Origin of the sequence: Tsukamurella pseudospumae (assembly GCF_001575205.1) — a bacterium.
Taxonomy (GTDB): domain Bacteria; phylum Actinomycetota; class Actinomycetes; order Mycobacteriales; family Mycobacteriaceae; genus Tsukamurella; species Tsukamurella pseudospumae.
In genome coordinates, this window is the sequence record NZ_LSRE01000001.1 from 396201 (window position 1) to 452851 (window position 56651).

Below are 56651 nucleotides of genomic sequence, written 5' to 3' on the forward strand. Positions count from 1 at the left end.
CGGCGCGCTGCTCGGGGTCCCGCTCGGCGGGCTCGACCTCGACGCGCCGCTCCCCGACCGGATCCTCGCCGCCCGCGGCCGCGTCGACACGCAGTCCGCGCCGATCACCGGCACCGTCGAGGGCCTGTGGGACCTTGCGGCCGAGCCCGGGACCACGCTCCGCGAGCTCCTCGGCGTGTACCGCAACGGATCCGGATTCCTCTCCCTCGCGGGGAGCGCACGGTCCATCGCAGACACCCTGCTCGGCTGGGTCGACGACGGTGCCGCCGACGGTTTCGTCCTCGGCGCGGGCGGGTCCGTCGACGAGGTCTACCGGCAGGTGATCCCCCTGCTCCGGGCCGCCGGACGGTACCGCGACCATTACGCGGGGAGCACCCTGCGCGACCACCTGGAGGTGCCCTGACATGTCCGGACGACGCCCGCTGCAGGGCTGGCGGAAGGTCGCCGCGCTCGGCGCCGGCAACGCGCTCGAGTGGTTCGACTGGGGTGTGTACAGCGCGATGCTCCCCTTTTTCGGCGTGTACGTCTTCGGCATGCCCGTGGCGGAGTCGCTGCTGGCGGGGCTGGCGGTGTTCGCCGCGGCCTACATCGCCCGGCCCCTGGGCGGACTCGTGTTCGGCGTCATCGCGGACCGGTACGGCCGCACCACGTCGCTGTCGCTGACGATCGCGTGCGTCGCCACCGGCTGCCTGGGCGTGGCGTTCCTGCCCGGCCACGCACAGATCGGTGCCGCCGCAGGCGTGATCCTGCTGCTCCTGCGGTTGCTGCAGGGATTCGGGCAGGGCGGCGAACTGCCCAGCCTGCAGGTGTACATCGCCGAGAACGCACCCCGCCAGCACCTCGGCCGGTGGTCGAGCCTGTCTACGTTTCCGGCAACATCGGAGTGATCGCCGGGATGGCCCTGGGTGCGACGATGGCCTCGGTGCTCGGCGCCGACGACCTGCGGCAGTGGGGATGGCGCATCCCGTTCGCCGTCGGCGGGGCGCTGGGGCTCGCGGCACTCGGGCTCCGTGCGTACCTCCGCGAGCCGGTGCCCGACGACGACCGCCGAGCTCTGCCGGTGCGGTACCACGTCGGCTCGCTGCGTCGTGATCGCCGTGCGTTGATCGCGGTCGCCGCCGTCGTGGCCGGTTCGACGGTGGCGATCTACGCGTGGGGGAACTCGGCCTCGGCGTTCGCGATCACCTTCGGCGGGATGTCCAAGTCCGCGGCGCTGTGGGCCGCGGTCGCCGCGTACGCCACCGCGGCCGCACTGATCCCCGTCTGGGGCGAGATCGCGGACCGGGTGGGACACCGCACCGTCATGCTCGCCGGGACGATCGTCGTCACCCTCGGCAGCCTGCCGGTGAGCGCCGCGATCAGTGGCGGTCCCCTGAACCTGTACCTGTGCATGACGGCGATGATGGTGCCGATCGGGGCGATCCTGTCGGTCGAGCCCGTGTACATCGCGCGACTGGTGCCGGCGGCGTCGCGGACCACCGCGATCGGCGTCACGTACTCCCTGGTGGCGGCCGTGCTCGGTGGGACCGCGCCGTACATCCGTGCCTGGATGCACCTGCACATCAGCGATACCGCGTTCGCCGTGTACGTGACCGCGCTGGCTGCGGTGTCGGTCGTGGCGCTGCTCCTCGTGCGGCCGCCGGACGACGACGCCACTCCCGGTAGGCCGCACTCCGACGGTCCGGGATCGGTGGCGGGCGGACCTGATCGCCCAGAGCTTGCCGCAGCGGTACCTCGGCCGGGGCCCGATGCGAGCTAACAGCCGCTGATGCGGGTCGGGATCGGCGCCTTCGATCCAGCCGTAGTCGATGAGGTGGATGCCGCATTCGCCGGATCACTCCAGCGGAACACCTCAGCGAGCGCCGCGCGCACGCGCTCGGGAGCACCGTCGTCCTGTGGACCGAGCGAGACGTAGAACTGATGGAACTCCCCCATGCAGAAGAGTGTATTCCCGTTGGGCCCTGCCCCTGCGATGCACATCATTCGAAGCGTTCTGCGACGGAAACCGCGATCCGAGTCGCAGAACGCTTCGAATGATGTTGTCCCCCATTGCACGCCGCCCGCGACACAGAGGTGATGCACGGCGCGCATCACCTCGCGACAGGCCCCACATCCCCTCGCCTCGGAGCGAACAGTCAGCGTGACACGAGCACCGGCAGCACGGCCTTGCGGATCCGAACGGTGACGGGCAGTTCCTGCAGGTAGTCGCCGTCGGCGTGGACGGGGATCGGGCGGTCGGCGGACACGGTGATCTCCTGACCGCTGAAGGTGAGCACCTCGGCCCGCGCGACATGGGCGCCGGTCTTCGCCTCGCCCATCGCGCCGAGGAGCCGCATCAGGTTCGCAGCACCGTCGACCGCGAGCACGTCGACGCGCCCGCTGTCCGCCGCGGCCGCGGGAACCATGTGCAAGCCACTGCCGTACCAGCCCGAGTTCGCGACGACCACCATGTGCACCGGACCGGAGAAGACGGCACCGTCGACCTCGATCCGGAAGTCCGCGGGCTTCCAGCGCAGGGCGGCGATGGCGGGGGCGAGCCGGTACGCGAGCGGGCCCATCCAGCGCAGTCGGTTGATCAGCTCGGTCGCCACCGAGTCGAGGCCCACGTAGACATTGCCGACGGCGATCTCGTCGCCGATGGTGAGCACGTCCAGATCGCGCCGGAAGCCGTCGCAGAGCACGTCCGCGATGGCGGCCGGATCGTCGGGGAGCCGCAGGTGCCGAGCCATGTCGTTGCCGCGTCCGGCGGTGACTACGCCCATGGGCGCCCCGGGGACGCGGAGCACGCCGGCCGCGACCTCGCGGATCTGGCCGTCCCCGCCGACGGCGACGGTCAACGCGCCCGCCGCGGCGGCCTCCTCGGCGAGCCGGCGGGCGTCGGCACCGGACGCGGACTCCTCGACGCGCGTCGTGACGTCCCGGCGGGCCAGCTCCTCCGCCACCGCTGCCCAGCGGACCCGGGCGGCCCCACCGCCGGAGATCGGGTTGAGGACCGCGATGACATCGGCGCCGGTCACGGGAGCAGGATCCCGGGGTTGAGCACGCCCTGCGGGTCGAGTGCGGCCTTGACGGCGCGGAGCGCGGTCACCTGGACCTCACCGATCTCCTCCACATAGGTGGAGCGGTGGTCGGTGCCGACGGCGTGGTGGTGCGTGATCGACGCGCCGGCCGCGCGGATCGCGGCGTTCGCCGCGGCCTTGGCGGCGCCCCACTGCGCGAGTGGGTCCTCCAGCGCCTTCGAGATCACCGTGAAGTACAGCGACGCACCGGTCGAGTAGACGTGCGAGATGTGGCACATCACCACGGCGGGAGTGCCCTGGTCGCCCAGCGCAGCGGTCAACGCCGCCGTCACATCGGCCTTGAGCCGCTCGATGTTCGACCAGAAGGTGACCGTCTCGAGCGTCTCGACCAGCGCGCCCGCGTCGAGGAGCGGATCGCGCAGGTACGGACCGCGGAACCGGCCGACGCGCCAGGCCTCCCCCGGCTCCTCGCCGAGGAACTGACCGCCCAGCTCGGCGAGGCGGGCGGAGACGTAGCCGTCGCGGCAGTCGACATCGGGCTCGTCGCCCTCGAAGCCGACGATCATCATGACGCCACCCGCGGCGGCCTTGCCCGCGGCGCTGGGGTCGGCCAGGTTGAGCGCGGTCTCCACCTCGTCGGAGAGGCGCAGCACCGTCGGGCGGACCGACCCCTGCGCGAGCACCCGCATGGCACGGGCCCCGGCCGCGAAGTCCGCGAAGTGCCAGCCGTAGAAGCGGCGCACCGTCGGGACGGGGTGCACGCGGACGCGCACGGCCGTGACCACACCGAACGCGCCCTCCGAGCCGAGGAAGAGCTGCCGCAGGTCCGGTCCCGCGGCCGACTTCGGCGCGGTCCCGATCTCGGCGACGCCCTGCGGAGTCGCGACGGTGAGCCCCACGACCATCTCGTCGAACCGGCCGTAGCCGATGGAGGACTGCCCGGCGGAGCGGGTGACGGCGCAGCCGCCGACGGTCGCGCCCTCGTAGGACTGCGGGAAGTGGCCCAGTTCGAAGCCCTGCTCGGCGAGCAGCCGCTCGGCCTCGGGCAGCCGCGTTCCGGCGGCCAGCGTCGCGACCTGCGAGACCGCGTCGAGCGCGATCAGGCCGGTCAGTGCGCGCAGGTCCAGGGCGACGACGGGGCGGGCGCGCTCGGGCGCGAGGCCGCCGGTCACCGACGTGCCGCCGGCGAACGGGCTCAGAGTGAGGTCCTTCGCCGCGCACACGGCCAGCACCTCGGCGACCTGCTCGGCGGTCGCCGGGGTGACCACGGCGTCCGGCGCATCGGAGGTGTCGCCGACGCGGTACTTGAGCAGGTCCGGCGTGGAGTAGCCGCGAAGGTGGGCCAGACGCGTACCGTCGTCGACAGCGACCGCGGCGCCCGTCTTCTGCAGGGCCGACAGCGCCCGGCCGGAGACCCGGGACGGCATGAGGAAGAGCTCCGCGCCGGGCCCGGGTCCGCCCTCGATGCCGAGCATCGTGAGCGCGCCGAGCACCGACTCGGACAGGTGCATCGGCGCGCCGGGGTCGCCCCAGCGACCGGGCTCGAAGGCGACGACGGGCAGAACCACCTCAGACGATGTCATGATACATTTGTACACATGGTGTCGCAGGATCTCAATTCTCGGAGTGCAACCGCACGGGGCCCCGCCAACGCAGTCGACGACGAGACGATCCTCGACGCGGCGCGCGACCTCATGTCCACCATCGGGATCCGCCGCACCACCATGGCCGATGTCGCGCGCACCGCGCAGGTCTCCCGCGCCACGCTGTACCGCCGCTACCCCAACGTGCAGGCCCTCGCCGCCGCTGTCACGACGCGCGAGTTCGTCGCGGCGCTGACCACCGTCGGGCTGTTCGACGGTGCCACGGGTCGCGAGACCATCGCCCGCACCGTGGCCCACGTGACCTCCGCCGCCCGGTCGCATCCGCTGCTGCGCCGGATCGTCGAGCTCGATCCCGAATTCCTCATGCCGTACCTGCTGCACCGCACCGGCCGCACGTCCCGAGCCCAGCTCGAGGCGTTGACCAGCGGGATCGCCGCGGGCCAGGCCGATGGGAGCATCCGCTCCGGCGACCCGGCCGAGCACGCCGCGGTCGTCCTGCAGCTGGCGTGGTCCTCGGCGCTCACCGGACCGGTGTTCACCGAGTCCGCCGATCTGCTCGACGCGCAGCTCTTCGATCTCATCGAGAGGTACCTGCGCCCGTGACCGTCGAACCCCTCGCGCACGTCGCGCCCGCTTCCCGCCTCTCGGCAGCCCGACGGTCCGCCGATCTCGCCGCCCTCGCCGCCGATCCGTCCGTCGACCTGCTGGTGATCGGCGGCGGCGTCACCGGGACCGGGGTCGCCCTCGACGCCGCGAGCCGCGGCCTGCGCGTCGCCCTCGTCGAGAAGCACGACCTCGCGTTCGGCACCAGCCGCTGGTCCAGCAAGCTCGTACACGGCGGCCTGCGCTATCTCGCGTCCGGCGCCGTCGGCATCGCCTACGAGAGCGCCGTCGAGCGCGACGCGCTGATCCGCGTGATCGCGCCGCACCTGACCCGCCCCCTGCCCCAGGTGGTGCCCCTCCTCGACGACGTCTCCCGCAAGGACGCCGCGCTGACCCGCGTCGGCTTCCTCGCCGGCGACGCACTGCGGATCGCGGCCCGCACCCCGGGATCCGAGCTCGCCCGGTCCCGGCGCGTCTCCCCCGCCGAGGTGATCGCGATGGCGCCCACCGTGAAGCGGACGGGACTGCGCGGCGGCCTGCTGAACTGGGACGGCCGGCTCACCGACGACGCGCGACTGACCATGGGCATCGCCCGCACCGCCGCCGCACACGGCGCGACGATCCTCACGCACTGCGCCGCGTCGCAGGTCACGGGCACCGCGGCCGTCCTCGCCGACGAGCTGTCCGGGCACTCGTTCACCCTGCGCGCCAAGGCCGTCGTCAACGCGACCGGCGTGTGGTCCGGCACGGTCGACAGCGCGGTCGTCCTGCGCCCCAGCCGCGGCACCCACCTGGTGTTCCGGCAGGAGAGCTTCGGCGGACTCACCGCGGGCCTGACGGTGCCCGTCCCGGGCTCGTTCGGCCGGTACGTCTTCGCCCTGCCGCAGCCCGATGGGCGCGTGTACGTGGGCCTCACGGACGAGGAGGCCGACGGTCCGCTGCCCGACGTCCCGACGCCGTCGGACGACGAGATCGACTTCCTGCTCGCGACCGTCAGCCTCGCCCTCGGTACCCCGCTCACCCGGGCCGACATCGTCGGGACGTTCGCCGGCCTGCGGCCACTCCTCGACTCGGGCGCAGGGCAGACGGCGGACGTCTCGCGCAAGCACGCGGTCCTCACCCGCGACGACGGCCTCGTGACCGTGGTCGGCGGCAAGCTCACCACCTACCGGCGGATGGCGGAGGACGCCGTCGACGCCGCGCTCGCCGCATCCGGCCTGCCCGCCGGTCCGTGCGCGACCCGGACGCTACCGCTCGTCGGCGCGGCCCCGCGGGAGAACCTGCGGCGCATCGACGCGCCCGAGCGGCTCGTCCGCGCCTACGGCACCGAGGCGACTGCCGTCGTGGCCCTCGGCGAGGCCGACCCCGCGCTGACCCTTCCGGTGGCGGACGGCACGGAGGTCACGGGCGCGGAACTCGTCTTCGGCGCGCTCGCCGAGGGGGCGGTCACGGCCGCCGATCTGCTCGAGCGCCGCACGCGCCTGTCGCTGATCCCCACCGTCGCCGAGGCGGCCGGGGACGCCGCGAGGTCGGCCCTCGATCGTCAATGACGGTGCGCCGGCACGTTCCACGCCGGTAGCCGGTCCGGGTAGTCCACCCATGCCGCCGGGCCCTCGGCGACCTCGTCGTCGGTGAGCAGCGCGCGGTCGAGCAGCCCGTGCATCGTCGCGGCGTCGAGGCGGACGCCGATGAACACCAACTCCTGCTGTGGCGCACCGTCGACCTGCGACCAGTAGGCGGCGGGCTCGATGGTGAGGTTCGGGCCCGCCTGCGACCAGACCCCGACGAGGCCGGGCCGGCTCGCGATCCAGCAGAAACCCTTGCTGCGCAGCACCGCCCGAACCTCGGCCAGGGATTCGAGGAGCCGCTGCGGGTGGAAGGGGCGGTCGGCGCGGTAGGTCGTCGACGAGATCCCGTACTCCTCGGTCTCCGGAGTGTGGCCGCCGATCACCTCGTCGTCCCAACCCGCGACCGACGCCGCGGCGTCGTGGTCGAACAGGCCCGTCCCGATCACCTCGGAGACCGCGATCCGGCCCCGCGGCAGTGGACTCACGCGGGCACGCGGGTTGAGCCTGCGCACGGCGGCTTCGACCGCACCGCCGGCGGCTGCGGACACCAGGTCGAGCTTGCTGATGAGCACGACGTCGGCGAATTCGACCTGGTCGATGAGTAGGTCGGCGATGGACCGCTCGTCGCCCGCGGCGGCGCCGAGGCCGCGCTGTGCGAGGCTCGTGCCCCGGGCGATCTCGCCGAGGAACGTGCTGGCGTCGACGACGGTGACCATGGTGTCGAGGGCGGCGAGGTCGCCGAGACGGCTGCCGTCGTCGAAGGTCCAGTCGAAGGTCGCGGCCACGGGCATCGGCTCGGAGATGCCGGTGGACTCGATCACCAGGTGGTCGAAGCGCGGGTCGCCCTCGGGCGTCCGCTGGCGCGCGATGGCGCCGACGGCGTCGACGAGATCCTCGCGCAGGGTGCAGCAGATGCAGCCGTTGCTGAGCTCGACGAGCTTCTCCTCGGTGCGGTCGAACCCGCCGAGGTCGACCAGCGCAGCGTCGACGTTGACCTCGCTCATGTCGTTGACGATCACCGCGATGCGCAGGCCTTCGCGATTGCCGAGGAGATGGTTGAGCAGCGTGGTCTTGCCGGCGCCGAGGAAGCCGGAGAGGACCGTGACGGGCAACGGGGCTGAGATGGTCATGCCACTAATAGTAACCATTGCCATTAGTGGCGCCCGGCGTCGGGCGTCAGGCACCGCCGTAGTGGGCCGACATCTCCGGGAAGTAGTCGTCGAAATCCGGTGCTGCACGGCCGTTCTCAGCGGCAACGAGGGCGTCGAGGTAGTACTCCCAGCCGGGCCCCACCTCCGCGGCGTTCGCCGCGGCGTCGAGATGGTGGACGAAGGTCAACCGGGTGCGGTCACCGTCCCGCTCGACGAGCGCCTCGAGGTTCCACTCGCCGTACTCGTCCTGGGAATGCACACCGAGCCGCCGCGGCGGCTCGCACGCCGTGATGGTCATCGGCATGACGGGAGCCCCCTCCTCGAAGCCCATCGTCACCCGCACGACGGAGCCGACTCCGGGCTCACCCGTCCAGGGGCCGAACAACCGTGCCGTCCGCTCCGACTCCGTGATCGAGGCCCAGACGTCGTCGACGCCCGCATCGAAGTACCGCTCGAGGATCAGGTCGCGCCCACCGTCGGTGATCACCACGCGCCCGGTCGCCTGCTTGGTCATGCCGTTCCCCGTTCTCGTGTTCCATCGATCTCCGTGACACCCGCAGCGTCCGCCGCGCGGGCGTTGTCGCGCCGCGTGCGACGCACCTCCGTGTCCAACGCGGGCGAGGCCAGCAGGCCCGCGAGCCCGGCAGAGCCGCGGACCCGCGCCAGCCAGCCGTCGATCTCGTCGAGCGCCTCGAGCCGCAGCGCGTACGTCCGCTCGCGCCCGTCCCCGCCCGACGGTCCGCCCTCGACGACACCCGCATCGCGGAGCACGCGCAGATGCCGACTGACGGCCGGTCGGCTGATGTCGAACTCGGAGGCGACCTGCCCCGCGGTCATCGGAGCCCTACTCAGCAGCACCACGATCCGGCGCCGCACCGGGTCGGCGATGGCTGCGAAGACGCTCACCCCAAAAACGTAACACATCAGTTACGCACTCGTCTAGAAGAGCGACTCCTGCAGGTCCGGAGCAGCGGAGCCGTGGACCCGAGGAGTACGTGCCGCGCGCTGCGGCGGGCTCCCATAGGGATCCTCCAGGCGCAGCAGCCCGAACTCCTCGAGCATCGGCGTGACGCGGGCGCGCAGGTGCGTGCGGTAGTCGGCCGAGACCCGGCCGGTGGAGCCGTACAGCTGGCGGTAGCGCCGCACCAGCATCGGATGGTTCTCGGACAGCCAGCCGAGGAACCAGTCCCGGTAGCGGCCCGTCAGGTTCAACGCCATGACCGAGGCCGTGGTCGCGCCCGCGTCGGCGAGGGCCTCGAACAGCGCGCGCAGCGAGGCCGTGTCGTCGGTGAGGTAGGGCACGACCGGCGCGACCATCACGTGGCAGTCGAAGCCGGCGTCGGCGACCGCGCGGATCAGGTCGAGCCGCGCCGCGGGCTTCGGCGCACCGGGCTCGAGAGACTGTTGCAGAACCGGATCCAGCAGCGCCAGCGACACCGACAACTGCACGGGCACCGTGGTCGCGGCGGTGACCAGCAGCGGCAGGTCGCGCCGCAGCAGTGTGCCCTTGGTGAGGATCGAGATCGGCGAACCCGCGCCCGCGAGCGCCCCGATGACGCCCGGCATGAGCCGGTACCGCCCCTCCGCCCGCTGATACGGATCCGTGTTCGTCCCGAGCGCGACCGGATCGCCGTGCCACGAGGCCCGGCGGAGCTCCTTCTTGAGCACTGACACCAGATTGGTCTTCACGACGATCTGACTGTCGAAGTCACCACCCGCGTCGAACTCGAGGTACTCGTGACTCGAGCGCGCGAAGCAGTACGTGCACGCGTGCGTGCACCCGCGGTACGGGTTGATCGTCCAGGTGAAGGGCATCGCGGAGGACTCGGGAAGCTTGTTCAACGCGCTCTTGCACAGCACCTCGTGAAAGGTGATCCCCTCGAACTCCGGCGTGGTGACCGTGCGTCCGTAGCCCTCCAGGCCCGGCAGCGCCCGCACCCCCGACCCCGCTTCGGCGGAGCCGTCGCCCAACAACTGACCATTCCATCGCACACCGACAGTCGAACACGTCGTTCGAGTCGAGTCAAGTATTCGAACAGCGCGTCGCTACCAGAGCGGGCGGGCGATCTCCTCGACCTCGTCGGTGGAGAACACCAGCTCCTCGCCGCCGCCGAGCTCCCGCGCGATCCCCGCGGCGCGGAACAGCGGCCGGTCCCGCATCGGCATCGACGTCGACTGGGCCCGCGCCTGCTCCGCGAGCACCCGCGCGATGTCGCCGACCTCCGGCCGGCGATTGCGTTCCAGCGCCTCCGCGAGCCGGCGAGTGCCCAGCATCGGCAGCTCGCGGCCGCGCACGCGACCCCGCCCCGAGCCCTCGTACAGGGCGATGGGGAGGCGCACCGTCGTCCTCCCCTGGCGCAGCCGGAGCGAGACCTGCGCGAACCGGGCCACCTCCGCGACCAGGTCGACCTCGTCGGCGTCCATGAGATTCATCCGCTGTGTCCGCAGTGTCCGGCGGGTCAGCACGCGGTGATCGAGCACGACCCGGCGCCGAGCGACGCCCAGGTAACCACCGACACCGGGCGCGGCACCGGCGACCAGCACGGCGATGCCCCACGGGGCGCCCACCAGCACCGTCACGATCACGCCGACGATCACCGTCGCGATGAGGCCGATCGCCAGGGCGCGACGTACCTTCGGCAGCATCAGCCGCGGCGGGATGAGGTCCACGTCGACGGCGTCCTCCGCGCTCAGCTCCCGCGGGTCGCGGGCGCCGGGCTCGGCAGGACTGGACGACACGAGGGCTACTCCGCGCTTTCCGGCGCCTCGGCGCTCTCGGTCACGATCACGTCCACGACGGTATCGATCGGCACGGCCCGCTGCTCGCCCTTCGCCAGATCCTTGAGCATCACGACGCCCTGGTCGAGCTCGGAATCACCCAGGATCAGGGCGAAACGGGCACCTGACCGGTCCGCGGCCTTCATCGCGCCCTTCATGGCGCGGTTGCCGTAGGCCATGTCGGACCGCACGCCGGCGGCCCGCAGGCGTCCCAGCAGCGGCACCATCGCGTCCCGTGCCGCGTCGCCGAGCGGCACGCCGAAGGCCGTGACCCGCGGCGCCGACGGTGCGCGCTTGCCCTCCGCGGCCAGCGCCAGGAGCGTGCGGTCGACGCCGAGCCCGAAGCCCACGCCCGTCACGCCCTCCCGGCCGCCCAACTGCTCGACGAGGCCGTCGTACCGGCCCCCGCCGCCGATGCCGGACTGCGCACCCAGGCCGTCGTGGACGAACTCGAAGCAGGTCTTGGTGTAGTAGTCGAGTCCGCGCACGAGCCGGGGGTTCACGACGTACGGCACACCGAGCGCATCGAGGTAGCCGAGCACCTTCTCGAAGTGCTCGCGGGCATCGTCGGACAGCGAGTCGACCATGAGCGGCGCATCGGCCGTCATGGCCTTGACCTCGGGACGTTTGTCGTCGAGCACGCGCAGCGGGTTGATCTCGGCGCGGCGCCGCGTCTCGTCGTCCAGGTCGAGCGCGAACAGGAACTCCTGCAGCTTCTCCCGGTACTGCGGCCGGCACGTGGCGTCGCCCAGCGACGAGATCTCCAGTCGGAAGCCGTCGAGCCCGACGCTGCGATAGGCGCGGTCGGCGACGGCGATCACCTCGGCGTCGAGCGCCGGGTCGTCGACGCCGATGGCCTCGATGCCCACCTGCTGCAACTGCCGGTAGCGGCCCTCCTGAGGACGCTCGTACCGGAAGAACGGTCCCGCGTACGCGGCCTTGACCGGCAGTTGGCCGCGGTCGAGGCCGTGCTGCAGGACGGCGCGCACGACGCCCGCCGTGCCCTCGGGGCGCAGCGTGACCGACCGGTCGCCACGGTCGGCGAAGGTGTACATCTCCTTCGCCACCACGTCGGTCGACTCGCCCACGCCCCGCGCGAACAGGGTCGTGTCCTCGAAGATCGGCAGCTCGATGTAGCCGTAGCCGGCCTCGGCCGTCGCGGTCAGCAGAGCACTGCGCACCGCCAGGAAGTCGGCGGAGCTGTTCTTCTCCCCCGACGGCACCGGGATGTAGTCGGGAATTCCCTTGGGAGCCTGGAAGCTACCGGCGCTCACAGTCCGTATCGTCCTTTCCGCTCCGCGGGCGTCTGCGTGCCCGTGAGCCCCTGCAGGAACGGGTTCATCGCCCGCTCCCGTCCGATGGTGGTGGCCGGGCCGTGCCCGGGCAGGACGACGGTGTCGTCCCGCAGGGGCAGCAGCTTCTCGGCGATCGAGCGCAGGAGGCGCTCGTGGCTGCCGCCCGGCAGATCCGTGCGCCCGATGGAACTCTGGAAGAGCACGTCGCCGTCGAAGGCGACGGTGACCGTCTCCCCCTCGACGGGGGCACCGTCACCGTCGACCGCGGGGGCCGCGACGGTGAAGACGATCGAGCCCGGGGAATGGCCCGGCGCGTGGTCGACGCCGAAGGTGATCCCGGCCAGCTCCACCGGCTCGCCGTCGACGAGCTCGACGACCTTCTGCGGCTCGACGAACACCTGGTCCCCGATCATCGCGCCGAGGGCGGCGCCGATCCCGACGGCCGGATCGGCGAGCATCGGCCGGTCGGCGTCGTGGATGTGGACGGGGATCCCGTACTCGTCGGCGAAGGGCTGCGCCGTCCAGGTGTGGTCGAGGTGACCGTGGGTGAGCAGCACCGCGACGGGGTTCAGCCGGTGCTCGGCCAGGAGCTGCTTGAGAGGCTCGACGGCGTCCTGACCGGGGTCGATGACGACGGCGTCGGAGCCCGGACCCGCTGCGACGACGTAGCAGTTGGTCTGGAACACCCCCGCGGGGAATCCGGTGATCAGCATCCGACCATTGTGGCACCAGACCCGGTGGCGGCGTCCATCAGGTTTAACTGGCAGACTTGGCGATCAGTTGTGCCCGCCGGATGTCGGTAATGAGGAGGTCGTCACACCGTGCCGAGCAATGAGGAACGCCGTCAGGCAGCGCGCGAGAAGCTCGCGAAGCAGAACGAGCGGCGTGAAGCAGACGCGCGCAAGCGCAAGATCAAGGCCGGTGCGATCGCCGGTGTGGTCGTGGTCGCGCTCGTCGCCGCCGGTTGCTACATCTGGCTGCCGCAGGGTCCGCGCGCGCCCCTGCGCGTGGCGGCCGAGAACAAGTTCAAGTCGGAGCACGTCACCTGTGACTTCCAGGACCGCGATCCCGTCGCCGACACGCACAAGAACCTGCCTGCGCAGAAGCAGCAGATCGCGGCGCGGCGCACGCAGGTGACCGACGCGCAGAAGCAGCTCGCCACCATGACCGGCGATCAGAAGACCGCCGGCGAGGCGCAGATCAAGGCGTTCTCAGAGCAGACCGACAAGCTCGAGCGCCAGATCGCTCGGACCGAGAAGGCGCTCCCCGCGATCGACAAGCTGACCGAGCGCAACAAGACCGTCAGCAAGCCGAGCGGGAAGGATGTGCCGAACTCCGGCACCCTGACCGGTACCTTGACCACGAACTCCGGTCCGATCGGATTCGAGCTGGACCGCTCGAAGGCGCCGTGCAACGTGGAGACCTTCGCCACGCTCATCGCGGCCAAGTACTTCGACAACACCCCGTGCATCCGCGAGACCGGCGGCGCCCCGACGGCCGCCAGTGGGCTGTACGTGCTGCAGTGCGGTGACCCCTCGGGCTCCGGTGTCGGTGGTCCGGGCTGGACCTCGCCCGACGAGAACCCTGCGTTCCTCAAGGCCGCGTCGCCCGCGAACCCCATGACGGGCGGCTCGGGCACGTCGATCTACCCGGCGGGGACGATCGCCGTCGCGAACGCCAACCAGCAGGCGGATCCCCAGTCCGGTTCGGCCGGCGTGTCGAACACCGGCGCCAGCCAGTTCTTCCTCGTCTACAAGGACTCGACGCTGCCGCCCAACTACGCCGTCATCGGCAAGATCGACGACGCCGGCCTGACACTGCTCAAGCAGATCGCCGCCAAGGGCATCGCACCCAACGACGGTGAGCCGGCCGCCACCCCCGCCGCGCCGGTGACCGACGGCAAGCCCAAGGAGCCGGTGACCATCACCAGCATGGCGCTCGCCTCCTGACATGACGGAGCGGCCGTCCGGGTCCGCCGACCCGCTGGCCACCATCGGCGGTTACACCGTCCTGCGCCGGCTGGGCGCGGGTGGCATGGGCGAGGTGTACCTCGTCCAGCACCCGCGCCTCCCGCGGCAGGATGCGCTGAAGCTGCTCGGGAGCGGGGTGGTCGGCGATGCGGACGCCAAGGCCCGCTTCCTCCGGGAGGCCGACGTCCTCTCCGGGCTGAGCCACCCGAACATCGTCCATCTCTACGACCGGGGCGAGGACGACGGCAGGCTCTGGCTGACGATGGAGTACATCGGCGGGGCCGACGCCGCGCAACTGCTCCGCGAGTACGGGCCGATGCCCGCCGACCTCGCGCTCCGCGTGGTCGACGGGGTCGGATCGGCCCTCGACTACGGCCGCCGGACACGCGGAGTCACGCACCGGGACGTCAAGCCGGCGAACATCCTGATCGGCTTCGAGGACGGCGCGCCCGCGTCGGTGAAGCTCACCGACTTCGGCATCGCCAAGGCCCTCGAGGACGCGGTCCGCGTCACGTCCACCGGGCTGACCATCGGCACCATGTCCTACCTCGCCCCGGAGGCGATCGAGGGCGGCTCCGTCGACCACCGATCCGATCAGTACTCGTTGGCCTGCACGGCTTTCGAGCTGCTCTCCGGCGTCGGGCCCTATCCGCGCGAGTCGGCGCGGGCCGTGGCCGCCGCGCACCTGACCGCACCGGTGCCGCTGCTGTCCGAGCGCGCCCCGCACCTCGGGCGGGCCGCGGACGCCGTCTTCGCCCGGGCGCTCGCCAAGGAACCGGGCGACCGCTATCCCGACAACGCCGAGTTCGTCGCCGACCTGCGCGCCGCACTCGCCTCGGCTCCCCGGCGCGCGCCCGTTCCGCCGACGATGCCCCCTCCCGCGCCACCCACCGCGCCCGCGTTCCAGTACGCGCCCACGCACGTTCCCGCTCCGGCTCCGGCACCGGCGGCGGCCGGTCCCAGTGCGACCGGTCCCAGTGCGGCCGGTCCGGCGGGCGCGAGAAGGTCGCGCCGGGGCGTGCTCATCGGCGGCGCGGTCGCGGCGATCGTCGTCATCGCCGCCGTGGCGGGAGCGGTGGTCCTCGCCCGGGGCGACGGTTCTTCGGCCGCCGCCGGGCCGTCGAACGCCGCCGGCGCGACGGTGACCTGCGACTTCGCCGACCGCCCCGACCAGGCCGCTGCGACCCGGACCGCCATCGCGAGCTCCCGGTCGCAGATCGACAAGGTCAAGGCCACGCTGAGCGGTCTGTCCGGCGACGAGCGAAGCGCCGTGCAGGCACAGATCGACTCGGCCGAGCAACGGAACGCGACCATGGAGAAATCGCTTCCCGCGCTCGAGGCCCTCACCGTCAAGAACAAGGCCATCGGCAAGCCCGGCGGAACCGCGGTGCCGAGCACCGGTTCGCTGTTCGGTTCGATCGCCACCAGCGCGGGCACCCTGTCGATCGAGCTCGACCGCGCGAAGGCGCCCTGCAACGTCCGGACCTTCGAGACTCTGATCGCCGCGAAGTACTTCGACGGCACCACGTGCCATCGCGAGACGAACGCACCGTCGACCGGCGGCCGGGGCGGCCTGTACGTGCTGCAGTGCGGCGACCCGTCCGGCTCCGGGATGGGCGGCGCCGGATGGACCTCCCCCGACGAGGCTCCCACGTTCCTGACGTCCTCCACCACACCGTCGACGAGCCAGGCCGGCTCCGAGCCGACCGTGGTCTACCCCGCGGGCACGATCGCCGTCGCGAACGCGAACGGCGGCTCCGACCACGACACCGGATCATCGCAGTTCTTCCTGGTGTACCGGGACACCGCGCTGCCGGCCACCTACAGCGTGATCGGGCGGACGAACAGCAGCGGGATCACGACGCTGGTGGACATCGCGAAGAAGGGCATCACCGCGAACGGCACCGTGCCCGCCTCCTCGGCCGGCACCGTCACCGACGGCAAACCCACTGTCCCGGTGGATATCTCCACGATGACGCTGGAATCCTGAGATGGCCGAGCCGGGGTCGCGCCTCCAGCCGGGAGAGGTCGTCGCGGGGTACGAGGTGATCCGTGTGCTCGGGGCGGGCGGGATGGGCACCGTCTACCTCGCACGTCACCCCCGCCTGCCCCGGAACCAGGCGCTGAAGGTGCTCGCCCCCGGCCTGGTCGTCGATCCCGCCTTCCGGCAGCGGTTCGGAAGGGAGGCGGACCTCGCCGCGCAGTTGGACCACCCGAACATCGTCGCGGTGCAGGACGCCGGGGCCGACGGCGACCTGATGTGGATCGCGATGCAGTACATCGAGGGCACCGACGCCGCCGCGCTGGTCCGGAAGCGGGGCCCGCTGCCCGCGCGGCAGGCGGTGGACATCATCGGCCAGGTCGCGGCCGGGCTCGACTTCGCGCACGGCAAGGGGATGCTGCACCGCGACGTCAAGCCGGCGAACATGCTCCTCACGTCGGGCTGGGCCGACGGCGCCGGTGACCGGCGGGCCCTGATCGCGGATTTCGGGATCGCGCGGTCGGTCGCCGAGGCGACGACGCTGACCAGTACCGGGGCCATGGTCGGCACGCTGGCGTACGCGGCACCCGAGCTCCTCGCCGGGGTCACGCCGACGGCGTCCGTCGACGTGTACGCGCTGGGCTGTTCGCTGTACGAACTGCTGACGGGCGAGCGGGTGTACCCGCGACCGGACAACATCTCGATGATGCACGCGAACGCGACCGCGACGGCGCCGCGCGTCACCGACGCGCGCCCCGAGCTGCCGCACGCGCTCGACGCGGTGCTCGCCCGCGCGCTGGCGAAGTCGCCCCGCGATCGGTTCCCGACGTGCGGGTCGTTGGCGTCCGCCGCGGCGAGCGCCCTGGCCGGCGATCCCACGCAAGCCCGTCCCGCGGCCCACCGTCCGCCCGAGCCGGCGCCGGAAGCCGCGCGCGTCCCGCAGCCGTGGGGCCCCACCGGACCGCCCGGCGAGCGCACCTGGGTGACCCCCGCGTCGCCCGCGGTTCCGCCGGCGCAGGCGGCGCAGGCACCGTCGACGCCGGGGAAGCGGCGGTCGGCGGCGGTCCCGGCGATGCTCGTCCTCGCGGTCGTGCTGGTCGCCGTTCTCGCGACGGTGGCCGTCCTGTACCTGAGGGGCTCCGAGACGTCCTCCACCACGACGACGGGGGCCGGCCCCACCACGACCACGGGAAGCATTCCGAGCGGGGCGAGTCGGACGCCGGTGACACGCTCACTGGTGGGCACCTGGACCGGCACGGTCGTCGGCGACCAGGCCGGCTTCACGGTGTCGGCGGACATCCTGGCCGTGGGGCCGATGTCGGCGACGGTGAGCTACCCGCAGTTGGGCTGCTCGGGACGGTGGAGCGAGCGGTCCACGAGCGGGGCCGTGACCGCCCTGGTCGAGACGATCGACGTCGGCACGTGCGTGACCTCCAACATCGAACTCGTCGCGAACGCCGACGACACGATCGGCTTCACCTCGACGTACTACTCGACGTCGCAGGGGCGCACCATGACGATCACGGCGACGCTGCGCCGCAACTGACCGACGTCGGCCGACCGCGTCAGTTGACCGGCACGTCGACGATCGCGCGCTGCACGCCCGCGCCGGGCCCGTCGAAGTGCCACCACTCACCGGCGTAGGCGGACAGTCCGCCGGCCGCCATCGCCGCCCGCAGCCGCGCGCGATTCGCCTGCTGCGCCGCGGTGACGCCGGAGGTCGCGTGCGCGGCCGCCTGCGGGGTGAACGCGTCGAAGTCGGTTCCCATGTCCACGAGGCCGTGTCCGGACGTGAGCGTCACGTCGACCGAGCGGCCCGTCTCGTGGCTCCGCGAGTAGGCGCCGGGCGCGGCGACCCAGGCCGGATTCGGCACCTTCTCGAACATCGTGACCTGGACCGAGTGCGGGCGGTAGCAGTCCCAGAACACGATCCGCTCGCCGCGCTCACGCAGAATCGCGGCGGCGGTCGTCAGGCCCACCCGCATCGACTCGTGCACCAGGCATTTCGCCCCCGCGGGATAGAGCCGCACCCCGACGAAGTTGTCGGCGGTGGCGTACCGCAGGTCGATCACCGCGTCGGGCAGGAACGTCGTCACGTCGATCAGTCCGGCGCGACGCGCCCCGTCGGACGGGGCCGTGGTGCCGTTGGACGGCACCACCGCGCTCGGCGTGCCCGACGGTGACGGGGGCACCGTCGGCGATGGTCCCGGGCCGCCCGGCGTCGCTGCGGCGCACCCCGTGTTCACGGTGCACGCGATGATCACCGCCACCGGTAGAGCTCGCCACCCGTGCGGAGCACGCCCTCTCATCCGATCCGTCCGCTCCTACTGCGCCGAGGTCACCCGATAGACGTCGTAGACGCCCTCGACGTTCCGGACCACGTTGAGCACGTGCCCGAGGTGCTTCGGGTCGCCCATCTCGAAGGTGAAGCGCGACACCGCGACCCGGTCGCGCGAGGTGGTGACCGACGCGGAGAGGATGTTCACCTTCTCGTCGGCGAGCACCTTCGTCACGTCCGAGAGCAGACGGTGCCGGTCCAGCGCCTCCACCTGGATCGCCACGAGGAACACCGACGACGCGGACGGCGCCCACTTCACGTCGAGGAAGCGTTCCGGTTCCTTGCGCAGCTCCGCCACGTTGGTGCAATCGGTGCGATGCACGCTCACCCCGCCCCCGCGAGTGACGAAGCCGACGATCTCGTCGCCCGGCACCGGCGTGCAGCACTTGGCGAGCTTCGCGAGCACGCCCGGCTGACCGGTGACCAGCACACCGACGTCGGAGGCCGCCGTCGGGCCCGCGAAGGTCGACGGGGTGTTCCGCTCGGCCAGCTCCTCGGTGGCCTCCTCGATCCCGCCGAGCTGCTCCAGCATCCGCTGCACGACGGTGTGCGCGGACACCTGGTGCTCACCCACCGCCGTGTACAGCGCGGAGACGTCCGCGTACCGCAACTCCTTGGCGATGCCGGCCATCGACTCGGCGTTGGTGAGGCGCTGCAGCGGCAGGCCCGAGCGGCGCACCTCCTTGGCGATGGCGTCGCGGCCGTTCTCCAGCGCCTCCTCGCGGCGCTCCTTGGCGAACCACTGCCGGATCTTGGCCTTCGCCCGCGGGGAGACCACGAAGGTCTGCCAGTCGCGCGACGGTCCCGCGTTCTCGGCCTTGCTGGTGAACACCTCGACGACCTCGCCGTTCTCGAGCTTGCGCTCCAGTGCGACGAGGCGGCCGTTGACCCTGGCACCGATGCACCGGTGTCCCACCTCGGTGTGCACCGCGTAGGCGAAGTCGACCGGCGTCGACCCGGCCGGGAGGGTGATCACATCGCCCTTCGGAGTGAAGACGAAGATCTCCTTGACCGCGAGGTCGTACCGGAGCGATTCGAGGAACTCCCCCGGGTCCGCCGCCTCCCGCTGCCAGTCGAGCAGCTGGCGCATCCACGCCATGTCGTCGACCTCGGCCAGGTCCGAGCCCTTCGCGCCACCCGCGCTGCGGCCCTTGGTCTCCTTGTAGCGCCAGTGCGCGGCGATGCCGAACTCGGCGGTCCGGTGCATCTCGCGGGTGCGGATCTGCACCTCCAGGGGCTTGCCCTCGGGCCCGATCACCGTGGTGTGCAGCGACTGGTACACGCCGTACCGCGGCTGCGCGATGTAGTCCTTGAACCGGCCCGCCATCGGCTGCCACAGCGAATGCACCACGCCGACGGCGGCGTAGCAGTCCCGCACCTCGTCGCAGAGGATCCGCACGCCGACCAGGTCGTGGATGTCGTCGAAGTCGCGGCCCTTGACGATCATCTTCTGATAGATCGACCAGTAGTGCTTGGGCCGTCCCTGCACATCGGCGACGATCCGCTGCGCGGTCAGGGCGCCGTTGATCTCCGCGCGCACGGCCGCCAGGTACGTGTCCCTCGACGGTGCCCGATCGGCGACGAGCCGCACGATCTCGTCGTACTTCTTGGGATGGAGGATGGCGAACGCGAGGTCCTCGAGCTCCCACTTCACCGTGGCCATGCCGAGCCGGTGCGCGAGCGGTGCGATCACCTCGAGCGTCTCGCGGGCCTTGCGCGCCTGCTTCTCCGGCGGGAGGAAGCGCATGGTGCGCATGTTGTGCAGGCGGTCCGCGACCTTGATCACCAGCACGCGCGGGTCGCGGGCCATGGCGATGATCATCTTGCGGATGGTCTCCGCCTCGGCGGCGTTACCGAGGGCCACCTTGTCGAGCTTGGTGACGCCGTCCACCAGGTGCGCGACCTCGGAACCGAAATCCGCGGTGAGCTGTTCGAGGCTGTAGCCGGTGTCCTCGACCGTGTCGTGCAGCAGCGCGGCGACGATCGTCGTGGTGTCCATGCCCAGTTCGGCGAGGATCGTCGCGACCGCCAGCGGGTGCGTGATGTACGGGTCGCCCGACTTGCGCATCTGGTCCGCGTGCCGCTGCTCCGCCACGTCGTAGGCGCGTTCGATGAGCGCGACGTCCGCCTTCGGGTACACCTCGCGGTGCAGCGCCACCAGCGGCTCGAGCACGGGCCGCACGTGGTTGCGGGTCCCCGTCATCCTGCGTGCCAGACGGGCGCGCACGCGGCGCGTGGTGGACCCCGTCGTCTCCGCGGCGGGCGGGCCGCCGGCGGGCCGCCCCGGCTCCGCGGTGGGGGTGCGCGCGGCGTCGGGCCCCTGAGACTGCAGCGACATGGTGCCTCCCCGTGGTCCTCGTCGTGAGTGGACTAGGGATTCAGCCTACCGAGATCGTCGACACCGCGATGGGTCCGCCGGGCAATTGGCCCAGCCGCGCGCGTCCGCCGAGCGCCTCGAGCTCCAGGACGACGGACACCCGCTCGACGAGCGCGCCCGCGCACCGCAGCAGGGCCACGGCACCGGACACCGTGCCGCCGGTGGCGAGCACATCGTCGACGATGAGGATCCGTTTGCCCTGCAACGCGATCCCCTCGGCGGGGATCTCCAGCGCGGCGGTGCCGTACTCGAGCTCGTACTCCTCGTGCAGCACCGGCGGCGGCAGCTTGCCCGCCTTGCGCACCGCGAGGGTGCCCACTCCCAGCGCCAGCGCGACGCCCGACCCCAGGAGGAAGCCGCGCGCGTCGAGGCCCGCCACGAGGTCGACGGTGACCGCACCGTCGGAACCCCGGCCGGCGTCGGCCAGGCCGTCGATGACGGCGGCGAGGGCGGCACCGTCGGCGAACACGGGCGTGAGGTCGGCGAAGACGACCCCGGGCGCCGGGAAGTCCGCGACGTGACGGGTGTGCTCGGCGACGGCGCGCGCCGCCTCGGCGCGGCCGGGCGTGTCAGTCACGACGCCGGGCCCGCTTGGTCTGCGGCCGCGCCGGCGCCTTGTCGAGCTGAACCGCCGCCGCCCCCTCGGGAGCGAGATCCTCGCCGGCGGCGATCTTCGCCCGCCGGGCCAGCACCTTGGCGGTGTGCGCCTTGTACTCGGGCCGCCGCTCCTTGAGCGAGACGAGCAGCGGGGACGCGAAGAAGACGGACGAGTACGCGCCGACCACGACGCCGACCAGCTGGATCAGGCCCAGGTCCATCAGCGTGCCGACGCCCAGCAGCCAGGCCGCGACCACCATCAGCGAGATGATCGGCAGTGCCGAGATCACGGTGGTGTTGATCGAGCGCATCAGGGTCTGGTTCACGGCGAGGTTCGCCTGCTCGCCGTACGTGCGCCGGTTGGTGTGCAGCACTCCGCGTACGTTCTCGTCGACCTTGTCGAACACGACCACCGTGTCGTAGAGGGAGAAGCCGAGGATCGTGAGCAGGCCGATGACGGTGGCCGGGCTCACCTCGAAGCCGGACCAGGCGTAGAAGCCCGCGGTGACGATCACGTCGAAGAACAGCGACGCGAGCGCGGCGAGCGCCATGTCCCACTCGCGGAACCGGACCGCGATGTAGATGGTGACGATCACCAGGAACACCACGAGTGCGAGCAGGCCGCGCTGGGTGATCTGGTCGCCCCAGGTGGAGCTGACGCCCGAGAAGCTGATGCTGTTCGGGGACGGCGCGCCGTCGCGGCCCGGCGGATGGAAGGTCTGGAACAGCGCCTCGCGGGCCTTGGTGATCTGGTCGTTGTCCAGTTCGGACAGTGAGACCTGGTAGGTCGCGGCGGCACCCGTGCCGGCGGTCTGCACGGCCGAGGGCTCGACGCCCGTCGCGCTGCGGACGGTCTCGCGGACCTTCGCCGTGTCGACGTGCGCGCTGCCGACGGGGAACGACACCTGCGTGCCGCCCTCGAAGTCGATGCTGAACTTGAAGCCCGGGATCAGGATGCCCAGGATCGCGACGACGATGATCAGACCGGTCGCGAGGTAGTACTTGCGCCGGTGTCCGACGATGTCGAACGCGCCGGTGCCGGTGTAGAGCTTGCTGAAGAAGGAGGCCTTCTTCTCGTTCTCCGTGACGATGTCGGTCATGCTCACGCCTCCCCTGTGGTTGCGGCGGCGCGCTTGCGCTCACGGCCGATCGCGGCGACGGCGCCGAGGCCGTTCATCGACGGCTTCGCGAAGAACTCCGTCTTCGACGCGTAGTGCACGAGCGGATGGGTCAGGAGGAACACGATCACGATGTCGAGCGCGGTCGAGAGCCCGAGTGTGAAGGCGAAGCCCCGCACGTCGCCGACGGCGAGCGCGTACAGCACGACGGCCGAGAGCAGCGAGACGGCGTTACCGGTCCAGATCGTGCGCCGCGCACTGGCCCAGCCGCGCGGCACCGCGGACCGGAAACTTCGACCCTCGCGGATCTCGTCCTTGATGCGCTCGAAGTAGACGACGAAGGAGTCCGCGGTCATGCCGATGCCGATGATGATGCCGGCGATACCGGACAGATCCAGCGAGTACCCGATCCACCGGCCCAGCAGCACGAGGAGCCCGTAGATCAGCGCGATGGACATGGTGAGCGACAGCCCGACCAGGACGCCGAGCGCGCGGTAGTACACGAGCGCGTACACCAGCACCAGTGCGAGGCCGATCAGGCCGGCGATGAGACCGGCCCGCAGCGACTCGAAGCCGAGTGTGGCGCTGACGGTCTGCGCGGTGCCCGCCTTGAAGGACAACGGCAGCGAGCCGTACTTGAGGACGCCGGCCAGCTCGGCGGCGCTCTTCTGAGTGAACGATCCTGAGATCTGGGTCTGTCCGCCGGTGATCGGCTCGTTGATCTGCGGCGAGGTGATCACCTGCGAGTCGAGCACGAACGCGGCCTGCTTGCCGCGGTTGTTAGACGTGAACTCCGCCCACACCTTCGACGCGTCGCCGGTGAAGTCCAGCGTGACCACGTACTGCGCGCTCTTGTCCGGGATCCCGGAGGAGGCGTTCTTGATCGACTGGCCGTCGATGATCGCGGGGCCGAGGGTGTACACCATGCGCGCCTTGGTCGGGTCCGCAGGATCCGGGCGGTCGCAGGTGATCAGCGGCTTGGTGGGGTCGTCGTTGCCGGCGATCGGGTCGGACGGCCATGCGCAGTTCAGCGCGGCGATGGCCTTCTTCTGCACCTCGGGGTCGGTCGACTGCCGCGTCGCCTTCGCCTCGTCGATCGCCTTCTTCGCGGCGGCGGGGTCGGCGAGATCCGGGACCGGGGTGTTCACCGCGGCCGCGGGTTGCGGCGTGCCCAGCACCGGGCGCACCTTGAGCTGTGCGGTCTGACCGAGGGTGCGCGCCTGGTCACCGTCGGTGCCGGGCACCGTGATGACCAGGTTGCTGCCGTTGATCTTCACCTCGGAGCCGGACACGCCGAGCCCGTTGACGCGCTTGTTGAGGATGTCGCGCGCCTGCTCCATCTGGTCGGACTTCGGCGGCTGCCCGTCCGGCGTGACGGCCTGCAGGGTCACCGTGGTGCCGCCCTGCAGATCGATGCCGAGCTTGGGCGTGGGCTTGTGGTCGCCGGTGAAGAACACCAGCCCGAAGACCACGAGCAAGATCGCGCCGAAGGCGATGAGGAGCCGCGACTCGTTGCTGTCGCTGCTCGATGTTTTCCTGGCCACGGGCGGTTACGACTCCTCGGCGTGGTGAAAGCCTCCGGCGCTCGGCGCCGGAGACCTTCGTCGGTGGTGACGGATGCGGGTCAGCGGTCCTCGGAGCGCTTGTCCAGGTCGATCTCGGCCTCGTCGGCGATGGTCTCGATCGAGGGCGCGTCGAGCTCCTCGGGGGTCAGGACCTTGGCGACGGCGCGGCGCACCCAGGTGGTGGTGACGCCGGGGGCGATCTCCAGATCGATCGTGTCCTCACCGAGGCCGACGACGGTGCCGTACAGGCCCGTACTGGTCATGACCTTGGTACCGGTGGTGAGGCTCTCCTGCATCGCCGCGGTCTCGCTCATCTGCTTCTTCTGCTTCCGGAACTGGAAGAACATGAAGACGAGCATGAGGACTAGCAGGAGGGGCAGCAGCAGTTGGCCCATGGTTGATCGATCCTTCGGGTCGGGTTCGCGGACGCTCCGCGGCGGCGGCCGCCCGGGTCGCGGACAGCACTCAGTGTTCCAGTGTTCCATATCTCGGCGCGGTCAGGCGGGACGGTGCACCACCAGCGGCAGGACGACGGCCGCTCCGGCCTCCCGCAACCGGGCGGCCGCGACGGTGACCGCCCAGCCGGTCCCCGACTCGTCGACGACGAGCAGCACCGACCTTCCGCGCACCGCGCCCGCCGCGGCACCGACGACCGTGATCGCATCGAGCCAGTGCGCGGCCTCCTGCGCCCCCGACGCGTCCCGGCCCGGCGCCGGGCCCCGAGGCACCGGCAGGGTGACGCGGTCGAGCCGGCCCACCTCGGCGATCCGGTCGGCCACGGGTTCGACCGGCGCCGGGCGGTCGGTGAGCTGCAGCGACGCGACGATCTCGGGCCGCGCCCGCCATTGCTCCCGCCACCGCGACAGCGCTGCGACGGCCGCACCGGCGAGGTCGTCGATCGCCTGCGCATCCCCCGCACGCGCCGCCCCGACGGTGCCCGCCCACTCCGGCGCGTCCGCGAACACGAGGACGCGCCCGGGCTCCGCGGCGAGATCGGGCTGGATCCGTCCCTTGCGCCCCGCGGCGCCGCCGGGCCACATCTTCCGCGGCTCGAGGACCTGGCTCTGGGATCGCAGCGCGCCCGCCACCGCGCGGGCCGTGTCCGGCGGGACCGGCTCCCCCAGACCGTCGGGGACGTGCCCCAGGCACACCGAGCAGCGGCCGCACGGCGCCGCCTCGGGGTCGTCCAGGGATTCGGTGAGCAGCTGCATCAGGCACCGCTCGCCGCGGGTGTAGGCCCGCATGATGTCGGCCTCGCGGCGCCGGGTCGCGACGATCCCGTCGTAGTGGGCACCGTCGTAGTGCCACGGCGCACCGGTCGCGCGGTAGCCCCCGTCGACGCGCTCCACCGCACCGTCGACCGCGAGTTGCTTGAGCATGAGGTCGATGCGGGTGCGACGGATGCCGGTGGCGGCCTCCAGGGCGATCGCCGACCGACCCTCCCCCGCCTGGTCGTCGGCCAGCGCATCGAGCACCCGATCCATCTGTTGCGGGTCCGGGATCGTCGCCGTGGCGAAGTAGTCCCACACGCCGGCATCGGATTCCGACGGCAGCAGCGCGACGACGGCGTGGTCGATCGCGCGCCCGGCACGACCCACCTGCTGGTAGTACGAGACGGGTGACGGCGGCGAGCCGACGTGCACGACGAAGCCCAGATCGGGTTTGTCGAATCCCATGCCGAGCGCGGAGGTGGCGATGAGGGCCTTGATCTCGTTGGCGCGCAGCGCGTCCTCGAGCCGGGCCCGGGTGTCCGGATCGAGCTTGCCCGTGTACGCGGCCACCGGGTACCCCGGGCCGTGCACCGCGCGGACGCCGTCCACCAGACGCTCCGCATCGGCGACCGTCAGCGCGTAGACGATGCCCGAGCCGGGCAGGTCCGGCAGGTGCCGGGCGACCCAGGCGTACCGGGTGATCGGCGCGAGCGCCGGAAGCACGTTGAGCTGCAGCGACCGCCGCGCCAACGGGCCGCGCAGGACGAGCGTGGCGCTGCCGAGCTGCGCCGCCACGTCCGCGGTCACGCGGGCGTTCGCGGTGGCGGTGGTCGCGAGCACCGGGGTCTCCGGGTGGAGCCGTGTCAACACGTCGGAGACGCGGCGGTAGTCGGGCCGGAAGTCGTGGCCCCAGTCCGACACGGCGTGCGCCTCGTCGATCACCAGCAGACCGAGCGATCCCTCCAGCGCGGAGAGGACACGGCGCCCGAACGACGGGTTCGCCAGCCGTTCCGGCGAGACGAGCAGCACGTCGATCTCACCCGCCGTGAGCGCCGCCTCGATGGTGTTCCACTCCTCGAAGTTCGACGAGTTCAGGGTGGCGGCGCGCAGCCCCGCCCGCTCGGCCGCCGCCACCTGATCGCGCATCAGGGACAGCAGCGGCGAGACGATGAGCGCGGGCCCCGCGCCCTCCGCCCGGCGCAGCGCGGTGGCGACCCAGTACACCGCCGACTTGCCCCAGCCCGTGGCCTGCACGACGAGGACCCGCGCCGCGGGTTCCAGCAGCGCCGCGACCGCCGTCTCCTGGTCGGCGCGCAGCGCCGCCCCGGGCCCCGCGAGGGCCTCGATCACCCGCCGCGCCCGGTCTTCCCGCGCGCCCCTGAGCCTGGTCTCCGTCATCGCATCCGCCCCCTGATCGGTCGTCCTCCCGAACCCTATCGGGACCGACTGACAACGATCGGCGGGCGAACCCGTCGCCGCAGGTCACCGCGACGACGATTGCGGTCGCAGAGCCGTCACCACCGTGCGTTATCCTTCGCGGATCGAACAAGGGGAGGTCCGGGGAGAATGTTCAGGTTGTTGTTCCTCGTCGTGCTCGGAGCGGGCGTGTTCTCGTTCCTCGCGTTCCAGAAGGGCGGGTACGTCCCCGGCGTGATCCTGGCGGTCGTCGCCGTCGCGCCGCTGGTGTGGCTCATCGCGTCCGCGCGTCGCAGGAAGGCGAACGGCGGTTCTCCGGCGCCCTACTCGCCGACCGCGAAACGCGCGATCGGCGCGGCGGCGCTCGTCCTGGTGCTCGGGGTCGCCTACTCGGCGTACTGGATGTTCTGGGTGCCGAAGGCCGCCACGAAGGAATTGACGGCTACCTACCAGCTGCGGGACCTGTGCGATTCGACGCCGACCTTCTACCGCGACGCCGCGCCCTTCGACGGTGCCGCCCCGCACCCGGTGGTCGTGTTCGCGAAGGGCGACGACGTGGGCCTCGACGAGGTGCGCGTCGACTACTCCGCGCCGGCCCAGTGGCAGCCGCGCGACGCCAAAACGGTCCAGCTCGTGGCCTGCCTCGACGAGGTCGAGTCGGGGCCGAAACTGGCGGACTGCTCCTTCTCCGACGGCTCGCTCCCGCTGTACCAGGGCCGGTTCACCGGCACCCTGTACGAGGCCGCCACCGGGAAGAAGGTCGCGTCGATCTCCGCGAACGGGGCCGGCACCCCGAAGTGCCCCGGTGCCGCGCTGACGCAGAGCGACAACCCGAGGCTGCATTCCGTGCCCGACCTCGCCGGCTTGCGCGCCGCGATCGGCGACCGCGTGGAGCGCTGACGGGGGCGTCCCGTCCGTCGGACACGTCTCGCGAGCGCCCGACGGTCCGCCGGGACGTCCATCCCGAACACCCGATGCCGAGCCTGGGACGTCCGTCCCGGATCAGCCGCTCGGGCTCGCCACGCCGCGAGGCGCCTCCGTAGGATCACCGACGTGAACGCCGTCGCCGCCGCACTGACCTTCGTCTGGCTCGGGATGATCCTCGCCATCTCGTTCCTCGAGGCCCCGATCAAGTTCCGCGCCCCCGGGATCACGGTCCCGCTCGGCGTGGGGATCGGCCGGCTGGTGTTCCGCGCCCTCAACGCGTGCGAGGCGGTGCTGGCCCTCGGCGTCGCGATCGCGCTCGCCGTGGGCCCGCACCGCCCCGTCACCGTCGTCCTGTTCGTGCTGGCGGCGCTCGACCTCCTGGCCTGCGTGACGCTGCGCCGCGTCATGGACCGCCGGGTGATCGGCGAGAGCGCGACCCACGCCATCTCCGAGGAGATGCCCAAGCACAACCTGCACGTCGCCTACATCGGCGTCGAGGTGGTCAAGGTCGGCCTGCTGATCGCGCTGGGCGTCACCGCACTGTCCTGAGTCCCTCACCCGGCACTCGGGACAGGGCGGTCACTGCGACCGTCCGGCCATCTCCTCCATGAGGATCGGTGCGCCGACGTTGATCGAGTGCACCCCCACCGTGGTCGCCAGCTTGAGCACCTCGAGAATCTCCCGAGGCTCGACGCCGAGGTCGAGCGCCGCCCGCATGTGCCGCCGGACGCCCGGCGCGTACAGGTGGGTGCAGGCCGCGTCGACGGCGATGCACAGCAGCTCCACCACCTGCGGGGTCAGGACGCCGCCCCGGTAGGTGCTCATCGTCGTCCGCATGAAGGACTCGGTCCACTCCGGGTCGAGCTCGGCCACGCCGTCCCACAGCGGATTCCAATGCCCCGCACCGCGCATCGTCCCCACCACGGACGCGTCCGCCCCGGTCACGGCGCGGTCTCCGACGGTGCCCGAACCGCCAGTTCGGCGAGGAGCTCGTCGAGCAGCGGCCACTCGCCGTACCCGGATGCCGGATTGAGGTGCCCGGCATCGCCGAGATCGACGAGCCGACTCCCCCACGCCTCGGCGAGACCGGCGGTGGTCCGGTACCGCGCGAGCGGATCGCTCCGGCTCGCGGCCACGATCGACGGGAAGGGCAGGCGGCGGCGCGGGATCGGCTCCCACCCGGCGGCCGACAGCTCCGCCGGTCGCGGATGCGGCTCGGGCCAGTGCACCCCGAAATCCGGCGGGGTCGCGAGCAGCGCTCCGACCACCTTGTCGAGCGCGGAGGCACCGTCGGCCAGCGATCGGATCCAGTGGACCGTCGCGAGCACCCCGGCGCTGTGCGCCACCAGGATCACGGGCCCCTCGATCGCGGCCACGGTCTCGCCCAGCAGGCGGGTCCGCTCCTCGATCGAGTGCCGCAGCGACTCCTCCGGGAAGGGCACCGTGACGGCGCCCCCCGTCCGGGCCGCGAACAGCTCCTGCCAGTGCGACGGTGCGCTCCCCCGCAGGCCCGGCACGACCACGAACGTGGGTGTGCTCACGTCGCCACCTCCGTGTTGAGGGCCTGCAGCTTGGCCAGCCCGCGCGGATGCAGCCGCCTGCCGAAGATCATGAAGAGCACGGCGGGCACGTACACCAGCGGCGCGAGCTGCAGCGCCTCGATCAGTCCCAGGCGATCGGCGAGCGCGCCGATCAGGATGGGCGCCAGGGCGAGGCCGAGCAGGTTGTTCGCCAGCGTGAGCGTGCCCATCGCCGACGCCTGCACCGAACGGTGCGTGAGCGAAGCGACCATGGCGGCCGCCGTGCCCGAGCTGCCCGCCGCGAAGAAGGCGCCGACGCCGAGCAGCACCAGCTGCGGTGTGCCCGTGGGTATCCGGAACGCGACCATGAGGGCGACGAAGGCGATCACGCAGTACGCGATGCCGGCCGTCCACTTGCGGGTGCCGTCGCTGAGGCTGTAGCGGTCCGCGAGGAACCCGCACACGATCATGCCGGAGCCGACGAGCAGGACGAACAGCGCCGCGGCGCCGCCGGCCTTGTCGACCGAGAGGTGGTACGCCTCCTTGAAGTACGTCGGCAGCCACGTGAGCATGACCGCGGCCATGAACATCTGCAGGCCGCTGCCGATGTACGCGCAGAGCACGGGCGAGTTGGTGAACAGGCTCGAGAGCGGTGCCCGCCCGGCCCGGATCGGCTCGGCGTTCTCCCACGACGGTGCCGCGCCGGCATCGTCGACCTGGTTGCGCCTGACGCGCGCCTCGGTGACCACGAGCTTGAACGCGGCGACCAGCAGCAGCCCGAGGACGGCCATCGCGCCGAGCGACCAGCGCCAGCCGAAGTGCACGGCGATGAGGCCGCCGACGCCGGTGCCGACCATCGTGCCGAACGAACCGCCCGCCATGAAGGAGGCGGAGAGAGCGGCGTGGACGCGGGGCGCGAACAGGCTGAGCACCAACGCGATCCCGACGCTGCCGTACGCGGCCTCGCCGACGCCGACGACGAACCGGGCCGCGAGCAGCTGCTCGTAGCTCTGCGCGAACGCGCACGCCAGGGTGGCGATCGACCACAGCACCGCCATGAGCACGAGACTGCGGACCCGGCCCCACCGGTCGGCCAGGATGGACACCGGCAGGGTCAGGACGCCGACCATGAGGGCGACCACCGAGATCAAGGAGCCCTGCTGGGCCTTGTCGAGGTGCAGTTCCTGTCCCAGTGGGACGAAGACTGCGGCGAGCACCTGGCGCGACATGTAATCGGACAGGAGCAGTGCGAAGGCGAGTCCGAAGACGACCCACGGATAGATCCGCCGACGGGACCGGACAGGTCCCGCCGGCGTACCGTCGGCGTCCTCGATGTCACCCGAACGGGTGGTCATGAGCGCCATTGTCATTCATCCGTTCACGCGTGCTGGGTGAAACCGAGCTGGCCGGCGACGCGGTTCGGCGCGTAGCCCAGCTTCGCCAGGGTCTCGTCGACGGAGTTGTACTGCTCGCCGATGCGGTAGATGTCGCGGGCCTCCTTGCCGGTGGCGACGTCGCGGCCCAGCTCGTGGCTGATCCGCACCAGCTGCTTGACCTGATCGACGGACTTGATCTTCTCGCCCGGCTTGCCCCAGATCGTGTCCTCGTTGCCGCAGCGGGTGTGCAGCCCCAGCGCGATCGCCAAGGTGTTCACCGGAAGCACCGAGCGCATGAGCGTCTCGAGGGTGAGGATCGCACCGTCCGGGACCCGGTTGATGAAGTTCATGATGTTGTACGGGTTGGGGCCGTCGAAGCCGCCGCCGATGCCCACCCAGGTGAGATTCAGCGGGCCCATGTACTTGCCGCGGCGGATCAGGCGCTCGACGGTCTCCAGCTGCGGGATCGACGAGAGCTGGAAGTGCGGCTGAATGCCGTTGGCGGTCAGGCGACGCAGGTGCTCCTCCACCCACTCGGGGCCGGCGGGGACCGTCATCTCGCGGTAGGTGTCGTACAGCTCGGGACGCTGCATCGAGGTGCCCTCGATGTCGCCCTCGGTCATCAGCTCCATGATGTTCATCTGGCTGGTGTTGATGGCGATCGTGACCTGGTCGGGCTTCGGATCGAGCTCGGCCAGCATGTGGCGGGTGTCATCGGAGAGCCACTTGGCGTCGGCGCCGTCGCCCTCGGGGGCGAACGAGATCGAGCCGCCGACCTGCAGGATCATGTCCGGCACGGCCTCGCGCAGGCCGGAGAGCAGCTCGTTGAACTTGCTCAGCCGCTTGCTGCCGTGGCCGTCTTCCTCGCGGACGTGGATGTGGAGCACCGTCGCACCGGCCTCGTAGCAGTCCACGGCCTGCTGGACGTGCTGTTCCATGGTGAGCGGGAGGTCCTCGCGGAAGTCGTCGAGTTCCCACTCGGGGCCGTACGGGGCGACCGTGATGACCTGCTTCTCCTGGACCTCGGGGAACAGGGCGTCGTCGTGGAAATGCATGGTGGTTCTCCTTGTGCGTGGTTGTGGGGCTGATTGATTCGAGAGCGTTCGGGGTTACGGGGGTTCGTTCAGTACGGGCGGTCGCCGACGATGCCGGCGCGTTCCATCCGGCGCACGGCCGGCCAGTAGTCCTGCACCGCGTAGTGCTGGGTACAGCGGTTGTCCCAGATGGCGAAGCTGTCCGGCGTCCAGCGCCAGCGGACCTGGAACTCCGGCACCGCGGCCTGGCGCTGCAGGTACTGCAGGAGGTCGCCGGCGCCGGGCGCGTAGTCGAAGCCGAAGCGGATGTTCGCGTCGTTGTGGAAGTTGGTCAGGTGCGTGGCGAAGGCGTTGACGAACAGGATCTTCTCGCCGGTGTCCGGGTGGGTGCGCACGACGGGGTGCTCCGCGTCGGGGAACTTCGCGTGCAGCGCGTGGCGCTGTTCGATCGGCAGGCGCGCACCGAAACTGGCCTCGATGGAGTGCCGGGCGCGCAGGTCCGCGATCCGGTCCTTCACGTCCTGGGGCAGGGCGTTGTACGCGGCCACCATGTCGACCCAGATGGTGTCGCCACCCACGTCGGGGCCCTCGACGCAGCGCAGTACCGAGCCGAAGGGCGGGCACTCGCGCCAGGTGGCGTCGCAGTGGAAGGCGTTCTCGTAGGCCTCGCGGTCGCTGTCGAGGTCCTTGTAGATGCGGACCAGGCCGGGATGGTCGGGGTCGCTGCCCAGGACGGGGTGGCTCTCGAGCTCGCCGAACCGGCGGGCCAGCGCGACGTGGTCCGCCCGGCTGATGGGCTGATCGCGGAAGAAGAGCACCTTGTGTTGGATCAGCAGAGCGCGGAGCTCGGCGAAGAGGTTGTCGTCGTGGGCGACCTGTGCGAGGTCCACGTCGGTGACCTGGGCGCCGATGTGGGCGGTCAGGCGCTCGGCGCGCATCGTGGCGGTGGGCTGGGTGGTGATGACGGTCATGGTGCTGCCTGTGCTTCTGTGTGGCCGGGTCGGATCAGGGGATGAGGATCGAGGAGCCGGTGAGGGCGCCGGACTCGAGCTCCTTGTGAGCACGCGCCGCGTCGGCGAGCGGGTAGGTCTGCCCCACCTGGATCGTGACCCGGCCGGCGGCGATGTGGCCGAACAGCTCGCCGGCCAACTCGGCGCGCTCTTCCGGGTCGGCGATGTAGTCGGCGAGGCCGGGGCGCGTGACGAACAGCGAGCCCTTGATCGCGAGCTGCATCGGATCGATCGGCGGGATCGGGCCCGACGACGTGCCGAAACAGACGAGCAGGCCGCGCTTGGCGAGGCTGTTCATCGACGCCTCGACGGTGGCGGCGCCGATACTGTCGAGCACCACCGGCACGCCCTTGCCGTCCGTGAGCTCGCGGACGCGCTGGGCGGTGTCCTCGCGGCGGTAGTAGATGATGTGGTCGACGCCGTTGGCGCGGGCGACCTCGGCCTTCTCCTCGGTGGAGACGGTGCCGATCACCTTCAGGCCCAGGAGCTTCGCCCACTGCGCGACGATCAGGCCCACTCCGCCGGCGGCCGCGTGCAGCAGGATGGTGTCGCCCTCGCGGTACGGATGGATGCGGCGCAGGAGGTACGAGGCGGTGAGTCCGCGCATCGTGCAGGCCGCGGCGGTGGTGAAGTCCACGCCGTCGGGCAGGTGGATCAGATGCTTGGCCGGGAGCACGAACTGGGTGCTGTACGCGCCGAGCGGGGTGCCGGTGTAGGTGTACGTGACGCGGTCGCCGGGCGCGAAGTCCTCGACGCCGGGACCGACCTCCTCCACGACGCCCGCGGCCTCGACGCCCATGCCGTTCGGCAGGGGAACCGGGTACAGGCCGGTGCGGTAGTAGATGTCCGCGAAGTTCAGGCCGATCGCGTGGTGCCGGATCCGGACCTCGCCGGCGCCGGGTGCACCCACCTCGACCTCCTCCAGCTGGAGCACCTCGGGTCCGCCGGTCTCGTGGAAACGGATCGCGTTCGCCATGTCGGGGAGTTCCTCTCGTCGGTTCGCATCGGAATGTGATGCAGAGAACATTAAGAGCCGATCGAGCGCTAAACTGTTCTTCTCGGGACGCTGAACTATTCACATCGGGACGAGGTGGTGATGATGGTCACAGCGAAGAAGCCGCTCGCCCGCTACGCGTCGCTCGCGAACTACGCCGAACTCACCCGGTCACTCGGTGGCGATCCGCAGCAGCTGCTCCGCGCCGCAGGCCTGGATCCACGCGGAATGGCGGTCCAGGACCGGTGGGTGCCGGCGGCCGCCGTCAACGACCTGCTCGAGCGCACCGCCCAGGTCACCGGACGCGACGACCTCGGCCTGCGACTGGCCGAACTACGACGCCTCTCGCACCTCGGCCCGCTCAGCCTGGTGCTGCGCGAGGAGCCCGACGTGCGCAGCGCTCTCGAGATCCTCATCCGGCACGAGCGCATGTACAACGAGGCGCTGCACACCCGGCTCGCGGTGTCCGACGGTGTCGCCACCCTCCGCGTGGAGCTCGACCTCGACCGCCCCGCACCGGACCGGCAGGCGATCGACCTCGCCGTCGGCGTCCTCTACGGCCTGCTGCGCGAGCTCCTGGGCGGCGACTGGTCGCCGCTGTCGGTGTCGTTCGGTCATCCCCCGCCGCGGAACGCCGACATCGTCCGCCGGATGTTCGGCGGCGCACTGCATTTCGACGCCGACCTCAACGGGATCACGCTCTACGAGCGGGACCTCGACCGCCCCACCGCGACCGCCGACCCGCAGCTGCGGATGTACACCCGGCGTCTGCTCGACGGCGAGCCGGGCTCCGGCCAGGAGGCCACGGGCCGGATCCGCGAACTGGTCGACCTCCTGCTGCCCACCGGACGGTGCTCCGCGGAGCAGGTGGCGCGCAGCCTCGGAGTGGACCGGCGCACCGTCCACCGCTGGCTCGCGGCCGAGGGCACGACGTTCACCGAACTCGTCGACGATGTCCGGGCCGGGCTGGCACGACACCTCGTGGCCGGCAGGCGGTACTCGTTCACCGAGATCGCCGAGATCCTCGCGTTCTCCAGCCCCTCCAACTTCTCGCGGTGGTTCCGCGGCCGGTTCGACACCACGCCCCGCGCCTGGCGGCGGAACGCGGGCGACCCTCGATGACCCCGCGGCGCCCTACCGCGTGCGAATCCGGCCCCACCAGAACATGAACAGCCCGTAGCCGAGCAGCGCCAGCGAGATCAGGCACACCCAGCCGGGCGCGAGGGTCGAGCGGAGTGCGACGGCGAACGCCGCCGTGACGCCCGCCCAGAGCGCGATGCACAGCAGGACGACACCCACCACTGCGGCCAGCGTCCATCGATTCGTCCGCGTCCACCGGCGCTCCCAGCCGTGCGGTTCGAGGGCGCCGCGGACGAACCCGTCGATCCGGCCGGAAGGGTCCGCCAGCCATTGCCGAGTCCTCGGGTCGTACGTGAGGCTCACCCCGCCGGTCCACCGCTTCCCCACGAACCCGCCCGCCGCGACCTGAGGACCGGGCCCCACCTGCGACCAGCTCTCGTGCACCACACCGGAATCCGCCGTCATCGGCAGGGGTGCCTCGAGCCGATAGGTCCGCCGCCCCCGGTCCGGCACGACCACGACGCCGGCGTCGCCCGCGCTGCTCACGACACTGATGGAGCCGTCGTCGAGCTCGGCCACGTCGAAGCCGGCGCCGTGCGCCGCCTCGGAGAGTCTCCCCACCACCTCGTCCATGGTCACGAATCTAACCCGCTCGCAGCGACCCCACAGATTCAGGACAGGATCACGGCAGCGCGGCATTCGAAACTCAGTGCCATGACAACCGAGATCGCATCGGGCCCCAGGGCCACGGACGACCCCGAGAGCGCCGACATGGGCGCCTCCTCCGCCTCGACGGGCGCCGCACCCGTCCTCGACATCGTGATCCCCGTGTACAACGAGGCCCACACCCTCGCGCACTGCGTGGAGACCCTCCACGCCTACCTCGACCGCGCACTGGGCATCCCGGCCCGGATCACCATCGCAGACAACGCCAGCACCGATGACACCCTGTCCGTCGCCCGTGCCCTCGCCGGTGCGATCGACGGGGTGCGGGTGGTTCACCTCGACGCCAAGGGGCGTGGCCGCGCACTGCGCCGGGTCTGGGCGGAGTCCGACGCCCACGTCCTGGTGTACATGGACGTCGACCTCTCGACCGACCTCAAGGCCCTGTACCCGTTGGTCGCTCCCCTGCTGTCCGGCCACAGCGACCTTGCGATCGGCACCCGCCTGGGACGCGGCGCGAAGGTGGTCCGCGGCCCCAAGCGCGAGTTCATCTCCCGCGGGTACAACCTGTTGCTGCACACCGCGCTGCGCGTGCGCTTCTCCGACGCCCAGTGCGGCTTCAAAGCGATCCGGACCGATGTCGCGCGGGAACTGCTCCCCCTCGTCGAGGACGGCGAATGGTTCTTCGACACCGAACTGCTCGTGCTCGCCGAGCGCGCGGGCCTGCGCATCCACGAGGTCCCCGTCGACTGGACGGACGACCCCGACAGCCGGGTCGACATCGTCGACACCGTGAAGAAGGACCTGCGGGGCGTGATCCGCGTGGGGCGCGGTCTGGCCACCGGCAGCCTCCCCCTCGACGATGTCCGCCGCGCCCTCGGGCGGGAGGAACCACAGGTCGACGGGGTGCCCCGCGGCATGGTCGGCCAGCTCGCCCGGTTCGCGGTGGTCGGCGTCGCGAGCACCGTCGCCTACGCGCTGTTGTACCTGCTGCTGCACCCCGTGATCGGGGCGCAGGCCGCCAACTTCACCGCGCTGCTCATCACCGCGGTCGGGAACATCGCCGCGAACCGCTCCTTCACCTTCGGCGTGACCGGCCGCGAGGGCGCGGCGCGGCACCACGCACAGGGACTCGTCGTCTTCCTGGTCACGTGGGCACTGACCGCGGGCAGTCTCGTCGCACTCGCGCACGTCGCGCCCCACGCGAGCCGGGAACTCCAACTGGCGGTGCTCGTGGTCGCGAATCTCGTCGCGACGGTGACCCGATTCCTGGGCATGCGTGTGATCTTCCGCTCCGCGGGCGGCGCCCCGTGACCAGGACTGCGGAACGCTGCGCGCTGGCCGTCCTCCTCGTGGGGACGGCCGTCGCCTACCTCTGGGGCCTGGGCCGGGCGGGCTGGGCGAACTCCTTCTACTCCGCGGCGGTGCAGGCCGGCACGGAGAGCTGGAAGGCGATGTTCTTCGGCAGTTCCGACGCCGCGAACTCGATCACCGTGGACAAGCCGCCCGCCTCGCTGTGGGTCATGGAGTTCTCCACCCGGATCTTCGGCGTGAACTCGTGGGCGATGCTGGTACCCCAGGTCCTCCTCGGCGTCGCGTCGGTCGCGCTGCTGTACGCGACGGTGCGCCGGCGGTTCGGGCCCGTCGCCGGGCTCCTCGCGGGACTCCTACTGGCCGTGACCCCCGTTGCGGCCCTGATGTTCCGGTTCAACAACCCCGACGCCCTCCTGGTGCTGCTGATGATCGCCGCGACCTGGGCGATGCTCCGCGCGGTCGAGGACGGCCGTTGGCGTTGACTGATCGCCTGCGGCGTCCTCGTCGGGTTCGGCTTCCTCACCAAACAGCTCGCGGTGATGCTGATCGTCCCCGGACTCGCGCTCACCTACCTCGTCGCCGGTCCGCCGCGGATCGGCACGCGGATCGCGCAGCTGTTCGCCGCGGGCGCCGCGATGGTCGTCGGTGCGGGCTGGTGGCTGCTCACCGTCGAGCTGTGGCCCGCCGCGTCGCGGCCCTGGATCGGTGGCTCGCAGAACAACTCGATCCTCGAGCTGACTCTGGGCTACAACGGCCTCGGCCGGCTCAACGGCAACGAGAAGGGCAGCGTCGTGCCGGGCCGCGGCGTGGACGCATCGTCGTACCTGCCGGGCGGAACCGAGCTGCCCTCCGGGTTCGAATTCCCCGGCGGCGGCAAGGGCGGCGGCATGTGGGGCGACCCGAGCATCCTGCGGATGTTCCAGCCCGAGCAGGCCGGACAGATCGCCTGGCTCCTCCCCGCGGCGCTTCTCGCCCTTGTGCTGGTCCTCGTGCTGCGCGGCCGCGCGCCGCGGATCGATGGCGACCGCGCCGCCGTGATCGCCTGGGGCGGATGGCTGCTGGTCACGGGCATCACCTTCAGCCTCATGGCGGGCATCTTCCACGCGTACTACACGGTCGCATTGGCACCCGCGATAGCGGCGCTGGTCGCGATCGGCGTCGCCGTGGGATGGCGCGAGCGCGCGCGGCCGTGGGTCCGGGTGGCCGGCGCCCTCGCCGTCGCGGCGACCGGAGCGACCGGCTGGTACATCCTCGTCCAGACGCCGAGCTGGAATCCGTGGCTGCGCTGGCTGATCGCGGCCGCCGCGGCGATCGGGACGGTCGCGCTGCTCGCTACGCTCGTGCCCGCGGTCCGACAGGCACGGGGCCTGGTCGGCGCCATCACCCTCGCGGCCCTCGTCACCGGGACCGCTGGGCAGGTCGCCTTCGCCGCCGAGACGATCGCGACGCCCCGGCAGGGCGCGATCGTCTCCGCCGGACCGTCGAGCGGCCACGGCTTCGGCCCGGGACGAGGCGGGAAGGACATGCCCGAGTTCGTGAAACGGTTCGCCGAGCGGTCCGGTCCGGGCGCCGACGGTGAGCGGGGGCGCGGCGGACCGTCGTTCCTGATGGGCAGTGAGCCGAGCGCGGCCCTCAAGGCCCTCCTCCTGCAGGATGCGGACCGCTACACCTGGATCGCGGCGACCGTCGGCGCGAACAGCGCGGCCGGCCCGCAGCTGGCGACGGGCAGGCCGGTCATGCCGATCGGCGGGTTCAACGGCACCGACCCGTCGCCGACGCTCGCGCAGTTCCAGCAGTACGTGGCGGACGGGAGGATTCACTACTTCCTCGCGGAGTCCGGCGGGTTCGGCTTCGGCGGTAGCGGTTCCGGTACCGCCGCGGAGATCCGGGCGTGGGTGGAGAAGACCTTCACCGCGCACACCGTCGACGGAACGACCGTCTACGACCTGACCGCACCGAGGTAGAACACGGCTCGTCGCCGCTCAGAACAGGCGCTCGTCGCCGGTGTCGAAGTCCCCGCGGACCTCGATGCCGGAGGCGAGCGCCCCGGCTGGCGGAGTCAGGCCCAGGTGGTGCCACGCGGCCATGGTCGCCACGCGGCCGCGCGGCGTGCGGGCCAGCATGCCGGCGCGCACGAGGAAGGGCTCGCACACCTCCTCGACGGTGCCCGGCTCCTCGCCGACCGCGACGGCCAGGGTCGAAACACCCACGGGCCCACCGCCGAAGCTGCGGATCAGTGCTCCGAGCACCGCGCGGTCGAGGCGGTCGAGGCCGAGCTCGTCGACGTCGTAGACCTTGAGCGCCCCGCGCGCCACCTCGACGGTGACGACACCGTCGGCGCGGACATCGGCGAAGTCGCGGACGCGGCGCAGGAGGCGGTTCGCGATGCGGGGCGTGCCGCGGCTGCGGCTGCCGATCTCCGCCGCGGCCTCCCGCTCGATCGTGATGCCGAGGATCTTCGCGCTCCGCTCGATGACCTGGATCAGGTCGGCCGTCTCGTAGAAGTCCATGTGCGCGGTGAAACCGAACCGGTCGCGCAGCGGACCGGTGAGCGCGCCGGACCGGGTGGTGGCGCCGACCAGGGTGAACGGCGCGACGTCGAGCGGGATGGACGTAGCGCCCGGCCCCTTGCCGACCACGACGTCCACGCGGAAGTCCTCCATGGCGAGGTAGAGCATCTCCTCGGCGGGCCGCGCCATGCGGTGGATCTCGTCGATGAACAGCACATCGCCCTCGACCAGGTTGGAGAGCATCGCCGCCAGGTCTCCCGCGCGCTCGAGCGCCGGTCCCGAGGTGACCCGCAGGGCGGTGCCGAGCTCGGCGGCGATGATCATCGCGAGGCTGGTCTTGCCCAGGCCGGGCGGGCCGGAGAGCAGGATGTGATCCGGGGTGCCGCCGCGCAGCTTCGCGCCGTGCAGCACGAGCTGCAGCTGCTCGCGGACCTTCGGCTGGCCGATGAACTCGTCGAGGGACTTCGGCCGCAGCGACTCGGTGTCGTCCCCCGCGAGCGCCGACGGGCCCATGACGCCCTCGACATCGTCGAACTCGCTGCCGAACTCGCCGTCGACGCCCTCGTCGTACTGCACGTCAGCCGCGTCCCAGCGACTTCAGCGCGTCGCGCAGCAGCTCGGAGACCGGCTTGCCCGCGCCCGCCTCGACCGCGGCCGCCACCGCCGGCTCGGCCTGCTTCGGCGTGAAGCCGAGCCCCTCGAGCGCGTCGATCAGCTGCTGCGCGACGCCGCCGACCGGCACCGTCGACCCCGCCGGGCCGGAGCCGTCCGACGGTGCCGCGGAGACCTTGTCCTTGAGCTCGATGTGGATCCGCTCGGCGACCCGCTTGCCGATACCGGGGATCAGGCACAGCGTCTTGAGATCGCCGGACGCGATCGCCGTCTGCATCTGCGCCGGGTCCAACACGGCGATCGCCGCCATGGCGAGCCGGGGGCCGACCCCCTGCACCGTCTGGAGCAGGTGGAACAGCTCCTGCTGCGGGCCGTCGGTGAAGCCGTACAAGGTCTGCGAGTCCTCGCGGACCACCATCGACGTGAGCAGGAAGCCCTCACTCCCCCTGGTCAGCGTGCCGGCCGTGTTCGGGGCGACGAGGACCTTGTAGCCCACGCCGCCGCACTCGATCACGACGTGGTCCAGACCGATGTGCCGTACCTCGCCGCGCAGCGACGCGATCATCGCACTCCCCCCGTCACCTTCTTGGCCGCACGACGCTGCGCCGCGAGCCGCTGTTCGAACACCTTCTTCTGCTCCGCCGCCTTGCGCTCGGCCTCCGCCATCCGCGCGATCATCGGCGCCCGCCAGCTGTGGCAGACCGCCAGCGCGAGCGCGTCGGCTGCGTCCGCGGGCTCCGGCGCCTTCTGCAGGCCGAGGATCCGCGTGATCATCGCCGTGACCTGGGCCTTGCCCGCGTTGCCGTTGCCCGTGACGGCCGCCTTGACCTCCGACGGAGTGTGGAAGTGCACGTCGATCCCCCGGCGCGCGGCCGCCAGCGCGACGACGCCACCCGCCTGCGCCGTCCCCATCGCGGTGGAGACGTTGTGCTGCGCGAACACGCGCTCGACCGCGATCACGTCCGGCTCGTGGGTGTCCATCCAGAACTCCGCGGCGGTCCACACCGCGAGCAGGCGCTCCGGCAGCGGCATCGTGGGCGGCGTGCGCACCACGTCGACGTCGAGCGCGGTGACCTTGCGGCCCAGTCCCGACTCGACCACCGACAGGCCGCAGCGCGTGAGCCCGGGGTCCACCCCCATCACCCGCATGACCGCACCTCCGCGCACCGTCGAACACTCAAACCTTTGTTCGAGAGTATACCCCGCGCCCAGTACGCCGGTCCGCACCAACACGCTTCCCCGATTGAACACCGTTATGGAGAGCAAACCCGCAGGTCGGATTCTCCATAACGGTGTTCAATTCGGCTGGGGTCACTCGCAGATGACGGTGGGCACCGGGTCGTACTTGACGGTGCGGGTGTGGCGCGAGATCACGCTCCCGGACCGGGCGTCCGTGATCGTCCGGGTGTTGCTCGTGGTGAAGCCCGGCTGGCCGGTGCTGGCGACGCAGTGCGGGCCCTTCGGCAGCCGGATGGTCGACGGCTGGGTCGCCAGGCTGCGCGAGCCGGTGCTCGAGGACACCTCTCGGGTCTTGGTGCTCCACATCCGCACCGACACCGACGACGCGCCGCCGCTCGCCTCGATGACGATGCCGTACGGCGTGTTGTTCGTGAATTGCAGATCGATCGCGCCCTCGAAGACCGTGGCCTCCCGCGCCTCGGGGTACCGCGAGATGTAGTAGCTGTGCTCGGTGTGGCCGGCGTCCTCGAGGCCGGCGAAGTACGCGGCGTTGTACAACGTGGTCGCGAACTGCGAGATGCCGCCGCCCACGGCCTTGTCGGGGCGCCCGTTGTTGATGATGCCCGACTCGACGTAGCCCTGCGCCGTGCCGCGAGGACCGGTGTACCCGTTCAGCGAGAAGGTCTCCCCGGGCAGGACGACCGCGCCGTTCACCTGCTGGGCGACCCGCCGGATGTTCACGCCGGACGCGTCGCTGAATCCGCCGGTCGAGAACTCGCTGACGACCTCCCGCACGCCGAGCTCCTTCGCGCGCGCCGTGGTGAGCTTGGGCTCGACGGTCTTGAACTGCGCCGTCGCCGTGCGGCCCTGCGTGGACTGCTCGACGACGGCCTTGGACACCGCGTCGATCGTGGGGTCCCACACCACCTCGCGACCCGGGACCGCGTCGGTCACCGTCGGCGTGCCACCCGAGACGCTGAACCCCGCGTCCTTCGGCTTCGCGACCGCCGACTCGAGCCGCGTGCCGAGCAGCTTCTTCGCGGCCTCCCGGTCGACCTTCGGCGCGAGGTTGCCGGCACCGTCGGGCCGGAAGGACAGGAACGTGCCGATGTCCGCACCGGACACGCGCCCGACGGTGCCCGCGGGCGTCTGCCCGGAGCCGTCCCGACGGAGCACGACCTCGGCGGCGACGGCCTGCGCCGCCGCTCCGGTCGCGACCTTGTGCACGGTGTCCGAGGACACGGTCGGGGTCACCTTCTCCGTGGGGAGCACGATGTCGGTGCTGTCCGGCCAGGCGGCGGCGACGGCCGCCGCGGCGTGCGCCGGGTCGATCCGGTCGCCGGCCTTGGGCTCGACGGCGACGGGCCTGCCGGACCGGTAGACGACGGCACCGTCGGCGGCCGCCTCCGTGAGCGGGCCGCCCACCTTGGCCAGCGCCGCGTCGAACACCGCGCGGTCGATCGTGGAGGCCGGGTGCACGTGCCGCGCGCTGACGAGCCCGACCAGGTCGCGCAGCGGCGATCGCTGGTCGATCGCGCGCTGCACCGTGCCGGGCACGTCCATGGTCAGCCCGAGCTCCGCGGGCGTGAGTCGGACGGTGCCCTTGTCGGTGCGCAGCGTCACCGGCTCGGCATCCGCGCGGCGGGCCGCCTCCGTCAGACGGGCGGCCGCATCGTCCCGGCCCAGGGCGCCGAAGCCGACGCCGATGGCCGTGGCCCCGTGCACCGTCTCCGCGCGGCCCGTCTCCCAGACGGCGGCCCCGCCCGCGCCGAGCAGCAGGGCGGCCACCAGGGCGAGTGCCGGGGCACGGCGCAGCGCCGTTCGGGTGCGAGTCACAACCTGAGAATATCCTGACGCATTATTACCGGACAGTAGACCCGATGCGATACGTCAATCCTGTGCCCGCGGCGAGGACGATCAGTCCTCCTCGAGCTCCGCCAGGACCTCGTCCGAGATGTCGACATTGGTGTAGACGTTCTGCACGTCGTCGCTGTCCTCCAGCGCGTCGACCAGCTTGAACACCTTGCGCGCGCCGTCCACGTCGACGGGCACCTCGACCGAGGCGCGGAAGCCCGACTCCGCGGAGTCGTAATCGAAACCGGCCTCCTGCAGCGCGGTGCGCACGGCGACCAGATCGGTGGGCTCGGCGATGATCTCGAACTGCTCGCCCAGGTCGCTGATCTCCTCGGCGCCCGCGTCCAGCACAGCCATGAGCACGTCGTCCTCGGACTGGTCGTTCTTGTCGAGCGTGACGATGCCCTTGCGCGCGAACAGGTACGACACCGAGCCCGGATCGGCCATGTTGCCGCCGTTGCGGGTCATCGCGACCCGGACCTCGCCCGCGGCGCGGTTGCGGTTGTCGGTGAGGCACTCGATGAGGACGGCCACGCCGTTGGGCCCGTAGCCCTCGTACATGATCGTCTGCCAATCGGCGCCGCCCGCCTCCTCGCCGCCGCCGCGCTTGCGGGCGCGCTCGATGTTGTCGTTGGGGACCGACGACTTCTTCGCCTTCTGAATGGCGTCGAACAGGGTGGGGTTGCCCCCGGGATCGCTACCGCCGGTGCGCGCCGCGACCTCGATGTTCTTGATCAACTTGGCGAACAGCTTGCCGCGCTTGGCGTCGATCCCCGCCTTCTTGTGCTTGGTGGTGGCCCATTTGGAATGGCCGCTCATCGATCCCTCGATTCCGTTCGGGTGCGCTGCATCAACCCTGCGAGTTTACGTGAACGCCCGCTCCAGCTCAGCCAGCGCGTCTTCGAGGTGGTGGATGATCCGCTGCACGTGCGGCACCGACGTGCGGCACGCGGTGATCCCGAACTCGAGGTTCCGGTTGTTGGTGCAGATCGTGATGTTCACCGCCTGCCCCTCCCACGGAATCGATGCGGGGTACACGCCGTCCAGATGGGCGCCGTTCCAGTACATCGCCTCCCGCGGCCCCGGGACGTTGGAGATGATGAGATTGAACGGGGGCCGGGTGCGGCCGGTGTAGTTCGGCAGGAAGCCGGGCGCCAAGCCCGCGATGTTCGCGCCGCTGAGCGCCAGGACCTGCAGCGGCGACAGCTCGCCCATCACCTTGCGGGCCGAGATCACCGATTCGCGGATCACCTCGAGCCGCTCGGACGCCTCCGGCAGATCCGTACCCAGCGTCGCGATGACCGCGCCGACGGCGTTGGAGGACTCCACGTCATCGGCGTCCTTGCGCAGCGAGACGGGGACCATCGCGGTCAGCGAGCGGTCGGGCAGCTCGCCGAGCTCCGCCAGGTACGCGCGCAGGGCGCCGCCGCACATCGCGAGCACCACGTCGTTGACGGTCGCGCCGGCGGCCTTGCGGACCGCGTCGATGCGATCGAGCGAGTAGGACTGGGCCACGAACCGGCGGGCACCGCCGATCGGCACGTTGAAGATCGTGTGCGGCGCCTGGAACGGGGCCGTGTAATCGTGGTCGCGGAACGCACTGCCCGCCACCTTGAGCGACGCCGGGAGCATGCCCAGCACCTCGCCCGTCAGCCCGCCGACCTGCTTGACCGTGTCCAGCGGGTTGAACGGCAACAGGCCACCGCTCTTCTCCGTCGCGGGCGCGGTCGCCTTCTTGCGCCGGCCCAGGCCGGGCTGCCACACGACCCGGCCCTCCATGTCGTTCGGGTCGTTCGACAGCGCGAGCGTCATGTAGCGGAGAGCGGAGACACCGTCGACCAGGGAGTGGTGCACCTTCGAGAACACGGCGTACCGGCCGTCCTCGAGGCCCTCGACCACGTGCACCTCCCACATCGGACGGTGCCGGTCGAGCAGCGTCTCGTGCCACAACGACACCTGCTGGAACAGTTCGCGGATGCGCCCCGGCTTCGGCAGGGCGGAGTGCCGGACGTAGTAGTCCATGTCCAGGTCGCCCACCGACGACCACCACGTGTTGCCGAGGATCCCCACCGGATCCGCGGGCCGGCGGCCGAACTTCTCGCTGATCTCGGTGCGCCCGCGCATCGTCTCGACGACGGACCGCACGAAATCCGGACCGGCGCCCTCGGGAGGGGTGAAGAGCTGGAGCCCGCCCACGTGCATCGGATGCTCGCGGGACTCCGCCAGCAGGAACATCGAATCGGTCACCGGCATGTAGCTCACGAAGCCACTCCCCTTGCTCCTACGGCGGCGTTGTCACGCGCCCCGGACGACGTCCACGAAGCGCCGGTGGATCCGCAGATCGCCGGTGACCTCGGGATGGAAGGATGTGGCCATCGTCACACCCTGCTGAACAGCGACCACCGTACCCGCCGACTCCCCGGCACCGTCGGGCACCCTGGCCAGCACCTGGACCCCCGGCCCGACCCGCTCCACCCACGGCGCACGGATGAACACGGCACGCACCGGGTCACCGTCGATCCCGGCGACCTCGAGGTCCGTCTCGAACGAGTCCACCTGCCGCCCGAAGGCGTTCCGGCGCACCGTCATGTCGATCGCGCCGAGGCAGCGCGCGTCGGGTCGGGTGTCGAGCACCTCGGAGGCGAGCATGATCATTCCGGCGCACGAGCCGTACGCGGGCAGGCCGCCGGCGAGCGCGTCGTGGAGCGGGTCGAACAGGTCGAAGACGCCGAGCAGCCGGCTCATGGTGGTCGACTCGCCGCCCGGGATCACGATGCCGTCGACGGCCGCGAGGTCCGCCGCCGTACGCACCACGGCCGTGCGCGCCCCCACCGCCTCGAGCGCCTGACGGTGCTCGCGCACGTCACCCTGGAGAGCCAGTACCCCGATCCGCACAGTCACGGGGCACCAGCCTATTCGGCTACTCCCGGAAGCGGTGCAGGCCCTCCTGGATGACGACGGCCACGAGGTTGCCGTCCTGCGCGTAGATCCGTCCGGCGGTCAGCGCGCGCCCGCCACCGGCCGACGGTGACGTCTGGTCGTAGAGCAGCCATTCGTCGGCCCGGAACGGGCGCAGGAACCACATGGCGTGGTCCAAGGAGGCCACCTGCGTGTCGACGCCCGGATGGGCGACGCGCGCCGATCCGAGCAGCGTCATGTCGCTCATGTAGGCGAGCGCGCTGGTGTGCACGTTCTGATCGTCGGGCAGGCGGCCGATGTGCCGGAACCAGACCTGCTGGTGCACCGCGCGACCCGCGTAGGGCGCGGTCTCGTCCTGCGGCACGATGCGGATGTCCCAGTCGCTCCACTCCTCGAACAGGCCGAGGCTCTCGCGGGTGGCGTTCGGATCCTCGCGGGGGCTGGGCACCGACTCGGGGGCGGGCGTCGGCGGCATCTCGTCGCTGTGCTCGATGCCGGCCTGCCCCGGAAGCTGGAACGACGCCGACATGGAGAAGATCGCCTCGCCGTTCTGCACGCCGTTCACGCGCCGCGTGCAGAAGGACCTGCCGTCGCGGATCCGGTCGACGAGGAAGACCGTGTCGGCATCCGGGTTACCGGGCCGCAGGAAGTAGCCGTGCAGCGAATGCACCTGCATCGCATCCGGGACCGTCTCGATCGCCGAACGCAACGCCTGGCCGGCCACCTGGCCGCCGAAGGTGCGCACCAGGATCGAGGGTGCGTGAATACCGCGGAAGATGTCGCGGTCGATCTGTTCGAGACTCAGCAGCGCTTCGATGTCAGCCACGAGGAAGGACTCTACTCAGGTCACCAGTCCGGATCGGTCTGTTCCGTGGTGGCGTCCACCACGATCACGGTGACGTTGTCGCGACCGCCCGCGTTCAGGGCCGCGGCCACGAGCTGATCGGCGCACTCGTCGATCGGCGCGTCCGAGTCGAGGATCTGCCGGATCTCGTCGTCGGTGAGCTCGCCGTTGAGACCGTCCGAACAGACCAGCAGCTTCTCGTGCGGCTGCGCCGGCACGATCCAGAAGTCCGCGTCGGGCTCCATCCCGGCGCCCAGGGCGCGGGTGATCACGTTGCGCCGCGGGTCCACCCGCGCCTGTTCCGGGCTGAGGAAGCCGCCGTTGATCAGCTCCTGGACCTGGGAGTGGTCGACGGTGAGCTGCTCGAAGTAGCCCTCCGCGAGCCGGTAGGTCCGCGAGTCGCCGATGTTGACGACCAACCAGTGGGGAACGCCCTCGTAGGTGGTCAGGAGCAGGCCGGTCACCGTGGTTCCGGCGCGCTTGCCGGTCTCGGAGTCGATGGCCTCGATCGCCGCGTGCGCGTCGCGCAGCCGGTCGACGACCTGCTCCATGACGACCTGCGCCTCCGCCGGCTCCGGCCCGAAGACCTCGGCGAGCGCCTCGAGGGCGGCGGCCGAGGCCACCTCGCCCGCGTCGTGCCCGCCCATGCCGTCGGCGAGCAGGAACATGCCCGGGCCGGTGAGCGCACCGTCCTCGTTGGTCAGGCGCACCCGCCCCGGATTGCTGATGGCGACCCACTTCATGGACACGCCGCCCTGCGCCCCGTAGACGATCTCGGAGCGCGCCTCCCCCGCGTCCGTCGTCATCCGCCGAACACCTTGAAACTCCGCTGACCCATGTGCACGACGCTGCCCTTCTCCACGGCGTACCTGATTCCCTTGGTGAGCTCGGTCCACGAATCACCGAAGGCGATCGCGGACCCGTTGGTCGAGCCCACGTCCTCCACCCACAGTTCACCGCGGGTGATGCCGAACAGCAGGTGCGTCTTGGACACCGACGCGGTGTCGTCGACCAGCACGTGCTTGGTGACCGTGGACGAGTCCGCGCCCGCGGGCAGCACCGGCTCGCGGCCGATGATGCCGTCGCCGCGCACGTCCACCGAGTGACCGTCGTCGAAGCGCAGCACGATCGGTACGCCGCCCGACTGGATCGGGGTCGGTGCGGCGGGGCGCGGCGGCTGCGGCATCGGACGGCCGGCGGGCGCCGGACGTCCGCCTCCCGGGAAACCGGGGCCGACCGGACCCGAAGGGCCGACGGGGCCGGGCGGGAACTGCTGGCCCGGACGCTGCTGCGGACCGGGGCCCTGGGGTGCCTGCGGCGGCGGGGTCTGCTGGGGTGCCTGCGGCGGCGGGGTCTGCTGGGGTGCCTGCGGCGGCGGCGCGAAGGCCGCGGCGGGCGGGAACGCGGCGGTCTGCTCGTCGCCGTCGGTGGGGGGCGGACCGAAGCGCGGCGGGATCGGGCGCAGGCCCGGGACGTCGTCGGGCAGCGGAGGCAGCTCGGGCGGGGCCATGCGCTCGCGCGGCTCCTCGACCTCGACGACCTCGGTCGCCGCCTCGGCGCCGATCGGGTCGATCCTGGTCTCCTCGGGCAGCGGGGTCGGGATGCGCTGCAATCCCCGGTCCGGTTCGCCGGTCACCAGGCCGCCCAGCGGGCCCGACGGTGCCGGGGCCGGTGCGCGGACGACCGTCGCGACGTCGGCCTCGTCGACCGTGGTCGTACGGGAGGCCTTCTCGTGGATGCCGCGCCGGGCACCGTCGGCCAGTACGGACCAGCCCGGGAGGTAGACGAGCGGGGCCAGGACGTTGAACACCACCGAGCGGATGGCCGCGGCCGGGAATCCGACGGTGCGGTGCGAGTCCGCGTCGACGACCCTGAGCCCGGCGAGGATCTTGCCGGGGCTGGCGCCGAACACACCGTGCAGCACGATGGACGCGACGATCGCGATCGCCGCTCCGACGCCGACGAGGATCCAGCCCATCTCGAGACCGGCGGCCACGTCGACGATCAGGGCGAGCGCGACCACGGTGGACGCGACGCACAGGTCCGCGATGTACGCGAGCACGCGCAGCGCGATCGGCGCCGACTCGACCCGTGATCGTCCCGGGGACACGGAGGACTGAGCCCCGTATCCCTCGGTGGCCGTTGCTTGGTCTGACATCCTCCGCCTCACTGATTTCACGATTTTCCGGTGTCACCCGACACACGCAGCATCGACGCTAGCGCGAATCGGGCGACACCGGCGGGCGACATGCCGTTACCAGCCGCGTTCCGCGAGGCGGTGCGGCTGCGGGATGTCGTCGACGTTGATGCCGACCATCGCCTCGCCGAGTCCGCGCGAGACCTCGGCGAGCTTGGCGGGGTCGTCGTAGAACGTGGTCGCGGCCACGATGGCCTTGGCCCGCTGCTCGGGGTTGCCCGACTTGAAGATGCCCGAGCCCACGAAGACGCCCTCGGCGCCCAGCTGCATCATCATCGCCGCATCGGCCGGGGTCGCGATGCCGCCGGCGGTGAACAGGGTGACCGGCAGCTTGCCGTTCTTGGCGACCTCGACGACGAGGTCGTACGGCGCCTGCAGCTCCTTGGCCGCGACGTACAGCTCGTCCTCGGGCAGCGAGGTCAGGCGGCGGATCTCGTCGCGGATCTTGCGCATGTGCGTGGTGGCGTTCGACACGTCGCCGGTGCCCGCCTCGCCCTTGCTGCGGATCATCGCGGCGCCCTCGGTGATGCGACGCAGCGCTTCACCCAGGTTGGTCGCGCCGCAGACGAAGGGCACCGTGAAGGCGAACTTGTCGATGTGGTTGGCGTAGTCGGCCGGGGTGAGCACCTCGGACTCGTCGATGTAGTCGACGCCGAGCGCCTGCAGGATCTGCGCCTCGACGAAGTGGCCGATGCGGGCCTTCGCCATCACGGGGATGCTGACGGCCTCGATGATGCCGTCGATCATGTCCGGGTCGGACATGCGGCTCACGCCGCCCTGCGCGCGGATGTCGGCCGGGACGCGCTCGAGGGCCATGACGGCCACGGCGCCCGCGTCCTCGGCGATCTTCGCCTGCTCGGGGGTGACCACGTCCATGATCACGCCGCCCTTCAACATCTCGGCCATGCCGCGCTTGACGCGCGCGGTGCCGGTGACGGGTGCGGTCTGGGGATCAGTGGACACTGACGGATCTCCTCGTAGCTGGGACATGCGGGGCTCCAGTATTCCCGATGACGGTGCGCGGTTTTCAGCCCGGGTCGCCGGGCCGTCCAACCCTCCCCCCGATTCATTGCAGCCCCACCGGAACGCCGGCCGTTTCGGTGGGGCTACGACGAATCGGAGGGGGCTGTGGCGTTTCAGTGGGGAGACAACGAATTGGGGGTCAGCGGGTCCAGACGGACCGGGCGGGCTCGGACGCCACCGACCGACCGTCGCCGCGGGTGATGACCAACCCGCCGGCGCTCACGGTGTAGATCGTGTCGTTGCGGGCCTCGCCCTTCACATCCGGGTTCCGCGCGCGGTACGAACCGGATCCCGCGGACGACGCAGGCAGGGTCAGGCCGCTGTTGTCGCCCGACGCGCGGGCGCCCCGATACGTGTACGCACCACCGGAACTGCAGATCACGATCCGTGACCCCGATCCGGCGCCGGAGGTGAGCATCGCGAGCTCGAGGGTCTCGCCGCCCGCGCACCGGGCGGGGCTGCCGATGAAGCCGTAGGCGTCGGTGCCGGGCACCGTCGGGACCCGTGCGCTCGTCGTCGCTTCGGAGGTCGACGGTGCCTCCGTCGCCCCGCCCGTCGCCCCGCGCGTCGCCCCACCGGGCGGCGCGGTGGCGGTCACCGTCGGGGCCGGCGCATCGGGACCCGAGCGGCCGAACGCGAGGTACCCGACGGCCGCCAGCGCGACGACCAGCACGGCGACCAGGGCCGCGAGGCCGATGACCCGGCCGTTCCCCTGCGCGGGCGGCGCGGGCGCCGGGGTGGGCGGCGCCGTGAACGCCGGAATCGGGGTGGGCGGCGGGGTCGGGCGGATCGTCGTGGCCGGCGCGGGCATCGGAGGCCGGTGCGGCGACGTCGGCCCGACGGTGGGCCGTCCGTCCGGCCGCGCGGCGACGAGCGCGGCCCGGAAGGCGCGGGCGAACTCGGCGTTGTCGGCGTAGCGGTCCCGCGGCTGCTTCGCCATCGCCCGCGCGAAGACCGCGGCCAGCCCCGGCGGCAGCCCGGCGAGCCTCGACGCCGGATCCGGCACCGGGGCGCTCAGGTGCGCCATCATCACCGAGCTGGGCGACCCGGGCCCGAACGGCGGGCCACCGGTGAGCAGCTCGAAGGCCGTGCACGCCAGCGAGTACTCATCGGCGCGGTTGTCGAGCGGCTTGCCCTCGATCACCTCGGGCGCGAGGTAGGCCATTGTGCCCACGGCGACGCCGGTCGCGGTCAGCGAGCTCGCCTCGTCACTGGCCTTGGCGATGCCGAAGTCGACCAGCTTCACCACCGGCGGCCGCCCCGATCGGGACGGTTCGAGCAGGATGTTGCCGGGCTTGACGTCGCGGTGCGTCAGCTTGCGTTCGGTCCAGGCCCAGTCCAGCGCACTGCCCACCTGGTCGAGCACGTCCGCGACCGTCGACGGCGGCAGCGGCCCGCGCGTGCGCAGGTACTGCGCCGCGTCCTCGCCCTCGACGTACTCCATCGCCAGCCACAGCCGGTCCTCGAACTCGCCGCGGTCGTAGATCGTGACGATGTTGGGGTGCCGGAGCCCGGCGAGGATGTCGGCCTCCCGCAGGAACCGCGCCGCGAAGTTGGGATCCCCGCCGAACTGCGGACCGAGCAGTTTCAGTGCATCCTGACGCGGCAGCCGCGGGTGCTCGACGAGGAAGACCTCGCCCATCCCTCCGGCACCGAGGCGGCGCAGCACCCGGTACCCGGAGATCTCCTTCGGCGACATCGCTCCCCCTACTCGACGCGCGCCGGAACGTCCGGCGCCGAGCCGGCGGCCAGCGCGGCCCGCACGTCGGGGACGAGGTCGGCGAGGCGCGCGGGGTAGACGGGGTCGGCGAGCGACCGGATCTCCTCCGCGCTGCACCAGCGCAACTCGTCCAGCGTGCGCCGCTCCAGGTCGGTCCAGCCCGACGGTGCCGGCTCGAACCGTTCGCAGGCGACGGCGAAGAAGTACTCGACCGAGTCGAAGACCTCGCCGTCGAAGGTGAACACCGCCTCCCGGCGGTACAGGGGGCCGACGAAGGCGGACGGCGGGAGCGCCCGCCCTGTCTCCTCGAGCAGCTCCCGGGTCGCGGCCGCGCGCAGGTCCTCGCCCCGCTCGACGCCGCCGCCGACCGTGAACCACCAGTGGCCGGGCGGGGATTCGCCCTCCGGAACGGGCTCGTGGCCGCGGACGAGGAGGACGGCGCCGTCGGAGTCGACGACGATGACCCGCGCGGACACGCGGCGTTCGTCGGTCTCCGCGAGCAGCGCGGCGGGGAGCACACCGCCCCGGTCGACGATGTCGAAGTACTGCGGCATGGGCGCCGTACCGCCGAGGTACAGCCAGCGGACGAAGCGACGGCCACGCAGCGCCCGGGTGTCGCGGACGGCGTCGTTGTGGAACCTGCGGGCCATGGTGACGCGGGTGTCGGCGTCGGCGATCTCGGCGACGAGCGAGCGGGGCAGGGTCTCGATGTCGATGGCGCCGATGGCGGCCGAGAGCTGGTTCTCCCGCGGCTCTCGATCCTCGGGCGCGGCGTTCTCCGCGCGGTCCGCGGCCCCGCGGAGCGCCCGGGCGGCGTCCTCGGGGATCGACGCCGCGACGGCGCGGGCCACGGCGGACCGTCGGGCCAGTGCGGCGTCGAGGGCCTGCATCGACAGGTCGACGCGCACGTGCAGGCGGTCCAGACGGTGCGCGGTCTGGTACGCCAGCGCCGCGACGATGAGCACCGCGACGACGATCAGCCCGATGACGAGCACGGTGGTGGCGGTCAGGTTCAGCACGGGTGCCCTCTCAGTCGTCGATGGTCACGACCACGCCGGGCACGGCGACGGTCTCGTACACGCGGATCACCTGTTGGGCGACCACCGACCAGTCGAACCGCCACACGACCTCGGACGCGTGCGTGACGAGCTCCGCGCGGCGCAGGTCGTCGGACAGCAGGCCGGCGATGGCGGAGCCGAGCGCGGCACCGTCGCCGACGGGGACCAGCACGCCGGCCTCTCCCCCGTCCAGGACGCGCTCGAAGGCGTTGAGGTCGCTGGCGACGACGGCGGTGCCGGCGGCCATGGCCTCGACGAGGACGATGCCGAAGCTCTCGCCGCCGAGGTTCGGCGCGACGTAGACGTCGGCGGACCGCAGTGCGGCGGCCTTCTCCTCGTCGGTGACGGCGCCGAGCAGCCGCAGGTGCTTCGCGTAGGGGCCGGCCTCACGGAGCAGTTTCTCGTCGTCGCCGCGGCCGATGACGAGGACCTCGACGTCGGGGTGCTCCTCCGCGATCGTGGGGAGCGCCTCGAGGAAGACGGCCATGCCCTTGCGCGGCTCGTCGTAGCGACCGAGGAAGAGCACCGTCTTCCCCGGGCGCGGATAGCCGGGCAGGAGATCGCCGTTCGCGAAGTGCGAGACCTCGACGCCGTTGGGGATCTCGATCGCGTCCGAGCCGAGCGATTCCATCTGCCACCGCCGGGCGAGCTCGGAGACGGCGATCTTGCCGCGGATCTTCTCGTGCGAGGGGCGCAGCACGCTCTGGAACACCGAGAGCACCAGCGACTTCTCGGTGGACGTGTGGAAGGTCGCGACGATCGGACCGTCGGCGATCGCCAGCGCGAGCATCCCGAGGCTGGGCGCGTTGGGCTCGTGCACGTGCAGCACGTCGAAATCACCCTTGCGGATCCACTTCCGCAGCCGACCGAAGGCCTTGGGCCCGAACGAGAGCCGGGACACCGAGCCGTTGTACGGGATCGCGACGGCCTTGCCCGACGAGACGGCGAAGTCCGGCAGCACCGTCTCCTTCGACGAGGGCGTCAGCACCGACACCTCGTGCCCCATCTCGATGAGCACGCGCGCCAGGTCGACGACGTGCGCCTGCACCCCGCCCGCGACGTCGAACGAGTACGGGCAGATCATCCCGATCCGCATCAGCGCACCTCGGGGCCCTCATCGGGCGCATCGGGCCCGACGGTGCCCAGGATCCGGTCCCGGCGCGCCTGCGACCAGTCGGCCTCCCACAGGGGCTGCAGCATGTGCCAGTCGGCGGGATGCGCCGCGATGTTCCGCTCGAAGGCGTGGGCCAGCTGCTGCGTCGCGTCCTCGATGCCCTTGGACACGTCGATCGGGTCCTCGGACGTGAAGCCCCAGGCGTCGCCCTCGAACCAGCAGTGCACGGGCAGCAGCGGCGCGCCGGTGTCGATGGCCAGCTTGGCCGGGCCAGCGGGCATGCGGGTGGGCTCGCCGAAGAAGGTCACGGGCACGCCGTGGCGCGCCAGGTCCCGCTCGCCGAGCAGGCAGATCGGCCGTCCCTCGTGCAGACGCTGCGCCAGCGCCTGCATGGGCGGCTGCTCGCCCCCGGACAGGGGGAAGATCTCGAAACCCAGGGATTCGCGGTACTCCACGAACCGCCGGAACAGCGATTCGGGCTTGAGTCGTTCAGCGACGGTGGCGAACCGGCCGTACTTCTGCGCCAGCCACACGCCGGCCATGTCCCAGTTGCCGCTGTGCGGGAGAGCCAGCACCGCACCGGTTCCCGCGTCCATCGCCTCGTGCAGGCTCGGGGTGTCGACGTACTGGTCCAGGGTCGCGCCGAGCTCGACGAGGTCCATCGACGGCAGCCGGAAGGACTCGCGCCAGTACCTCGCGTAGGACCGCGAGGACTCCTCGATCAGGCTCTGCGGCACCGCGTCCGGCGTCGTCCCCAGCACCCGGGCCAGGTTCTTGCGCAGTTGCGTGTTGTCGCCGCGGGCGCCGATGCGGCCGCCCACGTCGTCGATGAGGAACTTCGCCGCGAACTCCGGCATCCGCTTGGTCAGGGCCCAGCCGGCGCGATACGCGAGGTCGGCGGCCTCTTCCCGGGGGTCGATCACGCGCCCTCCTCACCCTGCGTCGTGGTCGCCGCCGGGAGCGGCAGCAGCTCGGTGGCGCCCGGCGAGTGGCGCACGGTCAGCGCGCGCTGCACGACGGTGACGACACTCGTCACCGCGAGCACCCACATCGCGACGTGGATCGCCCACCACACGCCGAGGCCGGTGAAGCCGGCCCCGACGAGCACGATGATGAGACGTTCGGGACGCTCGATCCAGCCACCGTCGCCCTTGAGACCCGAGGCCTCGGCCCGGGCCTTGGCGTAGCTGATCACCTGGGAGGTGACCAGGCAGATCAGGGTGGGGATGAGCAGGTTGTAGCGGTTGTCCTCGGTGAACACGGCCCACCAGGCGAGGCCGGCGAAGATCGCGCCGTCCGCGACCCGGTCGCAGGTGGCGTCGAGCCAGGCCCCGAACCGCGTGCCGCCCCCGCGCACGCGGGCCATCGCACCGTCGAGCATGTCGAACATGACGAAGAACCAGATGATCATGGTTCCCCAGAACAGGTGGTCCGCGGGGAACAGCCACACGGCGGCGCCGACGGAGCAGACCGTGCCGAACAGCGTCACCACGTCCGGCGTGAGACCGGTCCTGATCAGGACTCTCGCGATCGGGTGCGTGACCTTGGAGACCGCTTCCCGGCTGAAGATCGCCGACACTCCTAGACCTCCTCCCAGGCCTTCGCCATCAGCGCCCGGGTCTGTCCGAGGAGCTGCGGCATCACCTTAGTGCCCGAGAGCACGGTGATGTAGTTCGCATCGCCGGGCCAGCGGGGCACGATGTGCTGGTGCAGGTGCTCGGCGATCGAGCCGCCGCCGGACCGGCCCAGGTTGAAGCCCACGTTGAACGCCGCCGGCCGCGAGATCCGCTTGATCACCCGGATCGTCTTCTGGGTGAGCTTGATCAGCTCGAAGGCCTCATCGTCGGTGAGGTCCTCCAGCTCGGCCACCTGCCGGTACGGCACCACCATGCAGTGCCCCGGGTTGTACGGGAACAGGTTGAGCACGACGTAGCAGTGCTCGCCCCGAGCCACGATCAGCCCGTCCTCGTCCGCGAGCTTGGGAATCTCGAGGAACGCCGTGCTCCCCTCCGGGACGGGAGGAGAATCGACGAGGTAACGCATCCGATAGGGCGTCCAGAGCCGCTCGATGGTCTCGTCACCGTCGCCGACCCCGAAGTCCGTGTGCGCGCCGCCGTCCGTGGCGTCCGTCATCGATTCCTCTCCCCGTCTCGTCCGTCGGTCCGGTCAGGCGGTCCCGACGGTGCTCTCCGCCGGGCCCAGCAGCTCGGCCGTCGGGGACTCGTTGCGGCGCGCGTGCACCCAGTCGACGATCCGCTGCACGGCGTCGTCGACCGGCACCTCGTTGACCTGGGTGCCGTCGCGGAACCGGAAACTGACCGCTCCGGCGTCGCGGTCGTGCTCGCCCGCGAGCAGCATGAACGGCACCTTCTGCGTGGTGTGGTTGCGGATCTTCTTCTGCATCCGGTCGTCGCTGTGGTCGACCTGGGCGCGGATCCCGTGCTTCTTCAGGGCACGGATGACCGTCTCCAGGTGGTCGCCGAACTGTTCCGCAACGGGGATGCCGACGACCTGCACCGGTGCGAGCCACGCGGGGAACGCTCCCGCGTAATGCTCGGTGAGCACGCCGAAGAAGCGCTCCATCGAGCCGAACAGTGCGCGGTGCAGCATGACGGGTCGGTGCTTCTGGCCGTCGCTGCCGGTGTACTCGAGGTCGAACCGATCGGGCAGCATGAGGTCGACCTGGATGGTTGACATCTGCCAGCTGCGGCCGAGCGCGTCCTTGACCTGCACCGAGATCTTCGGCGCGTAGAAGGCGGCGCCGCCCGGGTCGGCGACGAGCTCCACGCCGAAGCTGCTCGCGGCCTCGCGCAGCGCCTCGGTCGCCTCCTCCCACGCCTCGTCCGAGCCGATCGACTTCTCCGGGTTGCGGGTCGACAGCTCGAGGTAGAAGTCGTCGAGGCCGTAGTCCCGCAGCAGGTCGATCACGAACTGCAGCAGGTCCCGGATCTCCCCCGCCATTTGCTCGCGGGTGCAGTAGATGTGCGCGTCGTCCTGGGTGAACCCGCGAGCGCGGGTGAGACCGTGCACGACGCCGGACTTCTCGTACCGGTAGACGGTGCCGAACTCGAACAGCCGCAGCGGCAGCTCGCGGTAGGAGCGGCCGCGGGA

54 protein-coding genes and 1 pseudogene (2 of these 55 cut by a window edge) are annotated in these 56651 nt (G+C 71.4%); 13 read left to right on the plus strand and 42 right to left on the minus strand.

The window, feature by feature from the left end:
* The 3 genes in view from AXK61_RS01830 to AXK61_RS01840 are tightly spaced (at most 8 nt apart) and all read left to right on the plus strand, a layout consistent with a single transcriptional unit that may run on beyond the window.
* Window positions 1-403: the end of an NtaA/DmoA family FMN-dependent monooxygenase gene (locus AXK61_RS01830; protein WP_068569381.1), read on the plus strand. 845 nt of this gene lie to the left of the window's left edge; the window shows 403 of its 1248 coding nt (coding positions 846-1248); the start codon falls outside the window, past its left edge; it ends in the stop codon at window positions 401-403.
* Window position 404: 1 nt separating this feature from the next.
* On the plus strand, window positions 405-887 hold the full coding sequence (locus tag AXK61_RS01835) for an MFS transporter (protein WP_068569380.1): 483 nt from the start codon (window positions 405-407) through the stop codon (window positions 885-887).
* Between the two features lie 8 nt (window positions 888-895).
* Window positions 896-1759 carry an MFS transporter gene (locus AXK61_RS01840; RefSeq protein ID WP_139057709.1) on the plus strand — a complete coding sequence of 288 codons (864 nt, stop codon included), beginning with the start codon at window positions 896-898 and terminating at the stop codon, window positions 1757-1759.
* Here the strand turns inward: AXK61_RS01840 and AXK61_RS25300 are convergent.
* The 3 genes from AXK61_RS25300 to AXK61_RS01850 all read right to left on the minus strand — a co-directional run bounded on the left by AXK61_RS25300 (window position 1756) and on the right by AXK61_RS01850 (window position 4603).
* Complete coding sequence (locus AXK61_RS25300) at window positions 1756-1935, minus strand: hypothetical protein (protein ID WP_139057708.1); 180 nt, start codon at window positions 1933-1935, stop codon at window positions 1756-1758. The genes AXK61_RS01840 and AXK61_RS25300 overlap by 4 nt on opposite strands.
* Before the next feature lie 200 nt (window positions 1936-2135).
* The gene (locus AXK61_RS01845) at window positions 2136-3017 is read right to left on the minus strand and encodes a diacylglycerol/lipid kinase family protein (RefSeq protein WP_068569378.1); all 882 of its coding nucleotides are present in this window, start codon (window positions 3015-3017) and stop codon (window positions 2136-2138) included.
* Entirely contained in the window at window positions 3014-4603 is a 1590-nt protein-coding gene (locus tag AXK61_RS01850) for an FAD-binding oxidoreductase (protein WP_068743472.1), read from the minus strand. Before AXK61_RS01850 ends, AXK61_RS01845 begins: the two co-directional genes overlap by 4 nt.
* A gap of 15 nt (window positions 4604-4618) precedes the next feature.
* On the opposite strand from AXK61_RS01850, the gene AXK61_RS01855 reads away from it, so the two are divergent.
* Together AXK61_RS01855 and AXK61_RS01860 are read left to right on the plus strand one after the other, a co-directional pair.
* The gene (locus AXK61_RS01855; RefSeq protein WP_068743474.1) at window positions 4619-5227 is read left to right on the plus strand and encodes a TetR/AcrR family transcriptional regulator; all 609 of its coding nucleotides are present in this window, start codon (window positions 4619-4621) and stop codon (window positions 5225-5227) included.
* Window positions 5224-6777, plus strand: coding sequence for a glycerol-3-phosphate dehydrogenase/oxidase (locus AXK61_RS01860; RefSeq protein WP_068743476.1), 1554 nt, complete (start codon window positions 5224-5226; stop codon window positions 6775-6777). The genes AXK61_RS01855 and AXK61_RS01860 overlap by 4 nt, the downstream gene beginning before the upstream one ends.
* Here the strand turns inward: AXK61_RS01860 and AXK61_RS01865 are convergent.
* From AXK61_RS01865 to AXK61_RS01895, 7 genes are read right to left on the minus strand one after another with little or no spacing between them, the layout of a single operon-like run.
* Entirely contained in the window at window positions 6771-7925 is a 1155-nt protein-coding gene (locus tag AXK61_RS01865; RefSeq protein ID WP_068569374.1) for a GTP-binding protein, read from the minus strand. The two genes, AXK61_RS01860 and AXK61_RS01865, sit on opposite strands and share 7 nt — an antisense overlap.
* 46 nt (window positions 7926-7971) lie before the next feature.
* The gene (locus AXK61_RS01870; RefSeq protein ID WP_068743478.1) at window positions 7972-8460 is read right to left on the minus strand and encodes an SRPBCC family protein; all 489 of its coding nucleotides are present in this window, start codon (window positions 8458-8460) and stop codon (window positions 7972-7974) included.
* Window positions 8457-8852, minus strand: coding sequence for an ArsR/SmtB family transcription factor (locus AXK61_RS01875; protein ID WP_231855393.1), 396 nt, complete (start codon window positions 8850-8852; stop codon window positions 8457-8459). The genes AXK61_RS01870 and AXK61_RS01875 overlap by 4 nt, the downstream gene beginning before the upstream one ends.
* Window positions 8853-8885: 33 nt before the next feature.
* Window positions 8886-9938 (minus strand): Rv2578c family radical SAM protein, encoded by a 1053-nt coding sequence (locus AXK61_RS01880; protein WP_068743480.1) that lies wholly within the window; start codon window positions 9936-9938, stop codon window positions 8886-8888.
* A gap of 54 nt (window positions 9939-9992) precedes the next feature.
* Window positions 9993-10685 (minus strand): hypothetical protein, encoded by a 693-nt coding sequence (locus tag AXK61_RS01885; RefSeq protein ID WP_068569370.1) that lies wholly within the window; start codon window positions 10683-10685, stop codon window positions 9993-9995.
* A 5-nt stretch (window positions 10686-10690) separates the two neighbouring features.
* Window positions 10691-11998, minus strand: coding sequence for a histidine--tRNA ligase (gene hisS / locus AXK61_RS01890; RefSeq protein ID WP_068743482.1), 1308 nt, complete (start codon window positions 11996-11998; stop codon window positions 10691-10693).
* Window positions 11995-12732: an MBL fold metallo-hydrolase gene (locus tag AXK61_RS01895; RefSeq protein ID WP_068569368.1), complete on the minus strand. Its 738-nt coding sequence runs from the start codon at window positions 12730-12732 to the stop codon at window positions 11995-11997. Before AXK61_RS01895 ends, hisS begins: the two co-directional genes overlap by 4 nt.
* Window positions 12733-12840: 108 nt before the next feature.
* Between AXK61_RS01895 and AXK61_RS01900 the strand changes: the two genes are divergently transcribed.
* From AXK61_RS01900 to AXK61_RS01910, 3 genes are read left to right on the plus strand one after another with little or no spacing between them, the layout of a single operon-like run.
* Window positions 12841-13968, plus strand: coding sequence for a peptidylprolyl isomerase (locus tag AXK61_RS01900; RefSeq protein ID WP_068569367.1), 1128 nt, complete (start codon window positions 12841-12843; stop codon window positions 13966-13968).
* A 1-nt stretch (window position 13969) separates the two neighbouring features.
* The gene (locus AXK61_RS01905) at window positions 13970-15979 is read left to right on the plus strand and encodes a protein kinase domain-containing protein (protein ID WP_068743483.1); all 2010 of its coding nucleotides are present in this window, start codon (window positions 13970-13972) and stop codon (window positions 15977-15979) included.
* A 1-nt stretch (window position 15980) separates the two neighbouring features.
* Window positions 15981-17516 (plus strand): serine/threonine-protein kinase, encoded by a 1536-nt coding sequence (locus tag AXK61_RS01910; RefSeq protein ID WP_068743485.1) that lies wholly within the window; start codon window positions 15981-15983, stop codon window positions 17514-17516.
* Window positions 17517-17535: 19 nt separating this feature from the next.
* Here the strand turns inward: AXK61_RS01910 and AXK61_RS01915 are convergent, their stop codons facing one another.
* The 7 genes from AXK61_RS01915 to AXK61_RS01945 form a co-directional block, all read right to left on the minus strand.
* Window positions 17536-18279 carry a M15 family metallopeptidase gene (locus AXK61_RS01915; protein WP_068743487.1) on the minus strand — a complete coding sequence of 248 codons (744 nt, stop codon included), beginning with the start codon at window positions 18277-18279 and terminating at the stop codon, window positions 17536-17538.
* A gap of 15 nt (window positions 18280-18294) precedes the next feature.
* Window positions 18295-20646 (minus strand): RelA/SpoT family protein, encoded by a 2352-nt coding sequence (locus tag AXK61_RS01920; RefSeq protein ID WP_068743489.1) that lies wholly within the window; start codon window positions 20644-20646, stop codon window positions 18295-18297.
* A 40-nt stretch (window positions 20647-20686) separates the two neighbouring features.
* Window positions 20687-21262: an adenine phosphoribosyltransferase gene (locus AXK61_RS01925; protein ID WP_068743491.1), complete on the minus strand. Its 576-nt coding sequence runs from the start codon at window positions 21260-21262 to the stop codon at window positions 20687-20689.
* Window positions 21255-22382, minus strand: a complete 1128-nt coding sequence (gene secF, locus AXK61_RS01930) for a protein translocase subunit SecF (protein WP_068569361.1) — start codon at window positions 22380-22382, stop codon at window positions 21255-21257. Before secF ends, AXK61_RS01925 begins: the two co-directional genes overlap by 8 nt.
* Window positions 22383-22384: 2 nt before the next feature.
* Complete coding sequence (secD, locus tag AXK61_RS01935) at window positions 22385-23944, minus strand: protein translocase subunit SecD (RefSeq protein ID WP_082777745.1); 1560 nt, start codon at window positions 23942-23944, stop codon at window positions 22385-22387.
* An 80-nt stretch (window positions 23945-24024) separates the two neighbouring features.
* Window positions 24025-24360, minus strand: a complete 336-nt coding sequence (yajC, locus tag AXK61_RS01940; RefSeq protein ID WP_068569360.1) for a preprotein translocase subunit YajC — start codon at window positions 24358-24360, stop codon at window positions 24025-24027.
* A 102-nt stretch (window positions 24361-24462) separates the two neighbouring features.
* Window positions 24463-26574 (minus strand): DEAD/DEAH box helicase, encoded by a 2112-nt coding sequence (locus AXK61_RS01945; RefSeq protein ID WP_068743492.1) that lies wholly within the window; start codon window positions 26572-26574, stop codon window positions 24463-24465.
* A gap of 168 nt (window positions 26575-26742) precedes the next feature.
* Here AXK61_RS01945 and AXK61_RS01950 point away from each other — a divergent pair, with 168 nt between their 5' ends.
* Window positions 26743-27492, plus strand: coding sequence for an amino acid permease (locus AXK61_RS01950; RefSeq protein WP_068743494.1), 750 nt, complete (start codon window positions 26743-26745; stop codon window positions 27490-27492).
* A gap of 195 nt (window positions 27493-27687) precedes the next feature.
* Window positions 27688-28068: a hypothetical protein gene (locus AXK61_RS01955; protein WP_068569913.1), complete on the plus strand. Its 381-nt coding sequence runs from the start codon at window positions 27688-27690 to the stop codon at window positions 28066-28068.
* 30 nt (window positions 28069-28098) lie between these two features.
* Here AXK61_RS01955 and AXK61_RS01960 read toward each other — a convergent pair whose 3' ends face one another.
* From AXK61_RS01960 to AXK61_RS01985, 6 genes are all read right to left on the minus strand, one after another.
* Window positions 28099-28431 carry a carboxymuconolactone decarboxylase family protein gene (locus AXK61_RS01960; protein ID WP_068569912.1) on the minus strand — a complete coding sequence of 111 codons (333 nt, stop codon included), beginning with the start codon at window positions 28429-28431 and terminating at the stop codon, window positions 28099-28101.
* 29 nt (window positions 28432-28460) lie between these two features.
* Window positions 28461-29060 (minus strand): RBBP9/YdeN family alpha/beta hydrolase, encoded by a 600-nt coding sequence (locus AXK61_RS01965; protein WP_068743497.1) that lies wholly within the window; start codon window positions 29058-29060, stop codon window positions 28461-28463.
* Window positions 29057-30394 carry an MFS transporter gene (locus AXK61_RS01970; protein WP_156485517.1) on the minus strand — a complete coding sequence of 446 codons (1338 nt, stop codon included), beginning with the start codon at window positions 30392-30394 and terminating at the stop codon, window positions 29057-29059. Before AXK61_RS01970 ends, AXK61_RS01965 begins: the two co-directional genes overlap by 4 nt.
* A gap of 23 nt (window positions 30395-30417) precedes the next feature.
* Window positions 30418-31470: a beta-keto acid cleavage family enzyme gene (locus AXK61_RS01975; RefSeq protein ID WP_068743501.1), complete on the minus strand. Its 1053-nt coding sequence runs from the start codon at window positions 31468-31470 to the stop codon at window positions 30418-30420.
* A gap of 68 nt (window positions 31471-31538) precedes the next feature.
* The gene (locus tag AXK61_RS01980; RefSeq protein ID WP_068569354.1) at window positions 31539-32420 is read right to left on the minus strand and encodes a TauD/TfdA dioxygenase family protein; all 882 of its coding nucleotides are present in this window, start codon (window positions 32418-32420) and stop codon (window positions 31539-31541) included.
* A 34-nt stretch (window positions 32421-32454) separates the two neighbouring features.
* On the minus strand, window positions 32455-33435 hold the full coding sequence (locus tag AXK61_RS01985; RefSeq protein ID WP_068569353.1) for a quinone oxidoreductase family protein: 981 nt from the start codon (window positions 33433-33435) through the stop codon (window positions 32455-32457).
* Window positions 33436-33555: 120 nt separating this feature from the next.
* Between AXK61_RS01985 and AXK61_RS01990 the strand changes: the two genes are divergently transcribed.
* The gene (locus AXK61_RS01990) at window positions 33556-34575 is read left to right on the plus strand and encodes an AraC family transcriptional regulator (protein WP_231855395.1); all 1020 of its coding nucleotides are present in this window, start codon (window positions 33556-33558) and stop codon (window positions 34573-34575) included.
* A 12-nt stretch (window positions 34576-34587) separates the two neighbouring features.
* Here AXK61_RS01990 and AXK61_RS01995 read toward each other — a convergent pair whose 3' ends face one another.
* On the minus strand, window positions 34588-35166 hold the full coding sequence (locus AXK61_RS01995) for a hypothetical protein (protein ID WP_068743503.1): 579 nt from the start codon (window positions 35164-35166) through the stop codon (window positions 34588-34590).
* Window positions 35167-35304: 138 nt separating this feature from the next.
* Between AXK61_RS01995 and AXK61_RS02000 the strand changes: the two genes are divergently transcribed.
* Complete coding sequence (locus AXK61_RS02000; RefSeq protein WP_231855400.1) at window positions 35305-36510, plus strand: bifunctional glycosyltransferase family 2/GtrA family protein; 1206 nt, start codon at window positions 35305-35307, stop codon at window positions 36508-36510.
* Window positions 36507-38474 (plus strand): annotated as a pseudogene (locus tag AXK61_RS02005) (glycosyltransferase family 39 protein). The gene AXK61_RS02000 and the pseudogene AXK61_RS02005 overlap by 4 nt, the downstream one beginning before the upstream one ends.
* Before the next feature lie 18 nt (window positions 38475-38492).
* Here the strand turns inward: AXK61_RS02005 and ruvB are convergent.
* From ruvB to thrS, 18 genes are all read right to left on the minus strand, one after another.
* The gene (ruvB, locus tag AXK61_RS02010; protein WP_068569910.1) at window positions 38493-39533 is read right to left on the minus strand and encodes a Holliday junction branch migration DNA helicase RuvB; all 1041 of its coding nucleotides are present in this window, start codon (window positions 39531-39533) and stop codon (window positions 38493-38495) included.
* Window positions 39534-39597: 64 nt separating this feature from the next.
* Entirely contained in the window at window positions 39598-40197 is a 600-nt protein-coding gene (gene ruvA, locus AXK61_RS02015) for a Holliday junction branch migration protein RuvA (RefSeq protein WP_068743505.1), read from the minus strand.
* Window positions 40194-40781, minus strand: coding sequence for a crossover junction endodeoxyribonuclease RuvC (gene ruvC, locus AXK61_RS02020; protein ID WP_068743507.1), 588 nt, complete (start codon window positions 40779-40781; stop codon window positions 40194-40196). Before ruvC ends, ruvA begins: the two co-directional genes overlap by 4 nt.
* Before the next feature lie 162 nt (window positions 40782-40943).
* Entirely contained in the window at window positions 40944-42647 is a 1704-nt protein-coding gene (locus AXK61_RS02025; protein ID WP_068569347.1) for a VanW family protein, read from the minus strand.
* An 81-nt stretch (window positions 42648-42728) separates the two neighbouring features.
* Window positions 42729-43484, minus strand: coding sequence for a YebC/PmpR family DNA-binding transcriptional regulator (locus tag AXK61_RS02030; protein ID WP_068743509.1), 756 nt, complete (start codon window positions 43482-43484; stop codon window positions 42729-42731).
* 45 nt (window positions 43485-43529) lie between these two features.
* Window positions 43530-44918 carry a WS/DGAT/MGAT family O-acyltransferase gene (locus AXK61_RS02035; protein ID WP_197466725.1) on the minus strand — a complete coding sequence of 463 codons (1389 nt, stop codon included), beginning with the start codon at window positions 44916-44918 and terminating at the stop codon, window positions 43530-43532.
* Between the two features lie 42 nt (window positions 44919-44960).
* Window positions 44961-45566, minus strand: a complete 606-nt coding sequence (gene pdxT, locus AXK61_RS02040; protein WP_068569344.1) for a pyridoxal 5'-phosphate synthase glutaminase subunit PdxT — start codon at window positions 45564-45566, stop codon at window positions 44961-44963.
* A gap of 19 nt (window positions 45567-45585) precedes the next feature.
* The gene (locus AXK61_RS02045) at window positions 45586-46410 is read right to left on the minus strand and encodes an acyl-CoA thioesterase (protein ID WP_068569343.1); all 825 of its coding nucleotides are present in this window, start codon (window positions 46408-46410) and stop codon (window positions 45586-45588) included.
* A 20-nt stretch (window positions 46411-46430) separates the two neighbouring features.
* Complete coding sequence (locus tag AXK61_RS02050; protein WP_068569342.1) at window positions 46431-47234, minus strand: PP2C family protein-serine/threonine phosphatase; 804 nt, start codon at window positions 47232-47234, stop codon at window positions 46431-46433.
* Window positions 47231-48586, minus strand: coding sequence for an RDD family protein (locus AXK61_RS02055; RefSeq protein ID WP_082789171.1), 1356 nt, complete (start codon window positions 48584-48586; stop codon window positions 47231-47233). The genes AXK61_RS02050 and AXK61_RS02055 overlap by 4 nt, the downstream gene beginning before the upstream one ends.
* Window positions 48587-48682: 96 nt before the next feature.
* Window positions 48683-49615: a pyridoxal 5'-phosphate synthase lyase subunit PdxS gene (gene pdxS, locus AXK61_RS02060; RefSeq protein WP_068569340.1), complete on the minus strand. Its 933-nt coding sequence runs from the start codon at window positions 49613-49615 to the stop codon at window positions 48683-48685.
* Window positions 49616-49787: 172 nt separating this feature from the next.
* Window positions 49788-51347: a serine/threonine-protein kinase gene (locus tag AXK61_RS02065; protein ID WP_068569337.1), complete on the minus strand. Its 1560-nt coding sequence runs from the start codon at window positions 51345-51347 to the stop codon at window positions 49788-49790.
* An 8-nt stretch (window positions 51348-51355) separates the two neighbouring features.
* Complete coding sequence (locus AXK61_RS02070) at window positions 51356-52384, minus strand: NUDIX hydrolase (RefSeq protein ID WP_068569909.1); 1029 nt, start codon at window positions 52382-52384, stop codon at window positions 51356-51358.
* Between the two features lie 13 nt (window positions 52385-52397).
* The gene (locus AXK61_RS02075) at window positions 52398-53522 is read right to left on the minus strand and encodes a glycosyltransferase family 4 protein (RefSeq protein WP_068569336.1); all 1125 of its coding nucleotides are present in this window, start codon (window positions 53520-53522) and stop codon (window positions 52398-52400) included.
* Window positions 53522-54460, minus strand: coding sequence for a phosphatidylinositol mannoside acyltransferase (locus AXK61_RS02080; protein ID WP_068569908.1), 939 nt, complete (start codon window positions 54458-54460; stop codon window positions 53522-53524). Before AXK61_RS02080 ends, AXK61_RS02075 begins: the two co-directional genes overlap by 1 nt.
* Window positions 54460-55119 (minus strand): phosphatidylinositol phosphate synthase, encoded by a 660-nt coding sequence (gene pgsA / locus AXK61_RS02085; RefSeq protein ID WP_068569335.1) that lies wholly within the window; start codon window positions 55117-55119, stop codon window positions 54460-54462. The genes AXK61_RS02080 and pgsA overlap by 1 nt, the downstream gene beginning before the upstream one ends.
* Before the next feature lie 2 nt (window positions 55120-55121).
* Window positions 55122-55673 (minus strand): HIT family protein, encoded by a 552-nt coding sequence (locus AXK61_RS02090; RefSeq protein ID WP_068569334.1) that lies wholly within the window; start codon window positions 55671-55673, stop codon window positions 55122-55124.
* Between the two features lie 33 nt (window positions 55674-55706).
* Window positions 55707-56651: the 3' portion of a threonine--tRNA ligase gene (gene thrS, locus AXK61_RS02095; protein ID WP_231855402.1), read on the minus strand. Its footprint extends 1053 nt past the window's final position; the window shows 945 of its 1998 coding nt (coding positions 1054-1998); its start codon lies beyond the right edge, outside the window; it ends in the stop codon at window positions 55707-55709.

What these genes read in the sequence shown, in the direction of transcription:
- AXK61_RS01835 (WP_068569380.1), top strand. Translation starts at nt 405, where the DNA reads ATGTCCGGACGACGCCCGCTGCAGGGCTGGCGGAAGGTCGCCGCGCTC.
- AXK61_RS01840 (WP_139057709.1), top strand. Translation starts at nt 896, where the DNA reads ATGGCCCTGGGTGCGACGATGGCCTCGGTGCTCGGCGCCGACGACCTG.
- AXK61_RS25300 (WP_139057708.1), bottom strand. Translation starts at nt 1,935, where the DNA reads ATGGGGGAGTTCCATCAGTTCTACGTCTCGCTCGGTCCACAGGACGAC.
- AXK61_RS01850 (WP_068743472.1), bottom strand. Translation starts at nt 4,603, where the DNA reads ATGACATCGTCTGAGGTGGTTCTGCCCGTCGTCGCCTTCGAGCCCGGT.
- AXK61_RS01855 (WP_068743474.1), top strand. Translation starts at nt 4,619, where the DNA reads ATGGTGTCGCAGGATCTCAATTCTCGGAGTGCAACCGCACGGGGCCCC.
- AXK61_RS01865 (WP_068569374.1), bottom strand. Translation starts at nt 7,925, where the DNA reads ATGACCATCTCAGCCCCGTTGCCCGTCACGGTCCTCTCCGGCTTCCTC.
- AXK61_RS01870 (WP_068743478.1), bottom strand. Translation starts at nt 8,460, where the DNA reads ATGACCAAGCAGGCGACCGGGCGCGTGGTGATCACCGACGGTGGGCGC.
- AXK61_RS01895 (WP_068569368.1), bottom strand. Translation starts at nt 12,732, where the DNA reads ATGCTGATCACCGGATTCCCCGCGGGGGTGTTCCAGACCAACTGCTAC.
- AXK61_RS01905 (WP_068743483.1), top strand. Translation starts at nt 13,970, where the DNA reads ATGACGGAGCGGCCGTCCGGGTCCGCCGACCCGCTGGCCACCATCGGC.
- AXK61_RS01910 (WP_068743485.1), top strand. Translation starts at nt 15,981, where the DNA reads ATGGCCGAGCCGGGGTCGCGCCTCCAGCCGGGAGAGGTCGTCGCGGGG.
- AXK61_RS01915 (WP_068743487.1), bottom strand. Translation starts at nt 18,279, where the DNA reads ATGAGAGGGCGTGCTCCGCACGGGTGGCGAGCTCTACCGGTGGCGGTG.
- AXK61_RS01920 (WP_068743489.1), bottom strand. Translation starts at nt 20,646, where the DNA reads ATGTCGCTGCAGTCTCAGGGGCCCGACGCCGCGCGCACCCCCACCGCG.
- secF (WP_068569361.1), bottom strand. Translation starts at nt 22,382, where the DNA reads ATGACCGACATCGTCACGGAGAACGAGAAGAAGGCCTCCTTCTTCAGC.
- yajC (WP_068569360.1), bottom strand. Translation starts at nt 24,360, where the DNA reads ATGGGCCAACTGCTGCTGCCCCTCCTGCTAGTCCTCATGCTCGTCTTC.
- AXK61_RS01945 (WP_068743492.1), bottom strand. Translation starts at nt 26,574, where the DNA reads ATGACGGAGACCAGGCTCAGGGGCGCGCGGGAAGACCGGGCGCGGCGG.
- AXK61_RS01950 (WP_068743494.1), top strand. Translation starts at nt 26,743, where the DNA reads ATGTTCAGGTTGTTGTTCCTCGTCGTGCTCGGAGCGGGCGTGTTCTCG.
- AXK61_RS01955 (WP_068569913.1), top strand. Translation starts at nt 27,688, where the DNA reads ATGATCCTCGCCATCTCGTTCCTCGAGGCCCCGATCAAGTTCCGCGCC.
- AXK61_RS01960 (WP_068569912.1), bottom strand. Translation starts at nt 28,431, where the DNA reads ATGCGCGGTGCGGGGCATTGGAATCCGCTGTGGGACGGCGTGGCCGAG.
- AXK61_RS01970 (WP_156485517.1), bottom strand. Translation starts at nt 30,394, where the DNA reads ATGACCACCCGTTCGGGTGACATCGAGGACGCCGACGGTACGCCGGCG.
- AXK61_RS01975 (WP_068743501.1), bottom strand. Translation starts at nt 31,470, where the DNA reads ATGCATTTCCACGACGACGCCCTGTTCCCCGAGGTCCAGGAGAAGCAG.
- AXK61_RS01980 (WP_068569354.1), bottom strand. Translation starts at nt 32,420, where the DNA reads ATGACCGTCATCACCACCCAGCCCACCGCCACGATGCGCGCCGAGCGC.
- AXK61_RS01985 (WP_068569353.1), bottom strand. Translation starts at nt 33,435, where the DNA reads ATGGCGAACGCGATCCGTTTCCACGAGACCGGCGGACCCGAGGTGCTC.
- AXK61_RS01990 (WP_231855395.1), top strand. Translation starts at nt 33,556, where the DNA reads ATGATGGTCACAGCGAAGAAGCCGCTCGCCCGCTACGCGTCGCTCGCG.
- AXK61_RS01995 (WP_068743503.1), bottom strand. Translation starts at nt 35,166, where the DNA reads ATGGACGAGGTGGTGGGGAGACTCTCCGAGGCGGCGCACGGCGCCGGC.
- AXK61_RS02000 (WP_231855400.1), top strand. Translation starts at nt 35,305, where the DNA reads ATGGGCGCCTCCTCCGCCTCGACGGGCGCCGCACCCGTCCTCGACATC.
- ruvB (WP_068569910.1), bottom strand. Translation starts at nt 39,533, where the DNA reads ATGGGCCCGTCGGCGCTCGCGGGGGACGACACCGAGTCGCTGCGGCCG.
- ruvA (WP_068743505.1), bottom strand. Translation starts at nt 40,197, where the DNA reads ATGATCGCGTCGCTGCGCGGCGAGGTACGGCACATCGGTCTGGACCAC.
- ruvC (WP_068743507.1), bottom strand. Translation starts at nt 40,781, where the DNA reads ATGCGGGTGATGGGGGTGGACCCCGGGCTCACGCGCTGCGGCCTGTCG.
- AXK61_RS02030 (WP_068743509.1), bottom strand. Translation starts at nt 43,484, where the DNA reads ATGAGCGGCCATTCCAAATGGGCCACCACCAAGCACAAGAAGGCGGGG.
- AXK61_RS02035 (WP_197466725.1), bottom strand. Translation starts at nt 44,918, where the DNA reads ATGCCGGTGACCGATTCGATGTTCCTGCTGGCGGAGTCCCGCGAGCAT.
- AXK61_RS02050 (WP_068569342.1), bottom strand. Translation starts at nt 47,234, where the DNA reads ATGACGACGGACGCGGGGGAGGCGCGCTCCGAGATCGTCTACGGGGCG.
- AXK61_RS02055 (WP_082789171.1), bottom strand. Translation starts at nt 48,586, where the DNA reads ATGTCAGACCAAGCAACGGCCACCGAGGGATACGGGGCTCAGTCCTCC.
- pdxS (WP_068569340.1), bottom strand. Translation starts at nt 49,615, where the DNA reads ATGTCCCAGCTACGAGGAGATCCGTCAGTGTCCACTGATCCCCAGACC.
- AXK61_RS02065 (WP_068569337.1), bottom strand. Translation starts at nt 51,347, where the DNA reads ATGTCGCCGAAGGAGATCTCCGGGTACCGGGTGCTGCGCCGCCTCGGT.
- AXK61_RS02075 (WP_068569336.1), bottom strand. Translation starts at nt 53,522, where the DNA reads ATGCGGATCGGGATGATCTGCCCGTACTCGTTCGACGTCGCGGGCGGG.
- AXK61_RS02090 (WP_068569334.1), bottom strand. Translation starts at nt 55,673, where the DNA reads ATGACGGACGCCACGGACGGCGGCGCGCACACGGACTTCGGGGTCGGC.